Here is a 57671-nt window from a genome sequence, read left to right on the forward strand (position 1 = left end):
ATCGCTTTAGTCGTGAACCTTTAAGGTTGGTATCACCAACATCTGTATTTCAGCTAAGTATTGCAGTGATATTGCATAATAATGAATATGCTCGCCAAATTTATACGTTATTTCAAGCAGGTTACATGAAGCACTGGGTGAATAGATCAAAAAGTCACATTGGTGATTTTATTATCTTGCTGTTTGATAAGGCAAAAGGTGGCAATACCCTAAAGCCGATCGTAGATGATTTTGCTTATCAAGCTATTTTAGATAACTGGGATAGTACAGACTTAACAAAAGTTACCGCTTATCTAAATCAGTTATGTGATGATCAAGTCGCTCAGGTTGCATCACCACCGAGTAAGATGTTTTTTGAGTTCGATAATATGAACTGGCAATTTACACCTTATGCTGCACTTATGCTGCTAACGCTAAGAGCACAACATGGCCTTGAAAACCCTGGTTTTGAGCACCCTGGTTTTGGTAATGTGACTTCTTTACTATTAACGCAGCCTGTAGCCCCTGAAAAAGATGACGTGCTTGAACAGCTTGTAGTCAAATTACATGAGCAGGGCTTTGATGAAAAAGCGTTACTAGCGTAGCATCTAAAAACTGTCACTAAAATGGTCAGGTCTTTCTTTTTGCCTTTTAGCTAGTCCAATGTCATATATAAGCAATGTTTAATAAAAGTCATCAAAATGCTGAGCATTTTGTGATGGGCAAGCACAAACTCCAGAATGGATTTAAATCGGCAAAGTGTTACCCCAATTTGGAAAATCTAAAGCAACATCAAGGCGTAAGTTAGCTGTAATTGTCGAGCAAAGAAAAGAGTTGGGTGATTATTTCAAGCTGCACAATTCAAGCATGAAGTATGGTAGTGGCAAAAGAAAGACCTGCCCCCTAGATGCTTGCTGACACTGCTACAACCTCAATGACCCCAGTTGGTAAATAATGGACAAAATATTAGAAAAATTTTTACGTAAGCGTAAGCAAGCAATTAAAAACCCAGAAAAGTATAGAAATGTCTACGATAGAAATATAACGAGAATTACTTTTTACTTAGAACATGGCAAAACAAAAGGTGAAGAATTTTTTAATGAGAGTTTACCTTTTGCTCCTTGGGAAAAGCTTAATGTTGAATTGTCAATTCCAGGTTATTTTTATGAAATGCAGGCACAAGCTAGTTTAGTGAAGGGTAGCGTACTCAATATCGAGCAGTTGGGATATTATTTGAGCTATGGGTATTATCAGCTAACTATTGCTCATATAAGACAAAAGCGCTGTGTTATTCGCTTCGGGGAAGATAATGAAAGAGTGATATCACCTGGAAGTGTATTTCAATTAGCTACAGCTGTTTTATTACATCAGTATGATTATGCGCAGCAATTTTATAAATTATTTCAAAATGGTTACATGAAAAATTGGATAAACCGTTCGAAAAGTCATATTGGTGATTTTATTATCTTGCTGTTTGATAGGGTCAAAGGTGACAATACTTTAAAACCGATCGTAGATGATTTTGCTTACCAATCTATTATAGATAACTGGGATAGTACAGACTTAACAAAAGTTACCTCTTATCTAAATCAGTTATGTGACGATCAAGTCACTCAGGTTGCATCACCACCGAGTAAGATGTTTTTTGAGTTCGATAATATGAACTGGCAATTTACACCTTATGCTGCACTTATGCTGCTAACGCTAAGAGCACAACATGGCCTTGAGAACCCTGATTTTGAGCACCCTGGTTTTGGCAATGTGACTTCTTTACTATTAACGCAGCCTGTAGCCCCTGAAAAAGATGACCTGCTTGAACAGCTTGTAGTCAAATTACATGAGCAAGGCTTTGATGAAAAAGCGTTACTAGCGTAGCATCTAAAAAGTGTCACTAAATGGTCAGGTCTTTCTTTTTGCCTTTTAGCTAGTCCAATGTTGTTTATAAGCAATGTTTAATAAAAGTCATCAAAATGTTGGGCATTTTGTGATGGGCAAGCACAAGCTCCAGAGTGGCTTGAAATCGACAAAGTGTTACTTCAATTTGGAAAATCTAAAGCGATAGCAAGCCGAAAGTTTGCTTACTTTGTTGAGCAAAGAAAAGAGTTGGATGATTATTTTAATTACACTATTCAAACTTGAGTCAGGTAGTGGCAAAGAAATACCTGCCCCATAGATGCTCCGTTTTTAATGCTAAATAATACTTAGTGAGGATTTTGGTTTGAAAATTCAATCGAATGAAATTATTTCAGTAAAAGTTAAAAGCATTGAGCAATATGGTGTTCTAGTAGAGGCAGATGGTTACGAAGGGATTGTTCACATTCCTAATTTATCATGGAATATTTATGGAGTTCAAAAGGGAATGAGCAACTATTTTTCCATAGGTGATATTTTAGATGCAATGGTGCTTGATAGCTCAACAGTACCCTTTAATGCCTCTTTTAAAGACGCTCACCAAGAGCTAAGTCCGTGGAATAAAGTAAGTAAATACTTAATAAATACTATTCATAAAGCAAAAGTAGTTACGAGAACTGATTTTGGCTATTTTCTGGAACTAGAAAAAGGATTGAGAGTTCTGCTACATAATGAAAAGTCTATACCTGAGATGTCTGAAGGTGAAATTGTTTCAGTTAAAATTAACTCCATTGATCAGGAAAAGAAAAAGATTGTTGTTTCTTATGTTTTTCCTGAAAATAATAGCAATAAACCCCAGTAGAACAGTGCACTACACTAATAGCTGATTGTGCAATCTGTGTCGGAGCCACTAATGAGACAAGCAATAGCTCCAGATTGGCTTGAAATCGGCAAAGGAAAAACAAACAGGGTCAGGTCTTTCTTTTTGCCTTTAAGATTATTGAAGCCTAATTTTTAGTTATTAACTAACCAAGATTGATACGTGAAAGGATGGCTAGGCTACTACGATTAGAGTTTGCAGGTGCTTTGTATCATGTTACACCGTAAGGGAATGAGCGCACACTCAGCTAGCTGAGGTCTAGACAAGTCCCCCCTTACAACATTAAGCAACTTGAGTATTTTCTAGCTCATTTTAAAAAGGTAATGCATTTGCATTGCCTGTTCGTTCGTACTAAAATCAAAGCTAATGAAGCAAATAAAAGACAGAGGTTGTTATGGCACAAGTTGCTTTAGAAACTGAATCAACATTGACAGACCGTTTTCAAACTACGGTGCCTAGCCCTGTTCGTCAGGCGTTGCGCTTAGGTAAAAAAGATAAAATTAAATACACGATTCAATCTGATGGCAGCGTTGTTATTTCGCGTGCAGCAGTGCAAGAAAGCGATCCTGTGCTTGGCGAGTTTTTATCATTCATAGCGCGTGATATACAGGCTCACCCTGAAAGAATAGAACCGTTATCAGCAAGTATGCGAGAAAACGTTGATGTGTTGATTGAAGGTGTTGAAATCGATTTAGATGCTCCGTTATTGGATGAGGACGAGTAAGTTTGCAAAAAACTATACCAATGGTCGTAAATGGTTGGACACTTTACACTCATCCATTGTTTAAAGAGCAATACATAAGCCTTAAAACACAAGTTGAGGCTCTTCGGAATAAAGATCCGAAGGGCTACCTTAAAAAAAATGCCACGAAACGATTAGCCGCTATTCAACGGTTAATCTTTGAACTCATACCGCATGATCCTACCAGCCCTGAATTTCGCCAAGGAAGCACATTAGATGATGATAACAAGCACTGGTTTCGAGCAAAGTTCTTCCAACAATACCGTTTGTTTTTTCGATATCATTTAGGGTCAAAAATCATCGTTTATGCATGGGTCAATGATGAAAATAATAAACGTGTATACGGTAGTAAAACCGATGCCTACAAAGTATTCGAAAAGATGTTAAATTCTGGTCATCCACCTGAGGGATGGGATGAACTTTTAAAAGCAGCTAAGGACGAGTTGCTCTTCCCATAATCAAGGCGCGTGTTTTTCCAGTTGTTGAAGTTTGGCTTCTCTGTTATTTACCAATGCTCTGTATCTGAGCCATCCCCTCTTTTTTATTCAACTGCAACACTAACCACCCCTCAAAAAAGTTAAAAATTTTTTCTTTAGCCACCTTTAACTAACTGCCCAAATCATAAGGGAAAATTTTTAGCTGTGTGCCATTTATGAAATTTCAGTATAAAAGTTATGCAAATATTGCCTATAACACTATTGCGAACTATTACCGTTTAGATTAATATGCTGACCATCAAGAGAAATGAGAGTGGTTTGCATTCATGTATATCTGTTTATGTCATGGTGTGACTGATAAAAAAATCGAACAAACAATTGATGATGGCGCTATGACAATGCGCGATTTATCAAAAGAGCTGCAAGTGGGTAGCCAGTGCGGCAAGTGTTGCGGTTGTTGTAAAAAAATTCTTAATCGCAAACTGATCGAAATTGCAGATATCACTGAGCAAGTAGCGTAGTTACTTGCTCTTAAGCATGCGTGCTTAACTATTTTTTCTTCGTTCAATTGTTCTAATTAATCCCCATACTTACGAGTTTTTATTTGCTTTTAACCCCTTCATTTATTAGGGTTATAACAAAGCAGATACGTGTATCACACGGTCATTGGTAGGAAGCCATGATAATAGACTCTTCAAAATCACTTTTTTGTGCAGTACTCATTTTAATCACCGCGGGCTGCGCGCAATTACCTTCACGAGAGTCCATTCAACCAAGCTATGCCATTGCAGCAGATACACCCAGTACCATAGGAGATGCAGTGGGTAATAATCATCCTGGGTTATCAGGGTTTTATCCTTTAGCAGATGGGGTCGATGCCTTTGTAGCTAGGTTGGCGCTCATTGATTCTGCAGAGCACACCATTGATGTGCAGTACTATTTATACCACAGGCAGCAAACCACCATTTTATTTACGGCCTTTTTATTAAAAGCCGCAGATAGGGGGGTAAGAATTCGCTTGTTGCTCGATGACTTATCGCAAGCCGACAGTGAGCTTGATTTAGCCGCTCTGGCTGTTCACCCTAATATTGAAGTTCGATTATTTAATCCATTCCCTAACCGTCGTTTTAGGGCGCTCGGCTTTATTACCAACTTTAGACAGCTTTCTAGGCGCATGCATAATAAGAGCTTTATAGTCGATAATCGTATTTTTATTACTGGTGGGCGAAACATTGGTAATGCGTACTTTTCGGCTGAAGATCATTCTGAGTTTATTGATTTAGATGTTATGAGTGTTGGTGAAATTGTTCCAAATGCATCAAAAGCATTTGATTTATATTGGAATCATCAATTGTCTTACCCAGTTGAAGATTTACACGGTAAACGTGATGAACAATCACTCATAGATATCACTAAAACATTGTCGAGCTATGTTGAACAAAACCGACAGAGCAATTATGTTCAGCAACTGCATGAAAGCGAGTTTGTTAAACGCTTGCTTGATGACGAAATTACATTTGACTGGCAAACCTCAGAGCTGTTTTTTGACCATCCTGATAAGGTTTTAAATGATGTACGTGAAAAGTCGTCAAATATGTCGCCACGTTTACTTAAAAGACTTGGGCAACCACAGCAAAGAGTTATTATCATTTCGCCTTACTTTATTCCCAAAGAGCAAGGCGTTAAGTTGCTAACAAACTGGGTGCGGCAGGGCGTTAACGTTACTGTGCTAACAAATTCACTAGCCGCCACGGATGTCTCAGCTGTGCATGCAGGATATAAAAAGTACCGCAAAGATTTAATTTCTGGAGGGGTAAAACTTTGGGAATTAAAGCCAAGTGACTTGATGGCCGTTAAGCGCAAAGCAGGGCGTAAGGTTACTGGGTCATCACAAGCAAGCCTACACGCAAAAACCATGACCTTTGATGATGAAAAGATCTTTGTCGGTACCATGAACCTTGACCCTCGCTCACTTGATTTAAATACTGAAATGGGTGTATTGATCAACAGCTCTAAATTAAGTCGATCACTATCAAAGTGGGTTGATACTGATATGGCTGAGTATGCTTGGAAAGTTGATTTAAAGGATGATGATTTAGTTTGGCTCGACACAGTGAGTAATGAGCAATTTGATGAAGAGCCACAAACGTCTTCTTGGCGACGCTTTCAAGTGTGGTTTATTTCGTTATTCCCTATCGAGGATGAGCTATAAAGCATTCCTTCAGCATTTACACCTAAGCCCAACTTTTTAGTTGGGCTTTTTATTGTCAGCCTTTAGTTGTTAACCATTTTGGGATAAAAAATAGCGTTTGAGCTTACACGTGTAAACCCATTGTATTCAAGTGCTTAGCATGCAAAGAAAAAATAAATATAAAAAAATGTTAAAAAAACTGGTTGGACCAATTGATCTATTGCTTATTTTATGACGTAATGTAGGTATTACTATCTGGTCGGATGAGTTTATTATGAGCTTACGTACAAAATTAAAAAAAGTATTACCTAGTATTTCAATTACAGAACAAGAAGCGTTAGATGCGGGTGATGTTTGGTTAGAAGGTTCAATCTACCAAGGTAAACCTGATTTCGATGCACTTCGTGACGTGCCAGCAGCTAAGCTGAGCGCTGAAGAGCAAGCATTCTTAGATGGCCCAGTGAAAGAATTATTATCTATGATTGATGATTCTGAAATTCAAAACGGTGTTCATCTTCCTGACTACATTCTTGATTTCTTGAAAAAAGAGCGCTTTTTCTCGCTTATCATTCCTAAATCATTCGGCGGTTTAGAGTTCAGCCCTTATGCAAACTCAACAATCGTTGCGACTATCGCGACTAAGAGTTCTGCGGTTGCGGTAACCGTGATGGTTCCTAACTCTTTAGGCCCAGGTGAGCTATTACTTCACTTTGGTACTAAAGAGCAACAAGATCACTATTTACCACGTCTTGCAAATGGTCGTGATATTCCATGTTTCGCACTAACTAGCCCAGAAGCGGGTTCTGATGCGGGTGGTATTCCAGATATCGGTGTTGTTAAACGTGGTCAGTTCAATGGCGAAGAAGTATTAGGTTTAGAAATTACCTGGGACAAACGCTACATCACACTTGCGCCAATTGCGACAGTATTAGGTTTAGCATTTAAAGTAGTTGACCCTGATGGTTTACTAGGTGGCAAAGAAAACCTAGGTATTACCTGTGCGCTTATTCCTAAAGATCACCCAGGTGTTGAACTTGGTAATCGTCATGATCCTATGGGTATCCGTTTTTACAACGGTACGACTCGCGGTGAAAAAGTATTTGTACCAATGGACTTCATCATTGGTGGTCAAAAGAATATCGGTCGTGGCTGGCAAATGCTGGTTAGCTGTTTAGGTGCAGGCCGTGGTATTTCGTTACCGGCACTTGGTGTTAGCTCATCACAAGTGGCATTCAAAGGTGCTTCTGAGTACGCAGCAGTGCGTGAGCAGTTTGGTCTGGCGATTGGTCAATTCGAAGGTATCCAAGAGAAGCTTGCTGATATCGCAGGTAAAACTTACCTTCAAGAAGCAATGCGTGTATTAACAACAGAAGGTTTAGGCATGGGCTTAAAGCCATCTGTAGTCACTGCGATTGCTAAATACCACATGACAGAAATTGGTCGTAACGTGCTTGATTCAGCAATGGATATTCAAGCAGGTAAAGCAATTCAAAATGGTCCGCAAAATACATTGGCAAGTGGTTATGTTGCACAACCAATCGCAATCACGGTTGAAGGTGCAAACATTCTTACTCGTAACCTTATGATTTTTGGTCAAGGTGTAATGCGTTGTCACCCTTACCTCCAATCTATGGTTGAGTCTATCCATAGCGAAGATAAAAAAGCAGATAAAGAATTCAACAGCATTCTACGTAAAACAGTGGGTTACAGCGTAGCTAACAGCTTACGAGCTTTCCGTTTAGGTGTATTACCGTTTACTGCCGGTGCTAAATCGTCACTACCAGAAGTACGTGAATACGAAAAAGCAGCGCACAAACTATCTGCAAAACTTGCAGTTTACGCTGACTTCTCGTTATTGGTACTGGGCGGCAAACTTAAGCAAGCAGAAATGTTATCTGCACGTTTAGGCGACGTAATGAGCTTCTTGTATGCGGCGATGGCATCAATTAAATACTACGAGCAAAAAGTAGCAAGCAGTGAACGTGAGCAAGCTGCGCCTTACTTCCATTATGCGACTCGCTTTGCACTACAAAGCGCTGAAGAAGCATTGCATAAGTTCTTAGATAACTTCCCTGCAAGTGGTACTCGCAAGTTTATGCGTTTCATTACGATGAACTACTCAATGAAAATGCCTAAGATCAGCGATGATTTAATCCGTGAGCTAGCGACTCAAGCGCAAATGGACACCGCATTTAAAGCGCAAATCACTCACTTGGTTAACCCAATTGAAGGTGATGGTCATTACATCAATGAGCAAGCGTACAAAGCGAAAATGGCATGCCTTGATTTACTTGCAAAAGTTAAAAAAGCACTGCGTGCTAAGACTATCAAGCCAGGCGTTCGTTTTGCAGAAACACTTGATAATGCACTTGTTGCAAGTGTTATCAACGAAGAAGAGTATGCAAAACTGATTGATTACAACAAGAAACGTGAAAAAGCGATTCGTGTTGATGAGTTTGACTTTGATATGAACTTACTGGATGACAATGCAAAGCCAGTAAACCCACTTAAAAGTGTGGTAAACGAGTAATTCAACAATGCAAGTCCTGAGCAGTATTAGGACTTTATCTTCGAAAACCCGTGCTTAGCACGGGTTTTTTATTGCTTATAGGTCGTTGTACCAACAGCCAATATCACCTACCATTGCCATCGGTTTATATAAATTACAGAGCGTTATGGATCTTAGGCAATTTGTTACTTCTCACTTTTCAAACATTACAGAGCTACAGCAAGCGGCATCAGTGTGGAGTGGATGCGGTGAGATTATTCGTTGCCAAATGAATGGTGCTGCGAGGGTAATTAAAGCGATTGAAGTGCCTAGCCAGATTAATCATAGTCGTATAAAACAAAGTGATTTTGCACTTGCCAGAAAGCGCCAATCTTACTTAGTCGAATTTAATTGGTATCGGCATTACGCTAAGCAATTACCCCATGAAGCTGCGGCTATCCACTGTATTGAGGCAATACAAGAGGGCAGTAAACAAGCGCTGGTATTTAGTGATTTCAGTGCGCTTGGCTACCAGCCAGCAAGTGCTACACACAGCGACATTGAAGCAATTATAAACTGGCTTGCACACTTTCATGCATTTCATTTAGCAAGCTCTGTCGATGGCCTTTGGTCTCGAGGTAGTTATTGGCATTTAGCAACTCGGCCCGATGAGCTAAAGCGTATGAGCGATTTAAGCTTAAAAGCGCAGGCGCACGCTATTGATACTGCGTTGAGTGAGTCACCTTATCAAACGTTAATTCATGGTGATGCTAAACTTGCCAATTTTGCGATTGCGCCACAAAACCAGCATGTTCTTGGCTATGATTTTCAATATGTTGGTAAGGGTGTTGGGGTGATTGATGTCATGTATTTTTTAGGCAGTTGCTTAGATGATACGGCATTAAAATCAGTTGCAGATGACTATTTAAATCGCTATTTTGACACCCTCACACAGGCACTAAAACGTTATCAACCAAATGTAAACCCAGCGCATGTTGTTAGCAGTTGGCGAGCGCTTTGGTGTTACGCATGGAGCGATTTTTATCGCTTTTTAGCAGGTTGGAGCCCTGCTCATGCAAAAATAAACGGCTACATGCAGCAGCAATTTGTAACGTACTTAAAAATAAAGGATTAGCAATGAATAAGCCAATGCGATTTGCCATTATCGGCTGTGGTGCTGTAACCGAAGTGAAAAGCGGCCCTGCTTATCAACACGCAGAAGGTATTGCGCTTATTGGGGTAACACGCCGCGACTTAGAAAAAGCCCATGATTATGCTAAACGCCACAATGTTGCAAAGGTGTTCGCATCGCCGAGCGAACTCATTAACGATAACAGTGTTGATGCCGTGTATATTGCCACGCCGCCAGATAGCCATAAAGCGTTTGCTCTTGAGGTTGCTGCGGCAGGTAAACCGTGTTGTATCGAAAAGCCACTGGCGCCAAGTTATCAAGATAGCCTTGACATTGTTACAGCATTTAAAGAGGCTAAACAGCCGCTATTTGTGTCTTATTATCGCCGTTCATTACCACGCTTTAATCACGTTAAACAATTACTTGAGCAAGGTGCCATTGGTAAGCCTCGTCATGTAAGTTGGCATTTAAGTAAAGCTCCTAACGCTCTTGATTTGTCGGGTGAATACAACTGGCGCACAGATCAAAACGTGGCACGAGGAGGTTACTTCGACGATTTAGCCAGCCATGGTCTTGATTTACTTGCTTACCTTTTAGGTGATTTTAATAAGGTGCATGGTTTATGTGCTAATCAACAAGGCTTATATTCTGCGTTCGATGCTATTACCGCGCACTGGCAGCATCAATCGGGTGTTACAGGCACTGGGAGCTGGAACTTTGCTTCATCTAATCGTTTTGATGATGTGATGATTTTTGGCAGTGAAGGCGAGCTTAGCTTTAGTGTTTTTGACGAAAAACCGATTTTGCTTAACAACGCACAGGGCAAACAAGAGTTCGTAATTGATAACCCCGCGCATATTCAACAATATCATGTTGAAAACATGGCGAACTATTTTCATGCTCAGCAACCACACCCATCAAGCGGTGAAAGCGCACTTCATACAAGTTGGGTTATGGAGAAAATACTATCGGGTTGAAGAAGTTATACAGGTATGTTTGCTTTTTATTGAATAAAATTAAGTCATTTAAAAGAATTAATGCAAATGTTGTGCATTTTTTGCAGTAGAGCTCATTAATTTACGCTAAAATAGGCGTAATTTATTTCATTTAGGTTCTACTTATGTCTATCCATGTAATTACTCATCCGTTAGTTCAACACAAACTTGGCCTTATGCGCGCAGAAGGTATTAGTACTAAAAGTTTCCGTGAGCTAGCGTCTGAAGTAGGTACCTTGCTTACTTACGAAGCAACAAAAAACCTACCATTAGAAAGCGTACAAATCACTGGATGGGATGGTTCAACATTAGATGTAGAGCATATCAAAGGTAAAAAAATTACTGTTGTGCCTATTCTTCGTGCCGGCCTTGGTATGATGGATGGTGTAATGCAGTTATTACCTGCGGCAAAAGTAAGTGTTGTTGGTCTTCAGCGTAACGAAGAAACACTTGAGCCAGTACCTTACTTTGAAAAACTAGTGGGTAAAATTGATGAGCGCTTAAGCCTCGTTATTGACCCAATGCTGGCAACTGGTGGTTCAATGATCGCAACTATCGATATGCTTAAAAAAGCTGGCTGTAAAGATATTAAAGTGATTGTATTAGTAGCAGCGCCAGAAGGCGTAGAAAAAACCCTTGCAGCGCACCCTGATGTTGAAATTTTCACAGCATCTTTAGATAGTCACTTAAACGAAAAAGGATACATCATTCCAGGCTTAGGAGATGCCGGTGACAAGATTTTTGGCACAGTGTAAGGCGCTCACGTGGAAAATCATCAAACATTTTCGTTAAAAACCATTCTAACTGGCGCGCAAATGCTGTTTGTTGCATTTGGCGCCTTGGTACTTGTGCCGCTACTGACAGGCCTTGATCCTAATGTGGCTTTATTTACCGCAGGTTTAGGAACCTTGTTGTTTCATGTGGTTACCAAAGGCCAAGTTCCTATCTTTTTAGCATCGTCTTTTGCTTTCATCGCACCTATTATCGCCTCGGTACAAATGTGGGGCATTCCCGCAACTATGGGCGGTTTGATGGTGGCAGGATTTTGTTATGTTGCGCTTAGCTTGATTGTAAAATTTAAAGGCGTGAATGCACTGCATAAAGTGTTACCGCCTGTGGTTGTTGGCCCTGTGATTATGGTGATTGGTCTAGCCTTAGCCCCCGTCGCTGTGAATATGGCAATGGGTAAAACAGGGGATGGCAGTGCACAATTAGTTCCTTATGATCAAGCAATTTTAGTGTCTGGTTTATCATTACTGGTTACGCTGATTTTTGCGGTATGGGGCAAAGGTGTATTTAAACTTATTCCTATTCTTGCTGGTGTGGTAGCAGGTTACCTTGCTTCGTTATTTATAGGTATTGTTGAATTTAATGCGGTCACCGAAGCAAACTGGTTTGCGGTACCGGCATTTACTTACCCTGAGTTTAAGTGGCAAGCTATTTTGTTTATGGTGCCTGTAGCCATTGCGCCAGCAATTGAACATATTGGCGACATGATGGCTATTAGCCAAGTAACAGGTAAAGACTATTTAAAGAAACCAGGTTTACACCGCACTTTACTAGGTGATGGCTTAGCAACCTCTGCGGCATCAATTTTTGGTGGTCCACCGAATACAACGTACTCTGAAGTAACGGGGGCGGTAATGCTTACGCGTAACTTCAACCCTCGAGTGATGCTTTGGACCGCTATCATCGCTATTGTGCTGGCGTTTGTGGCAAAAATGGGCGCGGGTTTACAAACTATTCCGGTTCCTGTGATGGGCGGCATCATGATTTTGCTATTTGGCTCTATCGCCGTTGTTGGTTTAAATACCTTAGTAAAATCAGGTGAAGATCTTACCGCGCCTCGCAACTTGACTATCATCGCACTGATTTTAGTGTTTGGTATTGGTGGCATGCATATCGGTGGTGATGAGTTTAGTTTACAAGGTGTGAGCTTATGCGCAATTTTGGGGATTATCTTAAATGCTGTTCTCCCCAAAGCAGTGCAACAAGCTGATTAGAACTTAAAAACTGCTTGAATATTGCACCAAAAAAGCGCATTAAATATGCGCTTTTTTTGTAACCATATAAAAAATAAGGAATTATAAAACTGGTCTACTAACTGCATTTATCTCTATGTCATACTGGTAGGAGCGATTATGCAAGAGGCAAATGTTGTGGATATTACCCCGTTTTTAGCGAAGCATCAGTTACCACTCAAGTATCAATACTTAAGTGAGCAGTTTTTTATACCCCTCGCGCACGATATCTTAAGCGCAAAAATGACCGGCCAACCTATGCTGGTGGCGATTAACGGCTGCCAAGGCTCAGGTAAAACGACCCTCGCTGACTTCTTAGTGACCTGGGTTAATAGCAATACCGAATTTAATAGCGTGTCATTATCAATCGATGACTTTTATTTAAGTCGTGCTGCGCGCAATGAGCTTGCTAAAGATGTTCATCCTTTGTTTGCGAGTCGTGGTGTACCGGGTACGCATGATACGCAATTAATGGAACAAACCTTATCAGCTTTGTTGGCTGGTAAAGTGGATGTGCCATTACCTCAATTTGATAAGCTAACTGATGATCCAGTGCCAAAAGAGCAGTGGCCTAGTAATCAAAAGCCGATTGATATCGTGTTTTTTGAAGGCTGGTGTGTAGCCAGTACACCTCAGCAGCCTTATCAACTGCAAACTCCGGTAAATGAATTAGAGCAACTAGAAGATGCCGACGGCATTTGGCGACGCTGCGTAAATAGTTGCTTAGCGAATGAATATCAACATGTATTCGCAATGGCCGATTACACCATTATGTTAAAAGCGCCTTCATTTGAAGATGTGTATGCGTGGCGTTTGGAACAAGAGCAAAAGTTAATTGCCAAAAAAGGCCAGGGGCAGGGCACGTTTGACGAAGTGAGTTTAAAGCGTTTTATCTCTCATTTTGAACGTATTACGCGGGAAAACTTAGCCACTCTTACGAACAGCGTTGATGCGTTACTATTGCTTGATACCGAGCGTGATATCACCAAAATGGAACTTCTCGCTGACCAGATTGCTCAACCACTTATTTTTACTGACTTAGACGGCACATTGCTCGATCACGATAGTTACGAATGTGAGGTGATCAAACCATTTTTGGCAAAGTTGAATGATACCGGTGTCAATGTGATTTTTAACACCAGCAAAACCTTTGCTGAAGTCACTGATATTCAAAAAGGTTTGGATCATCATCAACCCTTTATTGTGGAAAATGGTGCGGCTGTTTATATCCCGAAAGACTATTTAAAAGTAAAGCCGATTGGCTGTGATGAATATAAAGGTTATTGGCGCTTTGCCATGACGCAAAGTACTGATAAATTGCATGAAGATCTTAAACAATATGCAAGCCAATTTAGTCATTGTGTACGTTTATTTAGTCAATTTAGTGCACAAGAAATAGCCAAATTAACAGGACTCCCCGTCGATAAAAGTGAATTGGCTCTACAAAGACAGTACTCAGATCCGGTTTGTTTTTCGGGCAGTGATGAAGAAAAGCAGGGCTTGATAGATGCAATGAGCCAAGCAGGCTACGAAGTGCTTGTTGGCGGGCGTTTTATCCATTTAACCAAAGGTAACAATAAAGGACTTGCACAAAAGTGGCTGTTAAATCAGTTCAAAAAAGCCTATCGCAATCCATTTACTGTGATAGCGCTTGGCGACAGTCAAAACGATGTAGCTATGCTAAAAGCGGCCGACACCGCTATTTTAATCAATAACCCTGGCAGCCAAGTGCAATCACAAATATTACAAAAAGCATGGCAGCTCAGCGAAAAACCCGCCCCAGCAGGTTGGGTTCAAGAAGTTTCTGCGTTAACTATCATCAAAGCGCGTTTTGCAGCAAAACAGGAGCAATCTCATGGCTGATTTTTATCAAAATGGCATTATCACGACCTTACACAATATTGCTGACCGCCCAGTAGAAGAACTAGAAAAAGAGTTGTTGGGCTTTTCAAAACAACGCCCAATGGGTCTAATTTTACCCTCGCTTTACAGTGAGTTAGAAGGACCCGCTCTGCAAAATATTATTGCTGAGCTGAAACATGTGCCTTATTTATCGCAAATTACCATTGGTCTAGATCGCGCTGATGAAAGCCAATATCGCCATGCACTGCAGTTTTTTGCGGAGCTTGATCAGCCTCATAAGGTACTTTGGAATGATGGCCCGCGTTTACAAGCTCTTGATAAAGAACTACAAAAATTGGGCGTTGCGCCACGAGAGCTAGGTAAAGGTCGCAATGTTTGGTACTGCATGGGCTATAAGTTGGCAACCTCAAAAGTAGAGTCAATTGCACTGCATGACTGTGATATTTTGACTTACGACAGAGCGCTATTAGCACGTTTAATTTACCCTGTTGCTCATCCTCGTTTTAACTATGAATTTTGTAAAGGGTTTTACCCACGCACCGCTGAGGGCAAAATTAATGGCCGTGTGTCACGTTTGCTGGTAACGCCGTTATTGCGTTCGTTTAAAACAATTTTAGGTAGCAACGATTATTTAGAATATATGGATTCGTTTCGTTACCCGTTAGCGGGTGAGTTTTCATTCCGTCGCGATGTACTTAACGATATTCGTATTCCAAGTGACTGGGGCTTAGAAATTGGCGTGTTATCAGAGATGTATCGCAATTACTCGCATAACCGTTTATGTCAGGTCGATATTGCTGATAACTATGATCATAAACACCAAGATTTATCGCTAGAAAACCAAGCGGCGGGCTTGTCGAAAATGTCGATTGATATCACCAAAGCTTTATTCAGAAAGCTCGCTACCCAAGGCGTTACCTTTACGACAGAAACGATTCGTTCATTAAAGGCAACCTATTACCGTATTGCACTCGATTTTATTGAAACCTATCACAACGATGCGTTAATGAATGGCTTAACACTTGATATTCACCACGAAGAAAAAGCCGTTGAAATGTTTGCACAAAATATTATGAATGCGGGTCAGCACTTTTTAGAAAACCCAATGGAAGCACCCTTTGTGCCGAGTTGGAACCGAGTAGCTTCGGCAATGCCGGAGGTGTTTGCTCGTTTAGAAGAAGCCGTAGAGCTTGATAACAAAGAATATATTTAACGGGGAAGGCACGTGACTTTAGAGCTTTTGCAACAAAGGGTTATTCAGCATTTAACCTGCATCTACAGCGAGGTTGAACTATCAACAACGCTTGAACAACTCGCAGACAGACTAATTAGTACCATGTTAGGTGATGATCCTGTTCGGGACCCAACGCCGCATAAAAACCGTTGGGATGAGCAAGATATGATTTTAATCGCCTATGGTGATTCAATCATACGTCATGCTAATACTGATGAAGCCGTTGCTAAGCCTGAAGAGCCGCCTTTGCAAACGTTACATCGCTTTGTAAAAAACCAATGCTTACCTGAACTTAATGCACTGCACATCTTGCCGTTTTACCCATATAGCTCAGATGAAGGCTTCGCTGTAATGAACTATGTGCAAGTGAATGAAGCGTTAGGTAGTTGGCAACATATCCGCGATATTTCAGCGGATGTTAGGTTGATGGCAGATTTGGTGATCAACCATTGCTCTAGCCGCAGCGTTTGGTTTGAAAACTTTATTCAGGGCAAAGTGCCGGGAAAAGGGTATTTTAAAACGGCAAGCCCAAGTGATGACCTTGTGCAAGTTGTTCGCCCGCGAACATCGCCCCTTTTACAAGCGGTTGAAACAAAAGATGGTTTGCAGCATGTGTGGTGTACCTTTAGTCACGACCAAGTTGACTTTGATTTTGCTAACCCAGATGTGCTCAATGAATTTGTCAGCATTATTCGTCATTATTTAGATAACGGTGTGCGTATTTTCCGCCTTGATGCGGTGGCTTTTTTATGGAAAAAACTCAATACCCGCTGCATTAACTTACCTGAAACTCACGAAGTGATTAGGCTGCTTCGCACCCTTATTGAGCACTTTGAGCCTAATGTGATTATTATTACAGAAACTAATATCCCGAACCGCGAAAACCTATCGTACTTTGGTAATGCCAACGAAGCGCACTGTATTTACAACTTTTCATTACCACCGCTGTTATTACATACCTTACTCAGTGGCGACAGTACCGCATTAAAGCACTGGATGATGAGTATGCCACCTCCTCAAGAAGGGACGGCATACTTTAACTTTATAGCTTCACACGATGGTATTGGCTTGCGCCCCGTTGAAGGCTTGTTGGAGCAAAGTGAAATTGCCGAAATGGTAAATACGACTGCGAAATATGGCGGTAAAGTCTCATTACGTACCGCCCCAGATGGCACCAATACCCCTTATGAGTTAAATATTGCCTTATTTGATGCATTGCAAGGTACCCATAAAGGCCCAGATAAATGGGGGGTTGCACGATTTTTATGTGCACATGCCATTATGTTTGCGCTTGAAGGTATTCCAGGTTTGTATATTCATAGCCTACTCGGTACTACCAATGATTATGAACGCTTTGAAAATAGCCAACATAACCGAGCGATTAATCGTCACCGCTGGCAAGAGTCAGATTTACTGGCCAAGTTAAGTAACGAAAATGCCCATCATCGTAATGTGTTTAAAGCGATGAAAAGCCTAATGGCTATTCGAAAGGCGCAAAGTGCATTTCACCCCAATGCGACGCAATATACGTTACATTTAAGCGAAGGGCTCTTTGGTTTTTGGCGACAAAGCATCAATCGTTCGCAAAGTATGTTTTGTGTTTATAACATTAGTGACGAGCCGCAAACGCTTACGCTTGCCGACTTAAATTTGATTGGTACCGAGCAATGGCGAGATTTAATTAGCGGTGAGCAAATTACCGAGCAGACAAAAACAATGTCGCTAACGCCATATCAAGCTGTATGGCTCAGTAATAAGTAATGTAAACGCCCTTTACAGTGCGCTTTTGGTTGCTTCTAACAGAAGTGATTCAACACTGAAGGGAAGGGGATTTTCATTTGATTTACTGAAAACGTGAAAGTTAATTGCTAAGTTATCACTGTGAATTTGTTCAACAAGCTTGAGTGTTTGTTCGTTATGTTGGCTGAAAATTGCCACTTCATGATGCATAGGTGCGGTTTCGTGTTTATTCAATAAATCATAAATATTTACCAAAGCAAACGCCCCCAACGTAACATGGCCGCCGATAGTGACGTCTATCTTCTCTGCTACGGCTCTGAGCGGCCAATTTATTGCGCCAACTAATACATCTTTGCGTTTGTTTAACTCATCAAGCGCAGTAATTGCTCCTAATGCCATAGCATCGTTGGCAGCCCAGACAATATTCATGTTTGATTGATGGCTAAAGTAGCCAAGACTATGGCGATACGCTTGTGTTGCTGACCAGTTGGCAACCGTTTTTGCGGTGATATTAGCATTCTCATGCGTTTGAACACTTTGCTCTAAACCTTCTTCTCTATCAAGTGCTGCATGGGTGGTGTAATCACCATTTATAGCGAGAAAATTGGCCGCGTACTGAGCTTTTTCAATCAGTTTATCTGCGAGTAATTGCCCTGCTTGTTTGTTGTCGGGTTCCACACTACCTGCGATTTTAATGCCATGATCAATCAAACGTTTTAGTTCTAATTCTGATGGGCGGTTAAGTAGAAAATAAATAGGTGTAGAGGTGCTATTTAAGCTTAAAAGTTGTTGGGTGAGCACGCTTTTTTCGTCAACTAAAATCAGCATATCAGGCTTTGCTTCAATCGCCTTAGCTACTAATGACTTCATTTCAATATGATTTCGATTGGCATAATGAATCGTTAAATCGAGATCAAAGTCTTTGGCAGCATCACGCATCAACTGAGACACTTCAAACCAAAATGGGCCTGTGACATTCGTATTTTCATAGCCAGGGTTTATAAAAATAATACTTTGTTTGGCAAAAACACTTGGTAAGCAAAATAGCAAGATAATGAAAAATACTGTTCTTAGCATAATATGATTAGGTTAAAAGGTTGGTATGGTGAAGTATAGCGCGAATTGGTAGGTTTGAGATTGGGTTTATTATTTGTTTCGCTTTATAATGGTCCATAAATAGCATTTGGTTGAGGGTGTATGAAAGCCATTATTATTAGTATTTTAATCGTTTTTTCGAGTGTGAGTGTAGCCTCTGATATTGATCTTGAGGCCAATATGAAAAATATGGGGCTTGCTTATAAAAACTCCGTACGGGCTACTGATTTAGCTACCTTTAATGCCGCTATTGATGAGTTTATTGTGTTGTTAGAGACAGCTAAAACAGCTGATTTTAAACAGCATAAAACAGCGTCTCTAGAAGGGCTTGATAAAGTCATAAATCAAGCAAAGCAAGCGAAGCAACTTGCAACGACTCGTGGCCTTGAAGCTGCAAAAGCGCCGCTTAAATCTATTGATGAGTTACGTAAAAAATACCATGAGCTACATGAGCCGCCAGGCTTTTGGGAGTTGTTATTTGGCAACTAAGCTATTGAGTTAGATTTACTTTAATTAAAAAAAAGGTGCCGAGGCACCTTTTTTAACGCTTTTTCTTTTTACCTTGAACTGCTTTAAAACGCGGGTTGTCTTTATTAATAACATAGACACGACCTTTACGTTTTACGATTTGGCAGCCCGGGCGGTTCTTAGCGCTTTTTAATGAACTTAATACTTTCATGTTCTTTCCTTAAAGCAACTATTTGCTCGCCAAGTTTTTGAAACGACGATTAAACGCTGCAACACGGCCATCGCTCGCAACGGCTTTTTGTTTACCTGTATAGAACGGGTGCGAATCGCTTGATACGTCAATTGGTACATAAGGATAAGTTTTGCCTTTAAGTTCGATCGTACGTGTAGTTTTGATTGTCGAACCAATAATAAAGTAGCTGTCTGCCGCTGTATCATGAAAAGCGACTTGCTGGTAATCAGGGTGGATATTTGGCTTCATAATGCACCTGTTTGTTATGTGATAATGTAGCGATTATAGGGTGGTTGACTATTTAGATCAAGATAAAAATGATTCTTATTTATATCGCGTTGTCTTAAATTTGTACAAGCTGAACAATCAATAAGCAGTTAGATTTAAAAAGCTGGATATTGTCGATAAGGCTGTTATAACTAGGTATGCGTGCTTATTTTTAAGAGGGATATGGAAGTGAATGATAAAACTAGCCGTGAAGAACTAGATCAAAATGTAATGAACACGCTTCGCGATAAAGACCATTCTGTTTTAGCTAATCATGTAGACACCTTGTCGTGTACTCACAACGATATTATTGAATTATTGGCCCAGTATTTAGCGTTAAGTGAACAAGATGATGATGAGCGTTTCGATACCTGGTTTGATAATCTAAGTAAAGAGCAACACACTGTTGTGAAGACTTTTGAAGTGTATCGAGGTCAGTACGAGCATTTAGATTAATCGTAAGTAACGTTTCCTTTATTGCCTTTTATAGGGGCAGACTTTATCATTGTAAATACAATTAATTCTTATTTGTTTTTACCTTGTGGCTGAAATTAACGTTTTACTGATAGAAGATGACACTACACTGAGTAGTTATTTAAAAGATTTATTAACAAAATCAGGTTATTGTGTTGAACAATGTTTTGATGGTGAGGTTGGTTTACAACTTGCGTTAAAGCAGCAGTATCATTTGGTATTGTTAGATAAAATGCTACCAAAATTAGATGGTGTTAGCTTGCTTAAGTTGCTGAGAAAATCATCTCAAGTACCGGTAATCATGGTGTCAGCAAAAGGTGCAGAAGAAGAACGAATAGTCGGTTTGAGTCATGGTGCCGACGATTACGTGGCTAAACCTTTTAACACTAAAGAGTTATTATTGCGTATTGAAAGCCTGCTCAGGCGAAGTCAAAGTAATACGCAGATTACAAATCAGTTTGAAATTACAGTCGATGGTTTGTATTTAAATGCAGCAACGCAATCGATTCAAGTAAATTCACAATCTATTGAGTTCACACCCATTCAATTTAAGTTACTTTGGGAGCTTGTTGCTAACAAAAACAAAGTAATTTGCAAATCATCGTTATATGAATCAGTTTTGAATAAAAAGTACGGCGCTTATGATCGAAGTCTTGATATGCATCTAAGTCGTGTAAGAAGAAAGTTGACCCTTGCAAATTGGAATGGTGAACGTTTACAAACGGTTCATGGCAAAGGTTATTGTTTCAAATGAAAAGGCGTTTGTTATGGAAGCTATGCTTAATCTTAGCCACAGGACTAGTGTCTTTTTTTTATCTGATCCATATTTTCACTCTAAAAACTGAAGAGAGTATGAGTTTTATTGCCGAGCAAGATCGTGCTCAATTAAAAGCATGGGCGGCTAAAGCTGAGTCTTTCTATGATGCTGGAGAATTACAAAAATTAGAGTCTTGGCTTAAGAAACTTAAAGAGCAAGAGCATACTTATGTCGCAATCGCTGGATTTAAGGCTTTGCATATAGCGGGAGATGAAATAGATAAACATATAGTGGGGGCTTATCATTTTGGAAGAAGTATCGAATGGAAAATACATTTGTATTTTGCTGAAAACCCCGTTATGGAGCTTCCCTTTTCGAATGGGGAGATGAGTTTCTTAATAAAACTGCCTGAACGTATGCGCCCTGGGAGCCATTGGACAACAACAAAGTTTGCCTTACAAATTCTTGTACCTATGCTGGTTTTGGCTATTTTGTCATTCACAATTTATTTTCACATCATTACACCTTTACAAAAACTTAAAAGAGCTACAACTGAATTTAGTCGAGGAAATTTTTCAGTACGCGTCGCTGAACATTTAGGTCGTCGTAATGATGAGCTGGCTGATTTGGCTAAAACCTTTGATAAAATGGCCATCAGAATAGGTGAATTGATCAATGCTCAAAGACAGCTAATAGGTGATTTATCTCATGAGTTACGAACGCCGCTTACTCGGTTAGACATTACAGTTTCTCATTTTGAACTAGAGAATGCAGAGGTATATTTAAAGCGAATAAATCGAGAGTCAAAGCACATTCGTAAACTAGTTGAAGATAGCTTAACATTGGCTTGGCTTGATAATGAAAAGCCAATTCTTCAACAAGAAAGTGTGGATTTAGTTGATTTACTAGATGTACTTCTAGATGATGCCCGATATGAATTCCCAGAACATAATATTATTTTTACTTCTGAAGACAGTGCATTGGTTTACAACACCTGTCACAGAGCACTTGCTCCTGCGATAGAGAATATTATCCGCAATGCGTTACGTTACACACCAATTGGCAAAACGGTTAGTGTTACATTAATAAATGAAAGTAACTATTTTTTAATAAGTGTATGCGATCAAGGCCCAGGTATTCCATCACAGTATTTAGAAAAGGTATTTGAACCATTCTTTAGAGTTGACCAAGCGCGAATCGCTGAAGGTGATAGTTTTGGCTTAGGGCTTGCTTTAGCAAAACGTCATTTAGAGAGTGTCAGAGCATCTGTCAAATTACAGAACAATGCAAAGTTAGGTCTGACTGCGGTGATAATGATTCCTATTTACTAAATGTAACAATTGTAAAATTGCTACTTTTATCCTTTCTAAATAGTAATAATTCTAATTAACTTCTAATTGTTAACTAGAGAATCACTCATGCAAACCAAAATAAGCAACCAGCATCGATTTAAATTAAATACTTTAACCGCAATCATTTTGTCTACAGCTTCGACCTTTTACGCTAATTCAGAAGACTTAGAAAAAGTAGATGGCGAAAAGAAGATAGAAAAAATTACCGTAGTGGGTGCAACAACAAATTCTGCAATTACACCCGAAGAGCTTGAAAGTTATCAGGCAAATGATTTAGAAGATATTTTTCGACACACCCCTTCAGTTACCGTTGGTGGTTCATTAGGAATCGCGCAAAAAATATTTGTACGTGGCATTGAAGATTCAATGTTAAATGTCACTGTAGATGGTGCCCCGCAGACAAGTACATTATTTCACCATATAGGTCGTGTGGCTATTGAACCTGAATTGTTGCGTAGTGTTGAAGTACAAGCTGGGGCTGGTGAAGCAACTGCGGGAAGTGGTGCAGTTGGCGGTGCAATTCGTTTCAAAACAAAATCAGCAGATGATCTGCTTAGTGAAAGCGAGCAGTTCGGCGGTATACTTAAAGCTAGTTACTTCTCGAATGAAGGTCACAAAGAAAGCATCTCTTTATTTGGCCGCGTGACTGAGTCTGTCAATGTTCTGGCATCGTATGTAAATGTTAGTCGTGAAGATATGGAAGACGGTGATGGAGAAGAAATTCCTGGAACCGGGGCAGATCAAACTTTAGGATTTGTTAAGGTCAACGCTGAACTAACTGAAAACCAAACATTAGCAGTTAGTTATGAGAGAAGAAAAGAAGAAGGTGAGTTTGGAAAACAAACTAACTGGGCACCTTTAGAGACAGATCCTTTGTTTGATTCTTGGGGCGAGCGTGAAACATTTGTTATCAATCATGCATGGTACCGTAGTGATTTAATTAATCTTGAGACCACGTTATATCAAACTGAATCATCATTTAAACGAGAACTTTACACATGGGATGCATCAATTAAAACGACAGGTTTTGATATTCGCAACATCTCAGACTTAGGCTCACACTCAATAACTTATGGTATAGAGCAAAAGGTGGATGAAGTTGACTCTCAATCATATGAAGACTTTGGTGGGATTTTTGATGAAGAAGGCACTGTAACAGGACTTTATTTACAAGATCATTGGCAGCTCACAGATGCTTTATTACTCAGCCTAGGTGTACGCTATGATGCTTATGAACTTGACCACAAAGGTGAAGAGGCTAACTGGATTAAAGTTGATGGTGTTTGGGTCGTTGAAACTGACACAAATGGCAACCCTATTACCTCATCAAGTGAATACTCTACAGATAAGCAAGATGGTTTTAGTGGTAACCTAGGCTTCACCTATCAGTTTAATGAAAGCATTAAACTGACGGCGGGTTATGCGCAAGCACTCAGAGGTCGTCAAGTCGCAGATGCATTTACTGTGGGTGAATTAACTCCTAACCCAGCTCTGGAGCCGGAAGAGGTTGAAAATGCCGAGGTTGGTTTAGAATATAATGATGGAACTTGGTTATTTGAAGCGTCTGTATATCAAAGTACTATCAATGATGTGGTATTCGATAAATTTAAAGGTCGGGAAGGTGTTTTTTATGAAAACATTGGCGATCTTGAAACACAAGGTGTTGAGCTTGTAGCAGGTTATCAAGCGGATAACTTTGATATTATCATTAGTTTTAACCATAACGACGTTGAGCTTAATAATACTCAATTTGTATGGCCCGATACAAATACGGACTCAGGGTACAGTGTAGTTGAGTTGGATGGTATTGAACTTGCGGCGTATGAGTATGGCGGTTTAGGTAATGCGGTTGGTGACTCAATTAATGTTAACTTTAATTATCAAATTAGTGATGATTTAAAATTTGGCATTAACTATCAGAACGTTGCAAGCTTAAATAATATTGAAGTTTTTCATCGCTCGATGGAACTTGGTTGGGTTAGTGAGTTAGAAACGATCAATAAACCTGGCTATGATCTGGTTGATGCTTATGTGAGTTATGAGCCGTTTGAAAGTTTGCGATTAGATATATCTATTCAAAACTTATTCGATGAATCTTATCGTAGTCATGGTAGTGTCGCTGATTACGGCCACATCCCAGGATACGAAAGCGTGGTGGGCATAAAAGAACAAGGCCGCGATATACGTTTAAGTGCTTCATATCGTTTCTAAATTAATTTCTTGATATTTACATATTGAAGTTATTTAGTTCACATAGCTGCACTGTGTTTTTCTAGTACAGTGCAGTACCTCATTTCATTTATTTTTAAAATACCGTCAATGAAAAAAATATCTGATCACACACTTGCTATGCAGGTCATCTTTCGCGTGCTTCTATCGTTAGTTGGAGGCTACTACCTATCTTATTTATTTGCCGTGTTTGTTGCGGATGTTGTACTCGATGGTCGAGTGGATGATATTGCGGCAGGTATGATGCTGAGCTTTATCGTCTATACCATTGCTGTAATTGTTGTTTTTTCTGTAAAAACCTCATTAAAAGCAGCTCTTTTCATTATGCTGTCTTGTGGAACCTTTTTAAGCATAAACTTGTTTTTTCAAGGTGGAGGTAACACATGAAAGGACGATTTAGGCAATCAATGAATTGGTTGCACACTTGGGCAGGCTTCTCATTTGCGTGGTTACTTTATTTTATTTTCGTTACCGGAAGTTTGGGTTATTTTGAAAATGAAATAGATCGCTGGATGAAACCTGAACTTGCAATTACCAATCAAGATATCGCTGATGAAATTGTATTGAACATTGCTGAAAAAGAATTACATCAACATGCCAAAGAAGCATCACAATGGTACATCAGCTACCCAAGTTCACGCGATCCGTATATTGAAATTTCATGGTTACAACTGGCAGATCCTAACTTAAATATTCCAAGGCAATGGCACGAAAAGAATATTGATCCCCTAAATGGTGAAATACGAGAAGTACGAAATACAAGTGGAGGCGAAACATTATATCGCTTGCATTATAATTTGCATTACATGCCGTTAGTCGCAGGCTATATATTAACTAGTGTCGGTACTATGTTGATGTTAATAGCACTTGTTACGGGTGTAATTATTCATAAAAAAATATTTCTAGAGTTTTTCACTTTTAGAAGTAACAAAGGTTTACGTTCTTGGCTTGATATTCACAATGTTTTTAGCGTCTTACCTTTGCCTTTTCATTTGATGATAACTTACAGTGGCTTAGTTTTGTTAATGAGTGTATCTATGGCACCTGTTATTGAAAGTACCTTTGGTGAAGGAAGAGCAAAGCATCGAGAATTTTATGATTTAGCACAACTAGAATTAACTGATACTCAACGTATCGACTTTGCATCTCAAACTTTATCATTAAGCGCTGTTTTAGCCGACGCCAAAACACGTTTTGGAAATAAAAACATTAGCTATTTGGGAATAACAAATAGAGATACAGCGTTACCAACTTATGAAGTTTGGTTTGAAGCAGGCAAGGGGATCGAATATGCCTCACTAGTTACGTACAGTTTAAGTGAAAGGTATGTTGAAATGACCCTTCAGCAAGGAAAAGCAGGCGCTGCTGCAAAAGTATATGATATTCTTGAACATTTGCATGAAGGGTTATTTGCAGGGCCTTATTTACGCTGGTTGTATTTTATTTCCGGCTTATTTGGAGCTGGAATGGTCGCTTCAGGTGCCATTATTTGGTTAAAGAAAAAGCAATCTAAGGATACGGATACCCTTCCTTTACTGTCGCGATTAAATGCAGGTTTTATAGTCGGGTTGCCAGTTGGTGTGGCATGCTATTTTATAAGCAACCGCTTACTCCCAGTGGGCTTTGTTGATCGTGCTGAATGGGAAATGCATAGCTTGTTTATCGCTTTAGCGAGCTGTTTATTATTCAGTCTGTTTTACAAAAGGGCGAGTTTATGGCCAAAACTTTTGTATGTCGCCGCATTCTCTTACATGCTTATTCCGCTAATAAATGCATTAACAACCGATCATAATCTTTTGGTTAGTTTCTTCAATCAAGATTGGCTGATGTTAGGGTTTGATATCTCAATGTTAGTTACAGCAGTATTACTTCTTATATCAGCTATTACTGTGGGTAGAAAGGAGCAGGTATGTTAATTTTGTTAGAGTTTATTTTGGTAACTTTAGGTATTGTTTATTTAAGCTTTACAATCACAAAAAACTATACTCTCGTTTTTTCTAAAAGGCGGCCAAATAGAATTACTCGTTATTTAGTGGCTGCATTTGGTGCGGGGTTTATGCTTGCTGCAATCATTTTTGCTTTATTTATTTGGGGAACCGCACTTGGGTTTGTGTATTGGTTTGCAACCATAACATTTAGCTCTAGCTTGTGTGTGTTAGCGCTAAGTTTTAAACCAAGAGTACTGCGACTTTTCTTATTAATTTAATGATCAATCTTAAATTATACCTAGAGCAGCTGGTCATTAGTTGCTCTATCAACCATCAGTAATTTAAAATTAACTATTTTACAGACAAGTCGTATTTTGCCACTACGTCATCAATATAACGATGGCGTAAGGTATTTTTACCTTCGTTGCCCGTACCATGGCTTAACGCGCGATTTATTAGTTTTAGTGCCTTATGCAAGCTTTGACGTTCATCCATGTTTAAACCTGTTTTAGTGCGCATTTCAGTAATATCATCAATCAATAACTTGGCCACATCTAGCTGAACGGCTTCTTCAACTAAGCCATTTTGTGTGAGCACACCGTATTTACTGCATAAAAACTGTTGCCAAACTTGCTGTAAGTGCTCGTCAATTTCACTGCCAAATAATTCTTCATTGATAGCAAAGCCTTGCTCGGCAAGCTTACTAAGTTGATTCGAATATTGCTGAGCAAAATAATTAAACGCTTGGCAGGATGAGGTTATGTCATGTTTGATAATTAATTGCCCCCAACTAGCGGCGCCACGAGGGTAATAGTCTTGATATTCTTCGCATTGATAAATGCCCGAATACGAACTGCATTCTAATTGACTCTGCAAACAGTAACTCGGTTTTGGAAATAAACTACTTTGTTGCCATGCCGATAGCGTTTCCTCATCAATTGATAGGGTATGGCACAGCTCTTCGGTAGTATAAAAGTAGGTTGCCAAAAATTTAGAAAGTTGCATTATCAAATACTCACAATAAATACTGTTAATTCATACAGTATTTGATTTTGGCTTAACTTTGATTTTTTCTCAAGTATTTTTATTTATTGCAGCTCATTACTCGGAAAATGCCTGTGTTTATGATACAACTAGCGCAAATTTTCCAAACATTAAAAAAGTTATGCGCAACCTAGAAACAATTAAACAAGCAAGTTTGATCACCGCTATAAAAACACCGTATTTAACTAATGGTGACATTGATCTTGCATGTTATGACGACCTTGTTGAGCAGCAAATTGCAGCTGGTGTTGATGGCATCATCGTCGGTGGTACCACAGGTGAAGGCCAATTAATGAATTGGGAAGAACACTTAATGCTAATTGCACACAGTGTTAGTAAATTCTCTGATCGTTTATTAATTGTTGGTAATACAGGTAGCAACAACACGCGTGAAGCGATTAAAGCAACCCAGTATGGTTTTGCCACCGGTATGGATGCCGCGTTACAAATCAACCCTTATTACGGGCGCACGTCACTGGCGGGTGTGAAAGAGCACTTTAACCGTTTACTTGATATTGGTCCTGCGTTTATCTACAACGTAGCAGGTCGTACAGGCCAAGATTTAACACCAGATATCATTGAGCCACTCGCTAAGCACGAAAACTTTATCGGTGTAAAAGAGTGCGGTGGCAATGAGCGTATTGCTCATTATGAACAGCAAGGTATTGCTTGTTGGTCTGGTAATGACGATGAAGCACATGATGCACGGCACATTCATAATGCTCACGGTGTTATTTCGGTTACATCTAACATTATTCCGGGCTTGTTCCGTCAGTTAATGGATGAGCAAAATGATGCACTTAATGCAAAACTGCAGCCACTTATGGGCTGGCTATTCTGCGAACCTAACCCAATCGCTATTAATACGGCGCTGATGATGACAGGCGCCGTGAACCCTGTGTTCCGTCTTCCTTATGTGCCACTTACATGTGCGCAGCAAGAAATCGGTTTAGACTACATTAACGAACTTGATATTGCAGATATAGTAGGCGAAAAAGCACAACTTTTAGACGAAAAAGACGTTATTTTACGATAAAGATGAATGGGTGCTTAATTTCACTACAATTAAGCACCATTATTTTACTTTTTTATGCCTTATGGGTAAAATTAGCAATCGTTTGGCGCTAAAAGAATAATATTTGTGAAATTTGTTGTTAATAATTTGTGTGTATGGGTTGCGCCCGAGCAACAAATTGCAGAATTAAGCCATCTTGATCACCCTGACCTTGATTTAAGCTGGGTTGCACCAATGCAGCGCCGCCGTCTAAGCCCGTTTATGAAAATGGCACTTCATACTATGCATCAAGCGCAAGGTGAGCATCAGCAGTTAGCCGTTAATTTTTCATCTCGTCATGGCGACTTACCTAAAACAGCGCAGCTATTGCATTCACTTGTTGAACAAGAACCGCTTTCTCCGACCGCATTTGGTTTGAGTGTACATAATGCTGCAACAGGCTTGTTCTCGATTATTGCAAAAAACAAAGCCCCGATGAATGCCATAGCAGGTGGTCAAGACAGCATTATTTCAGCCATGATTGATGGTTTTGCACGTGTCCAGAGTGGTGTTGAGCAGCAAATTTTGGTTGCCCATGCCGAAAGTGTATTACCTGATGAATACTTACCATTTAGCGATGAGCAACAAATCGCTCATAGTGTGTCGTTCATATTATCCAAAGTTCAGGTAGACAAACCGTATTTTGAATTAACAAAACTTCCTGAATCTGAACACTCTCAAAGTGACTCGTGCTTACCCTTGAGTCTACAGTTAGCAGCTGCTTTAGCAAGCAAAGGATCACAATCGCTGCTGACACATCAACAATCAGCTTGGATGCTACAGTACCATGGTGGCTAATTTATATAAAAAGCTGAACAAAATTTGGCGTGTATTAGCAACTGGTTTTTGCTTTGCTGTTTTTGGGTTTGGCGGTATTTTACTTACCTTGTTGGTTTTGCCTTTACAACGTTTATTTGAACCTTGCCAAGCTAAATGTAAGCAAAAAGCCCGTTTAACGGTTCACTATAGTTTTAAATTCTTTGTTGCCTTAATGCATTACACCGGTGCTATCCATTTCTCTGTGCAAGATAAACAGAAATTTCATGATCTTAAAGGGCAGTTAGTACTTGCCAATCATCCTTCATTAATTGATGTTGTAGTGCTGATATCTGTAATTAAAAATGCTGATTGCATGGTCAAAGCACACTTATTTAAAAATCCATTTATGCGCGGCGTAATTAAAGGCACAGGTTATATTAGTAATGAAGATCCGCAAGAGTTACTGAATGAATGTGAAGCGTCACTCGCTGCTGGAAATAACCTGATTATCTTTCCTGAAGGCACTCGCACAACCCCAGGTGAACAGTTAAAATTTAAGCGTGGTGCGGCAAATATTGCTGCGCGTTGTAAAGCCCCTATAACCTCAGTGCTGATTAGTATGAAACCCAGCACTTTGACCAAAGGCACACCATGGTATTGCGTTGCCGCAACAAAAGCGCATTTTGAGATGCGCTTTGCCACTGACCCATTTACGTTTAACGACACATTTAATAATGAACAACCCGCCATGCAAGCACGACAATTAACCCGTGATTTGCAACATTACTTTTCAGAGGAACTCAGGCACCTATGACTGAACTAAAGAACAAAATAAAACAATTAATCATTAGCAGCTTAGATCTTGAAGATATTACCGTGGATGATATTGAAAATGACCAACCTTTGTTTGTTGATGGTTTAGGCCTAGATAGCATCGATGCGTTAGAGCTTGGCTTAGCCATTAAAAAAGAGTTTAACGTTAAAATTGACGCAAACTCAGAACAAACAAAAGCCCATTTTGCATCAGTAGATGCACTGGCAGAATTTATTAACCAACACCAATCATAATACAGACTTAGAAGTAGGAATAAGCATGAAAACCGCTGCTGACATTTACAACGTTTTACAGGGCATTTTAGTAGATGAATTTGAGATTGATGCTGATGATATCAGCCTAGATGCGCACCTGTATCAAGACCTAGATCTTGATAGCATTGATGCTGTTGATTTAGTTGTAAAACTACGCGAAATCACTGGCAAGAAAATTGAGCCAGATGCATTTAAACAAGTTCGTACTGTGCAAGATGTTGTAAATGAAGTAGAAAAACTCGTTTCATAAACATTACTATGCTCAAAGCGATAACCACAACACTGCTTTTAGTGTGCTTATCTTTATACCCATTTATTGTGTATTTTGGATTACAGCATATCTCAATAAGGCAAGTGAGCTTGGTACTGATGGTATTGTTAGGTCTAAGGCTTTTGCTGAGCAAAAAGCTGCTCACATCTATGCCATGGATAAAGCCAGCCTCTATTTTGGCTATTATCGCTTTAGCAACAACGCAGTTTTTTAACAATGATCTGGGCTTGAAACTTTACCCGGTCATTATAAATACAGTAATGGCCATAACCTTTGCTTATTCGCTGAAAAGTGGCCCAACAGTCATTGAGAGTTTTGCTCGAATTAAAGAGCCTGAGCTTGATGAAAAAGGGGTTAATTACACGCGCCAAGTTACTAAAGTATGGTGCGCGTTTTTTATTATTAATGGCAGTATTGCGTTATACACTAGCCTATTTACTTCGTTACAGACATGGACACTGTACAACGGACTAGTAGCCTATATTTTGATAGCTCTCTTGGGCCTTGTGGAATGGCTTGTTAGACAAAAGGTTAAAAATAATGGTATCGAGTAACCTGAAATTTCACCCAGATGCTGCATTTGTTATTGCAGGGCAGCCAATAACACACACACAGTTTTTTGCTGATATTGCCGCTTATCAAAGTAAGCTTACGGCGCTTAAAGCTGGCAGTCATGTGGTGTTATTCCACCCCGATACCTACCAATTTGCAGTGCGCTTATTTGCCTTAGCGTGTAGTGGTCATAATGTTATTCTTCCGCCTAATGGTCAGCACGAAACCTTAAGTTTATTGCTTGCTCAGTCTGCTTTTTTTGCAGGCGATGCGACCAATATCGATGATGATGTGCTATTTACCAACCTTGAACACAGTCTGGGTCACACGCCTTTGCAAACTAACCGTTTACAATGGCCAACAAACACAGCAGTTATATTTTATACGTCAGGCTCATCAGGACAATCTAAACCAATAGTAAAACCGTGGCGGGTACTAAATCGAGAGCTTGCAGTACTTTCAATGTCATTTGACTTACCCAGCCAATTTACGTTTTTAGCAACTGTTTCGCATCAGCATATTTACGGTTTATTGTTTCGCTTACTTTGGCCGTTGGCGAAAGGCCATATAATTGATAGTGAACAAATTCAGTACCCTGAGCATATTGCGCAAAGGCTAAAAAATATTCGTTATGCAGCGCTCGTTTCAAGCCCTGCGCAACTTGGTCGTTTATGCGCTGATAATGTGTTAATTCCTGAGCGCGACAAAATTAAATGGTTATTTTCCTCTGGCGGACCACTCAATAATGAGCATGCCGAAACTTTATTTAACCAGTTAGCTCGCCCAGCTACCCAAGTATTTGGCAGTACCGAAACCGGCGGTATTGCTTATCGACAAGTTACACAAGCCGCGGTTGATGTACCATGGCAGCCGTTTAATGGTAATTTTTTATCGCTGAATCATGAAGGACGCTTGATGCTAGATTCTGCGATTTTAGAGCAATCAAATTTCCCTTTAGACGATAGAGCACTCGTTCATAAAAATGGTCAATTTAAACTGTTGGGCCGTATAGACAGAACGATAAAAATTGAAGAAAAACGTTTGAATCTAGATGAGCTTGAGAGTTATCTGCAAAGCCATGACTGGGTAAAAGAAGTTAAAGTGGTGGTTATTCCAGCTAAGCGCGTGCAAATTGGTGCGGTGGTTGTGCTCAGTGATGAAGCTAATAAAGAGCTTGAACAGCAGGGTAAATTGGCAATTAACCGCACATTACAAGCGCACCTCTCAAACCGCTTTGAACGTATTTGCTTACCGCGTAAATGGCGCTATATCGATGCACTTCCTTTTAACAGCCAAGCTAAATTAAGTTTAAAAACATTGGAGCAGTATTTTGCCAAGTCTGAATAACGTGACCCCAGAGGTGGCCGTTTTATCACAAACAGAAACTAGCGTGAGTTTAGCGTTAACCATTGCGGCTGATTTAGATTATTTTCGCGGCCACTTTCCTGATGCTCCAATTTTAGCAGGCGTAGTACAGCTGGATTGGGCAGTAAAATATGCTCAGCAATATTTGGGTTTTGGCAAACTAGTACAAGATTTAGAAGTGTTAAAGTTTCAGGTGGTAACAACCCCCGATATGACGGTAAACCTAACTCTTGAGCGCAATGCAAAAGGCAAGTGCCTGTTTAGCTATCACTCAGACAAAGGCCAACATGCATCCGGTCGAATAGTATTTTGTGATTAAGCTATGAACCAGTTTTGTATTGTTATTCCTAATTACAATCACACCCATGCTATTGCTGCTGTACTCGATGAGCTAAAAGAGCTACAGCTGCCGATAATCATGGTTGATGATGGCAGTGACGCTGATGCCAAGCAAGTATTTGCAGAGCTTGACGCGCAGTACGATTTTTTAACCTTGATAAGCCACGTTCAAAATCAAGGTAAGGGGGGGGCAGTTCAAACTGGCTTGCTGGCTGCCTATCAGCAAGGGTTTAGCCATGCCATTCAGGTTGATGCAGACGGCCAGCATTCGTTAGCAGATATTAGTAAGTTGATTGAACTCAGTAATGCATCACCTCACAAGGTGATCAGTGGTTGTCCTATTTATGATAGCTCCGTGCCAAAGCACCGTTATTTGAGTCGTTACATCACCCATTTTTGGGTTTGGGTAGAAACACTCAGCTTTGATATTGTTGATTCAATGTGTGGTTTTCGGGTTTATCCCTTAGCAGCCGTTGAGCAATTAATGGCTAAGCAAGCGCTTGGCAAGCGCATGGACTTTGATATTGAAATTTTAGTCAGGCTTTATTGGCAAGGTGTTAAAGTCACGTTTTTGCCAACCCAGGTTATTTACCCTGAAAATGGCGTATCTCATTTTCGAGCTTTACACGATAACGTGGGAATTTCGTGGCTGCATACGCGTTTATTCTTTGGTATGTTGCTACGCTCTCCCAAGCTACTTTGGCGTAAGGTGGCTGGCTAATGGCTGTAAAGCACTGGTCAAAAATGCAAGAACGTGGCAATCGCTTTGGCATGCAAATATTGCTCGTGTGCTATCGCGTATTTGGTCGTAAAGGCTTGTGGTTGGTGTTGTTTCCGGTGGTGTTTTATTTGTTTTTAACAGGCAAAACTGCCCGTCAAGCGTCACATGCATTCTTAACCCAAGCGCGTAAAGTGAATGGCAATAACAAAGCGGTTACTTGGCGCGATAGCTTCCGTCATTTTCGCTGCTTTGCTGACAGCGCCTTTGACAAAATAGATGCATGGCTTGGACGAATTCAGCAACATAATATTCTTTACACCAACGAAGCGCTGTTTAAACAACTCGATGAGCAACAGCAAGGGGCTATTTTTATTGGCTCACACCTTGGCAATTTAGAGGTGTGTAGAGCACTTAGCCAACACCGAAACAGTAAAACGATCAATGTATTGGTGTTTACGCATCATGCTGTTGAATTTAATAAATTACTGAAAAGTATCAATCCGGATGTTGCAGTAAACCTCATTCAAGTAACCGATCTTGGCCCAGATATGGCAATTATGCTCAAAGAAAAAGTCGAGCAGGGTGAAATTGTGGTGATTGTCGGTGATAGAACCAGCACCACCACCGCAGGAAGAGTGATTGAAGCGGATTTTTTAGGTAAGCCAGCCCCTTTTTCACAAGGGCCATTTATTTTAGCTGCGCTGTTAGATTGCCCGGTGTTTCATCTGTTTTGTTTAAAAGATAAAAAACCAAATGGCGAGACATGTTACCGCGTGATTTTTGAAAAATACGCCGACAAGCTCGTTTTACCGCGTAAAACGAGGCAACAAACATTACAACAAATTGTTAGCGATTATGCGCAAAGGCTCAGTTTTTATGCTGCGGCCTATCCGTATCAATGGTTTAATTTTTATGATTTTTGGCAAAATGACGAGCAAGTGTCTCGTAGTCAAAACAAGGAGAACTAAGGTGTCAGAGCACTCGACTACCGTATTTGGCCAACAGCGTTTATCAATCGAAGATATTGTTCATATTGCATTAGAGCAAGGTGCTGTTGCGTTAACATCAGACCGTCAATTTGCGAATAAAATAGACAGCGCCGTGGCCTTTTTAGATAAGTTGCTTGAAGATGATGGCGTGATATATGGCGTTACCACAGGTTATGGCGACTCGGTGACCGTAAAAGTGCCACTTGATTTAGTCAATGAGTTACCACTGCATCTTACTCGATTTCATGGTTGTGGCCTTGGCGATGTGTTTAATCAAGCCCAAGGGCGCGCTATTTTAGCGACCCGTTTAACTTCGCTTTCACAAGGTTATTCTGGCGTTAGCTGGGAGATGTTGAATTTACTACGTGACTTTTTAAATCACAATATCGTACCGGTGATCCCGCAAGAAGGGTCAGTGGGAGCCAGTGGTGATTTAACGCCGCTTTCATATGTAGCCGGTGCTATGGTTGGCGAGCGTGATGTGTATTACAAAGGCGAAATTAAAAACAGTTTAGAGGTGATGCAAGAACTTGGCTTACAGCCATTAAAGCTACGCCCAAAAGAAGGGCTGGCAGTTATGAATGGCACTGCCGTGATGACAGCTTTGGCATGTCTTGCTTATGATAGAGCTGATTATCTAGCCAAACTGACCAGCCGTATAACAGCCCTTGCAAGCCTTGCATTAAAAGGCAACAGTCATCACTTTGATGATATTTTGTTTTCGGTGAAGCCACATCCAGGTCAACAGCAAGTAGCTGCATGGATCCGTGGAGACTTAAACCATGTAGAACACCCGCGTAATGCTGACCGCTTACAAGATAGGTATTCAATTCGCTGTGCTCCACATGTTATTGGTGTGCTGCAAGATAGTTTGCCGTGGTTTAGGCAAATGATTGAAAATGAACTAAATTCGGCAAATGATAATCCAATTATCGATGGTGAAGGTGAGCACGTATTGCATGGTGGTCACTTCTATGGCGGTCATATTGCAATGGTAATGGATAGCATGAAAACCGCTGTTGCTAATTTAGCTGACTTAGCAGACAGACAAATCGCATCCTTAGTTGATACGCGCTATAACAATGGTTTGCCTTCTAATTTATCGGCGAGTAATGATGAACGTCGCTACATTAACCATGGTTTTAAAGCGGTCCAAATTGGTGCCAGTGCATACACGGCCGAAGCATTAAAACTGACCATGCCAGCAAGTGTGTTTTCTCGTTCAACCGAGTGTCACAATCAAGATAAAGTGAGCATGGGAACCATCGCTGCACGAGATTGTTTGCGTATATTGCAACTTACCGAGCAAGTGGTTGCTAGTACCTTGCTTGCGAGTATTCAAGGTTTGCGTTTACGTATTAATAGTGGCGAGCTTGAGTTTGCTAGTTTAACCCCTGATGTACAAAGTATGTATCAAGACATTAGCGAGTTTTTCCCGCTGCTTGATGAAGACCGTCCTCTAGAGGCTGTTCTTCGTTTTACAGTTGACGCCATTCAAACAAAACGTTGGAGTTTATATGCATAGTCGTGGCTCGTTGCTGAGCACTCATGTTGAGATTGAAATTCCTTTTCATGATTGCGATCCAATGAATGTGGTATGGCATGGTAATTACCCGCGCTATTTAGAAGTCGCGCGCTGCGAATTACTGCGTTTGTTTGATTATGATTATGTGCAAATGCAAGAGTCTGGCTATGCGTGGCCGATTATTGACATGCATATTAAGTACGTCGGCTCAGCTTTGTTCACACAAAAAATCCGCGTTGATGCCTACTTAAAAGAATATGAAACACGATTACGTATCGATTACGTCATCACTGATTGCGCTACAGGTAAAAAGTTAACCAAAGCAACGACTATCCAAGTTGCGGTTGATTTAGAGAAAAAAGAAATGCAGTTTGTTTCGCCGCCTGTACTACATGAAAAACTTCAAAAGGTGATTTAATGCGATTAAGCGTGTTGTTACTGAGTGTGCTCGTTTTTTTTCCTGTGTTTGCATCAAGCGCAGTGGCAGAGCAAGGCACATTTAGCCAAGAGAAGCATTTTAAAGGATTTAGTAAACCTTTTATATCAACAGGCTCGTTTGAACTTGCTGAAGATGGCCTCACATGGCAGGTTGAATCTCCGGTTAAAAGCACGCTATTAATCAAGCAAGGGCAAGTATATACCCTGAATGACCAAGATGAGCCGCAGCTACAAAAAGGTGCAGAGCCTTACGTTAATTTACTGCAAGCGATTTTAAAGCATGATGAAGTGGCACTTGCTGAGCAATTTACGATGGCAGAGCATGCAGAGCCCGGTTGTCAGACTTTATTACCTAAAGATGACTTGCTAAAGCAGCTATTTAGTCAGTTCGAATTATGTGAAGCAGCAGAGCTAGTGAGCCGTGTGCGTCTTCAAGAAGCAAATGGGAACTTTACTGTATTACGCTTTGCTTATCCTTATAAAGAGCAAAAACAGTGAAAGCATGGGGCCTAACGCTCGCTTGGCTGAGCCTATTAGTTAGCGCCTTAGTGGTTGTTTTTATTCTAAAACAGCCTACGTTGAATAATGATATTTTGGCTTTGTTGCCAAAGTCAGAGCCGCGCTTACAGCAAGTCGAAGAACACTTTTTTGCGGCTAATAAACAGCAGTTGAGCTTTTCTTTTCGTGGTGAGAATGCAGTAAAAGCTTATGATGATTTAGAACAGTGGCTTTCTAGCAAACATATTGAGCCTCGTTTTAAGTTACCAGAAATATCCCAGTTGGCAGCATTTTACGGTCAGTACGCCGGGCATTTAGTGTCCGAGGAATATAAGCAAGCGATTGGCGACGCTAATCGCTTTCAACAGTATTACTTTAGCCAATTGAGTAAAGTCGCTGATCCTTTTGTTTCAAGTACTATCAACCAAGACCCTACGCTTGCCACAGCGGGGTTCTTATCTGAGGCTATGGCACACATGCAGCGATTTGAGCTGCAAGATGGCCGAATTAACATTAACTATCAAGGTGATGAGTATTTAATGTTATTCGTGCAAAGTGCTGACAATGCCTTTTCAATAAATCAATCAATAGCTTTAAGCAATGAGATTGTTGCCTATATCGCTGAGCTTGAAGGCCGCTATCCAGATACGCAAATTCGCTATGCCGGTGCTTTATTTCATACCGCAGCAAATGCGCAGCAAGCCAAATTTGAAATGACCTTGTTTGGTTCGGTGAGCTTGCTGGCACTTATTGTGATGGTGGTATGGGTGTTTCGCTCAATAAATGCATTGTGGCTGGCCTCTGTAACCGTGATAAGCGCCGCTATTGGCGGCACCATTGCGCTGATCAGTATTTTTAGTCAGGTGCATGTATTAACCATGGTGTTTGCCGTGACGCTGATTGGTATTGCCATTGATTACGCATTTCATGGCATGCTTGATTTAACCGAGCAGGCGCAAGGTTTTAGTCAAGGGCTTAAGCTGGCACTGTTGTTGTCGTTACTAACCACCACACTCGGTTACGCGAGTTTGTTTTTCTCACCGGTGCAGTTACTCAGTCAAGTTGGCGTGTTCGTTGTTGCAGGGCTAGTTACAGCTTGGCTTTGCACCCGTATTTTATTGCCTTATTGGCAAGCAGGTTTAACCATTAACACTGTTGCGCATCAGTTAGCAAACAGGTTAAGTGGTTATTTAGAACGATTAACGCATTATTGCGTCTCACTCAGCATGCTGATGCTAGTGTTTCTGAGTGCTTTTGCTTTACTAAACCCCCCTGTGATTAATGATGATGTAAAGCTGTTAAATGCAAGTCCTGCTGATTTAATGCAAAACGAAGCGCTGCATATGTCTTTATTAGGTAAAGATAATGGCCAAATCATGATTTTATTTGCCGATAATGCGCAGCAGTTATTAGTACAACAAGAAGCATTAAAAGCAACTATTCTCGGCCTTGATGGCACTGCTGTGATGCTTAGTGACTTAGTGCCTAGTAAACAATTACAACAGCAAAACTACGAGCAACTGCATTCGGCCCAGCAAGCGATGAGTGTGGTTAGCCAAATGACAGGGACGGCCGTTGAGCTTTCAACATCAATGCTTGATTTAAACGCGGCACTTAATTCACCGTTAGCGCCGTTAATCGCTAACCAAGTGATCTCAAACAATACACTAACCGCAAGCTGGTTTATGGTAACCGGTGTAAATAAATCCGAGCTGATGGATTTAGCCAACGCTGACCCAGATTTAATTGTTTACGATAAAGTCGCGATGATAAGCGAAGGTTTAAGTCATTACTCAAATTCGTTACTGGTGACACTGGCCATTGCGATGACCTTTGCGTTACTACTCTTTAGCGTTAAATTTGGCTTTAAAACGGCGTGTAAGCAAACGTTAGTGCTTGTACTAACAAGCGCTGCTGTACTGCTACTATGCAGTGCGCTGCAATCTCAGCTGTCGATTTTTAATTTATTAGGCTGTTTATTGATATTAGCGTTGGCAATCGATTACTTGGTGTTTTATCAGGTCAATAACTTAAGCCCGAGCAATGTACTCGCAATTAGTTTGTCAGCGGCATCATCGATGTGGGTATTTGGCATGTTGGCCGTTTCGAAAACACCGGCCATTTTCAGTTTCGGATTAACGATATTAGTGGGGCTAGTTTGTATCTATATCCTGGCGCCGCTCAGTATTGCATTACCTAAAAATAAGGAAAAATAATAGGTGAATAATCAAGTTCAACAGGCTGATGTTGTTATTATTGGTGCGGGTCCTTCAGGTGCCGTGGCTGCTAGTTTACTGGTGAAAAAAGGTTGGCATGTGGTGGTGTTAGAGCAGCAAACCTTTCCGCGTTTTTCGATTGGTGAAAGTTTATTACCCCAGTGCATGAGCTTTTTAGCAGAAGCAGGTCTTGAGCAAGCGGTGCAAGCACAGGCACAATCGCTTAGTTTTCAGTTTAAAAATGGTGCGGCGTTTCAGCGTCGGGGCGACCACACAACAATCGATTTTACAGAGAAATTTAGCGACGGCCCTGGCACGACTTTTCAGGTAAAACGCGCTGACTTTGATAAGTGCTTAGCCGATGGTGCCATGCAGCAAGGGGCTGAAATACGTTACCAACATAGCGTGTTAGCGTTCACCGATTGTGAGGATGGCGCTTTACTTGATGTTACGGATGAAAACCAGCAGCGCTATCAAATTAAAGGGCGCTTTGTCCTTGATGCCAGTGGTTTTGGTAGGGTATTACCTCGCTTACTTGATTTAGAGTCAGCATCAAATTTCCCTGTACGGTGGGCTTTTTTCAGCCATTTTAAAGATAATATTAGCGATCCCCTGTTTGACCGCGAAAAAATCTTAATTAATGTTCATCCAGAGCATAAAGATATTTGGTATTGGCTGATCCCATTTAGTGATGGTACGGCAAGCATTGGTGTAGTTGGTAAACCAGAGCAACTTAATGATAAACAACCACTCGCTGGTTTAAATGAATTTATTGAACAAGATAGCTATTTAAGTGAGTTATTAGCCAATCGAGAAGCTATTGGCGAAGCGCGCGCTATCAAAGGCTACTCGGCTAATGTGTCGAGCTTGTATGGTGAGCATTTTGCACTACTTGGTAATGCTGGTGAGTTTTTAGATCCGGTGTTTTCATCTGGGGTGACGATTGCATTAAAATCAGCTTCATTGGTTGCTCCTTTAGTTGATAGCTACTTACGTGGTGAGCAAGTTGATTTCAAAAACGATTACAGTGAACCTTTGCAACAAGGGGTTAATTGCTTTAGAACCTACGTCAGTGCTTGGTATGATGGCTCTTTTCAAGACGTGATTTTTTACAGTGAGAAAAATCAACAAGTGCGTGAGATGATCAGTGCTATTCTTGCGGGTTATGCATGGGATTTACAAAACCCATTTGTAAAACAAAGCAACAAACGCTTAAATACGTTGGTTGAATTATGTCGCGATTAACACGCTCTTTGCTTTTAACCTTGAGCATATTAGTGGCAAGTTGTGCCAGTGAATTTGCAGTAAAAACGGGCGTTGATTTAGCGCCAAATGCAGGGATTTATTTGCTTGATCCACCGCCGTCATTAGTTGCCGATAATTGGCAGCAAGTACTTGAAGTACACCATGGCGATGAGCAGCATACATTACTAGCGCAGCTGAGTTTAAACAGTGAAACGGGTATTAACTTGGCTGTTATGACGGCTCAAGGTATGCCAATCTTTCAGTTAGAAAAAGCGCCACAAGGGCCGATTAAAAGCGAAAAAATGCTCCCTATCAACGCGGTTGATCCTCGCTATATTCTTGCTGATATCATGCTTGTACACTGGCCAGTTACTGTGCTTAACTCGCAGCTTTATGATTTGAACTTGGTTGAACAAGGCTCAACGCGACGCTTATATCAAGGTGAACAGTTAATTAGTGAAATTCGCTATTTAGACGGTACAACAGAACTTGTAAACTTTCAGCGAGATTACAAAATTAAATTTCAAAGGGTTAATTGATTATGCCATTTTGGCTTAACGACTTAGGTATTGTTAGTGCATTGGGGGTTGGTCATCAACAAACAATGCAAAGTATCAGCTTGCAACCTAAACAAACACTCACAGAGGTGACGTCGCTTGCATTTGAGCAGCGCCCAACGTTTGTGGGTTTGGTTAATGAACTGCCATTAACCGCATCAATGCGGTTTTATCAGCTAATCGATTTAGCGCTGGCGCAAATTACTGACACATTGACAGGCATAAACATTCCGAGTAGCCGTATTGCTGTGGTTATTGGTACCAGTACTGCTGCAATTCAAGAAGGTGAAAGAGGCCGAATTGCCCATGCAGCGAAGGGAAAGTGGCCAGAGGAATTTGATTATTACGACCAAGCACTCGTTGCACCCGCCAATTATATTGCCAAAAAACTCGCTGCGAAGGGGCCAAGTTACAGCATTTCAACTGCGTGTAGTTCAAGTGCCAAGGCGCTTATTAGTGCGCGCGCCTTACTCAGTGCCGATTTAGCCGATGTAGTAATTTGTGGTGGGGTAGATAGCTTGTGCCAACTCACTATTAATGGCTTTGATTCGTTATCTTCTATTAGCGATGAAATTTGTAAGCCGTTTAGTGGCGACAGAGCTGGTATCAATATTGGTGAAGCCGCAGCGTTATTTATTATGAGTAAAGAGCAGCACACAAAACAAAGTATTGCCTTTTTAGGTGGTGGTGAAAGCTCTGACGCTCACCATATTTCAGCACCGATTGCAGACGGTTCTGGTGCAATCGCAGCTATGACAATGGCATTGCAAGACGCGAATTTAACACCTTCAGATATCGACTACATTAATGCCCATGGAACAGCCACACCGCAAAATGATGCCATGGAATCTCTGGCAATCAATGAGGTATTTGGCAAAAATACTAAAGTGAGCTCTTCTAAACATTTGACCGGCCACACCTTAGGTGCTGCAGGTGCCTTAGAAGCGGGCTTATGTTGGCTCTATTTGGCCTACCCGGAATTCAATCAATTAGTATGTAATCAGGTGAAGAAAGACGACTCTTTGGCTGAAATTGGTTTAATAACACAACCAGAAACGGCAGAAATTAACACTTGTTTATCAAATTCGTTTGCCTTTGGAGGCAATAATGTCAGTGTAGTACTAGGACATCTAAATGAATCACTATAAAATTGAGCAAGTCGTACCTCATAGCGAACCAATGATATTGCTCAATCGCCTATCTAATTACAGCGAAGAGTCAGGTTGCTGTGAAGTGGATATTAGTTCACAAAGCCCGTTTTATGACGAGAGCTTAAATGGGGTTGCCAGTTATATTGGCTGTGAATATATGGCGCAAACTATCGCAGCTTACGCGGGTGCGCTGGCAAAAGATAAAGGAAATGAAGTACAAATTGGTTTTTTAATTGGCACGCGCAAATATAAAACCTATGCACCGGTATTTAAAAACGAGCAAACGCTTAAAGTCTCGGTGACCAAATTATATCAAGAAGAATCAGGGTTAAGTGTATTTGAGTGTCAAATACACAGCGATGAAACATGCTTAGCAGAAGCAAAAATCAATGTGTTTCAACCACAAGACCCCATGCAGTTTATAAGAGAAAATCAATGACAAAACGTATTTTAGTCACCGGCTCAAGCCGTGGTATTGGCAAAGCAATCGCACTTAGATTAGCTAACGATGGCTTTGATATTGCTGTTCATTGTCGCAGTGGTGTGGCTGAAGCAGAGCAAACCTGTGAAGAAATTAGTGCGCTTGGTCGTCATGCAAGCCTATTGCAATTTGATGTTTGCGATAGAGAACTAGCTAAACAACAAATTGAAGCTGATATTGCCGAGCACGGAGCGTATTATGGGGTGATCTGTAATGCCGGTATCACAAATGATATGGCGTTCCCTGCGATGCAAGGTGATGATTGGGATAAAGTGATCCGTACTGGCCTTGACGGTTTTTATAATGTGGTTCATCCAACGGTGATGCCAATGGTGCAAGGTCGTAAAGGTGGCCGAATTGTCACTATGGCGTCAGTGTCGGGGATTGCTGGTAATCGCGGGCAAGTTAACTATAGTGCCGCTAAAGCGGGCATTATTGGTGCGACCAAAGCGCTTTCGCTTGAGCTTGCAAAGCGTAAGATCACCGTTAACTGCGTGGCACCAGGGTTAATCGAAACCGAAATGACAGACGATTTACCGGTTGATGAAATGCTAAAAATGATCCCATTAAAACGTATGGGGTCGGTTAGTGAAGTCGCGGGTACAGTGTCGTTTTTATGTTCAGATGACGCCGCGTATATCACCCGCCAAGTTATTTCTGTGAATGGCGGTATGGTGTAATGAAGCGTGTTGTTGTTACAGGCATGTCTGCCATCACTGCATTAGGTGATACCTGGGGAGAATTTAAAACCGCTTTGCAAAAAGGTGAAAATGCCGTTCAGTACATGACTGACTGGGATGTGGCGCCAGAATTAAACACTCGACTAGCGGCACCTGTTACTCATTTTAGTAAACCAAGTCATTATAAGCGTAAACAAGTTCGCTCAATGGGGCGTGTTGCTATGATGTCGACCCGTACTACAGAGCTTGCTTTAGAAGAAGCAGGGCTATTAGAGCATCCAAGCCTAACCGATGGCTCTACAGGGATTGCTTTTGGCTCGTCAACGGGGTCAACACCACCATTATTGGCTTTTGCAAAAATGATGGAAACCGGCGAAATGACGGGCGTAACGGCCACCAGTTACATCCAGATGATGGCACATACGGCGCCTGTGAATGTGGGTGTCTTTTTTGGTTTAAAAGGTCGCGTGATCACCACCAGCTCTGCCTGTACATCGGGGTCACAAGGTATTGGTTATGCTTACGAAGCGATAAAGTATGGCCGTCAAAAAGCCATGGTGGCTGGTGGCGCAGAAGAGTTATGCATCACAGAAGCCGCGGTATTTGACACCTTGTACGCGACCAGCACAAAAAATGATGCTGCGAAAAGCACGCCACGACCATTTGATCAAAATCGTGATGGTCTGGTTATTGGTGAAGGTGCAGGCACACTCATTTTAGAAGAGTATGAGCATGCCCTAGCCCGTGGAGCAACCATTTATGCGGAGCTCGTCGGTTTTGGTTGTAATTCAGATGGTCAACATGTTACGCAACCTACCGCAGAAACAATGCAAGTGGCTATCGAAATGGCCCTTCATGATGCACAGCTTACTGCCGACCAAATTGGCTATGTGAATGCTCATGGTACGTCAACAGATCGAGGTGATATTGCGGAGTCTCTAGCGACTTTCAATGCCCTTGGCAAGAAACCTATTAGCTCATTAAAGAGTTATTTAGGTCATACCTTAGGTGCGTGTGGCGCCATTGAAGCATGGGCGAGTATCAATATGATGAATGATGGTTGGTTTGCACCTACTATTAATTTAACAGATGTCGATGCTGAGTGTGCTGACCTAGATTATATCAAGGGCAATGGCCGTGAAATGCAAACAGATTACATTATGAGTAATAACTTTGCGTTTGGTGGTATCAATACCTCGTTAATTTTTAAAAAGTGGCAAGCATGATCAAGCGCTGCATCATAAGTATTTCATTTATTCTAACTTTTAATGCTTATGCTGCAGAAGACAGTGGAGAAAAGGGCACTGCAAAAATGGAGTTCGGTGCAGGCCTTTTTTATGCAGATATCCCGCATTATTTAGGTTCAGATGAAAGTGAGCAATACCTATTGCCTGTGCCTTATTTTCGTTATCAAAGTGACACAATGGCCATAGACCGTAATAGTTTCACTGGCTTTTTGTGGCAGCAAGAAAATCTCCATTTAGATTTATCTGCAAGCGTAGGTCTTGCGGTTGACAGTGAAGATAACAAAGCCCGAGAAGGTATGGATGATCTAGATTGGGTGTTTGAATTAGGGCCTTCGCTTAATTACTACTTAATAGGTGAACCAAATTCTAGACAGCACTTGTATTTAAGCCTGTTTGCACGCAAAGCCATTGCGACAGATTTCTCTGGTATTGATGATATTGGCTGGCGTTATGGGCCAAGTGTGTATTATCGAGTGCCGATCATCGAAAAAGCGGATTCACAATTTTCATTAGCGTTTCGTGGCAATATCAACTTTGCTAGCGATAAATACCTTGATTACTACTATGGAGTGAGTGACTTACATAGCAATGAAACTCGCCAAGCATACTCAAGTCGTTCAGGTTTTTCTGGTGCTGATGTATCAATTGGGGTACATTTTGACACACCAAAGTATTGGTTAGGTGGTTTTGTTAAATATCACCATCTTGCTAACAGTCAACAAGATGCAAGCCCACTCGTGAAGCAAGATTATAATGTTTCGGTCGGTTTTGGCGTTGCATGGAAATTTTATAGAAGGAATTTTTAAATGAAGTTATTGACCCTTGCATGTGTTTTAGTAGCTTGTTTGTTTTCAGTAAACAGTTTTGCACGTGATGATTTACAAACACTACCTGTACAAGCATTACTTGAAACCACCAAAGCGAAACAAGCATTGTTAGATATTCCGCTGTATTTTGCTGATCAAAGTCATAACACGATTAAAACAACTTATGGTGAAGTGATCACCAACAAGAAAACCAATGCATTTAATAAAACTGACCGAGAGGCGTGTGAATGGGTAATGCTCAGTGCTTTAAAAGCATTACAAGAGCGTGCTGTTCGTGAAGGCATGAATGCAGTTGTAAATATTCAGTCGTATTACAAGAAGCGTGAGTTTGTTAGCCAAACAGAATATCAATGTGGTGCGGGTACGTTTATCGCTGGTGTGGCATTAAAAGGCACTTTAGTTAAGTTATAACTAACTAAAGTCATTTTTTTTCTGTATAATTTGCGACCCTTGATATGATGGCCGCAGGTTATACAGCATGAATTTTAAATCATTTAGTTTTTCTTCTGAGCTTTTACAGGCATTAGAAGAGCTTAATTTCGAAACGCTTACTCCCGTTCAACGTAGTGCAATTCCTGCAGTAAGAAAAGGCAAAGACGTACTTGTTAGTGCGCAAACCGGCACGGGTAAAACCGCTGCATTTGCTTTACCACTTATCCAAAAATTATCAGAATCAGCTGTTAGCGAAAATAATGCACCAAGTGCACTAGTGCTTGCACCTACTCGCGAGTTAGCTGAGCAAATCGCTAATAACTTTAAAGCGTTTGCAAAATACACCGAATTAAAAACAGTGTGCTTGTTTGGTGGTATTAATCTAGCGGGTCAAGCTAACGATTTGAAAGCAGGTGTCGATATTGTTGTTGCAACGCCAGGGCGCTTACTTGATCATATTCGTTTAGGTAACATCAGCTTAGCTAATGTTAAGCATTTAGTGCTTGATGAAGCTGACCGTATGCTAGACATGGGCTTTATCAGCGATATGCAAACGGTTATTAATGGCTGTGATGAAGCGCGTCAAATCTTGTTGTTCTCGGCCACTTTCCCTGCGGCAATTAAACAATTTGCGAGTAAAGTACTAAAGCAGTCTGAAATCATTCGTGTCGATCAAACAAACAGTACCGCAGAAACAGTGCAACACGTTGTGTATCCTGTAGAAGAGCGCCGTAAGCAAGAGCTTTTATCTGAATTGATAGGAAAGAAAAACTGGCAGCAAGTACTTGTTTTCGTAAACATGAAAGAAACTGCCGATGAGCTTGTAAAGGAGCTTAACCTTGACGGTATTCCAGCTGTTGTTTGTCATGGTGATAAAACCCAAGGTAACCGCCGCCGCGCTTTACGCGAGTTTAAAGAAGGTAAAGTTCGCGTGCTGGTCGCAACCGAAGTGGCTGCCCGTGGTATTGATATTGAAGGGTTACCACGTGTGATTAACATCGACTTACCTTGGCTTGCAGAAGACTACGTGCATCGTATCGGCCGTACAGGTCGTGCTGGTAAGCCGGGCCAAGCTATTTCGTTTGTGAGCCGTGAGGAAGAAAACACTTTATTCGATATCGAAAAGCTAATTGGACAGCGCATCAAGCGTGTTGTTTTACCAGGTTATGAAGTAAGCAGCCGTGAAGTACTGATTGATAAAATAGGTAAAAAGCCGTCGCATTTACGCCGTAGCCGTACAAATAAGGCTTCAGGTCAGGCAACGGGGGAAGCGCGTGCGAAGAATCGTTCACGTATCGCAAATGTTCGCAAATCTTTGAAAGGCAATAAATTAAGCCTTAAAAAGTAATGAATTTCGATAACAAACGATAAGAGCTTCTATAAAAAAGCCCCATTGCTGTTTGGCAATGGGGTTTTTTTGGCTCTGCTAATCGTACAAATGGAGTATTTTGTTAATTTTTATACAGTTAAATGCAAAATTAGATTAACAAATGTACCTTGATGAATTACAATCGCTTTGAAATCAGTCAAGTAGCGTTTCTAACGCGTTAGTGTCTAAATGGATGTTTATGCAGTACATAAAAAGAATAATAAATAAAATAATCGCCCCTACTTTTTTACTCAGTGTTGCTAGTGTGCCTTTTTCTGCTAATGCATTTGATAAAGCTGAGTTCTCCCTTGCCCATATTAAAGAGTCTATTAGCGTTGATGGTGTGATGGATGAGTCACACTGGCAATACGCCACTAAAGTGCCATTAAAATATCAGAACGAACCAACCGAAAAAGGCACACCGCTCGTGCAAACCGATGCTTACATGTACGAAGATGGCAAGTACTTGTATGTGGGTTTTATTGCAAAAGATAATGATCCTTCGCAAATTCGTGCCGCTCTTCGAGATCGCGACACACTTTGGCAAGACGACAATGTTGCCTTGATGATTGATACTTTTAATGATGAACGAACTGGCTATGAGTTTTATGTAAACCCATTGGGTGCGCAAGGCGATATGCGCATGACAGATATTGATGATTGGGTGGAAGACCCATCATGGGATGCTATTTGGGATAGCGCAGGGCAAATAACAGAGGACGGCTATGTTGTTGAAATGCGTATTCCATTCACTGCACTTCGCTTTCCAAAAGACCAGGCCGAATTAACGTGGAGTTTTGCAGTATGGCGAAATTACCCGCGTGATGTGTATTATCAAATGTCGAACGTTGGTTTTGACCGAGATGTAAAATGTAGCTTTTGTCAGTTTGATAAACTCACAGGTTTTGCCAACATGACAGAAAGCCAAAATATTCAGCTTACTCCCACTTTAACGGCGCTTCGTCATGATAGCAAAGACACAGTGCCGGGTGATTGGCAAAATGGCGATATAGATACTGAAGCGGGCTTGGACTTACGTTGGGGGGTGACGCAAGATGCGGTTATTAATGCCACCATTAATCCTGACTTTTCGCAGGTCGAGGCAGATTCACTTGAGCTTGACGTAAATACTACTTACTCAATTTATTATGCTGAAAAGCGTCCATTCTTTTTAGATGGTGCGTCTTATTTTAATACCAGCCAACTAGAGCTTTTATATACGCGAATGATTGCTGAACCTGATGTAGGTTTAAAATTAACTGGTAAAACCGGCGCGCACAGCTATGGTTTTATGTACGCTGATGATCAGAATACCAGTGTTTTACTTCCGACAAATCAAGGGTCGGGCTTTGCTAATCTGGCAGATAAAACGCAAGCAGTAGCGGGGCGTTATCAGTTTGATATTGGCCAAAAAGGCACAATTGGTGTGATGAGTACTCATCGTGAAAATGATGATTACCATAATACCGTGTTATCGATTGATGGTAGTTATTGGTTTAACCAATCAGATAGTTTGCAGTATCAAGTTGCAAGCACAGATACCACTAATTCAGAATTTTTAGTTGATTATTATGGCGTTGATAAGAATCAATCCGATCAAGCTTATGCTATTGAATTTACTAGAACTAAGCGTGATTACGAAGTCTATGCTAATTACGAAAATATAGGTAAAGAATACCGCTCTGATTTAGGCTACCAAGCTAAAGTTGATTACGAACAAGTACAATTAGGTGGTGGGCAAACTTGGTATCGTGATGCTGATGATGCAATCACAGAGTACAGCTACAATGTAGAGTGGGATAAAACGTGGGCACAAAATGGCGACTTACTCGAAGAAGAATACGATGGCTTTATTACTTTTAAAGGTAAGATGCAGTCGCAAACAGAAATTGGCTTTATTCATCGTAATGAGTTTTATGCCGGCGAGTTCTTTAATCAAAATATAGGCTATATCTACGGTGGTTTTAGACCTATTCGTGATGTGCGATTCTTATTGTATGCTCAATATGGCAGCAAAATTGATTACAGTAATGCAGCTTTAGGTACCATGGTTCGTATTGAACCTGAGATGACATGGGATATTAACGATCATTGGCAGGTTCAACTAGAGCACAGTTACAGCTATCTAGATAACGAACAAAATGATCGTGTTTATACTGCAAATTTAACTGATTTACGTGTTTATTATAAATTTAATATGCGCTCAATGCTAAAACTCGTTTTGCAGTTTGAAGACGTCGATCGAAACAACGAAGCTTATCGATTTGATGTCAGTCAAACTAACCGCGATTATGGCAGTCAGCTGGTGTATTCATACAAAATTAACTCTCAGACGCTGTTTTACTTAGGTTATTCAGACAAAGGATATCAAGACGACTCTTTGAAAAGTCTTGAGCGTGACGAGCGTACCTTCTTCACTAAACTAAGCTATGCATGGCAGCTCTAAGTAATTATAAAAAAGGAAAATCATAATGAAATATTTAAAAATGTCAGCTGTTGCTGCTGCGGTAACTATCCTTGCTGGATGTGCGGCGAAACAGGATGTAAGTCGTTTTGAAGCGGAAAAACCAAAAACTGTGTGTATTGCAGAGCATCAAGCAGTTAAAGAAGGTGTTGTAACATCATTGCAAACAGGTTTTGCAAAACATAACGTGCAAACACGCGTGATACCGGCTAACTATGTTATGAAACACCAAGCGTATCAAACAGACATCTCAACTGCTAACACAAACGGTTGTGATGCAATTGCATTTTATGTTGCGAACTGGCATTGGGATTTAGCTCTTTATATGGCCTATGCCAATATCTGGGTCACTAATGTTGACCAATCTAAAACAATTGCGCAAGCAAGCTATCGAACGGGTGGTGGTTTGGATAAATTTATTGATGCAAACGATAAAATTATCGAATTAGTGGATTCAATGTTCCAGCAAGTTGAAGCCAAGAAACAACAAGAGAGTCAGAAAAAAGCAATATAAACTAATATGTTGGTCAGCTTATGGCTGACCAACCTCTTCGTTAACTTTGCTTCTTACCACCCCTTCAAGGCTTTTTAAGCCCCATTGTTTACCAATCTCAACAGCTTCATCAATTGGCTTTTTCAAGGTTACCGCATTGTATAGCGCAACGAGAGCACCGACACGGTTGCTGCTCGCGCAGTGAAGTAAGGTGGTTTGTTGTTGGTGCTCATTGAGTAAGGCCTGAAGTTTCGTAGCATTTTCAATGGTAATATCAGCTTTAGATTGCACAGGAATATGGTAATAGTTCATACCAAGCTCAGTGACTAGCTCTTGCTCAGACCAATTCGTTTCGTTATCACCGCGAAGGTTTATGACGTTCTGAACACCAAGTTGCTTTAACTTGGCAAAATCAGTTTGACTTGGCTGCCCTGAAGTTAGCACATTCTCAGACTGCGCCTTAAGATTTAAAATATCCAGTTTTGTAGTAACGGTTTGTGCTGCAAATGCAGAAAAAGACAGCAGCGCAGCACAGGCTAATTGTATGAACTTATTCATGTTACTCCTTGAAAAGTATTTAATTTTTGCTGTAGACGGTTTCACCACGACTAATGGTTTCTAACACTTGTAAGTTATGTAGCTCTACAGGCTTTATCTTTAGCGGATTCTTATCAAGAATTATCAAGTCTGCTTGCATCCCTTGTTTTAATTGCCCTTTAGAGTTTTCTTCAAAGTGTTGATACGCAGGCCATGTCGTCATTGCTTGTAGTGCAGTATACACAGAAACACGTTGCTCTGGCCCTAATACTTGATCTGTACGGGTTGTGCGGTTAACCGTTGCATCTAATACACGTAGTGCATCAGGTAGGGCGACTGGTGCATCATGATGGGTGCTAAACATTAATCCTTGTTTGCGAACAGCTTGAGTGGGTGAAATAAAATCGGCACGGGGGTGACCTAGCACTGAATTTACATGCCAGTCGCCCCAATAAAACGTATGCATTGGGAAGAGCGATGGAAATATGCCTAATTCTTTAAGACGATTTACCTGATCTTGACGAATTGTTTGACCATGAATGAGTACTGGGCGGCGATCTTTTTTGCCGAGCTTGTTATTGGCACTTTCAACGGCATTTAAAAACTGCTCAATGGCGGCATCACCATTTGCATGCGTCATTACCTGCCAGTCATTGGCAAAGGCCGTTTCAATATACTGATAAGCTTGCTCATTATTAAAAGTAGGGTAGCCTGCATAACCTTGCTCTTGGCCTTCGGGGGCTTTTAAGTATGGCTGAGATAACCAAGCGGTTTTACCTTGCGGTGAGCCATCAAAGTTAAGTTTTACACCCCCGATGCGAAAATGATTTGTGTAGGTGTTACTGTTATAGGCTGAGTCCATAAAACTGCTGCTGGTGGCCATATCGGCATAGGCAACTATATCAATCACGAATTTATCTGCCTTTGATGCTCTTACCATCGAGTCATAAGCTTCTTGGGTAGCACGTCCTTCTTGGGCCGTTGTGTAGCCGTATTTTGTATAGAGTTTTTGCCCTTCTTGCAGCATTAAATCTTGTAAATCAGGATCAACAGATTTCATCAGTTTAAACAGTAATCCAAAGTGCGCGTTTTCTTCAAGCACCCCATTGGGCTCTTGTGAGTTTGTCATGCGACGAATTATCCCGCCATCAGGATTTTCTGTGTTTTCATCGAAGCCAGCCATGGCTAACGCTTTAGTGTTTGCCACACTTAAGTGCCCTGAGGTATGAATGATGATCACAGGCTTTTCAGTGCTAACTCGGTCTAAGTCCATTTTTGTAGGGTATCTATCAAGCTCAGCATCATCGTACCCAAATCCTAAGATAGCGCCGGTTTTTTCAATAAAAGTGGTGTAATCAGGGTTGTTCTGTGCAGCTGTGAGAATATTAACGATTTGCTCAACGCTGTTAGCATCACCATCTGGACTAGGTAATACATTGGCTACCATGGCTTGTAAGCCTACCGCGTACACATGACTGTGGCCATCTACAAAGCCAGGCATTAGGGTCTTGCCTTGTAAATCAATCAGCTTCGTTTTACCAAACTTATGCTCAAGGGCTTTAGTTTTATCACCCACAAAGATAATTTTGTCGCCTTGCGTTGCGATTGCTTGCGCATACTCTGGTTCATCGCCAGTCATTGTAAGAATATCACCACCATAATAAATGGTATCTGCTGCACTCACTTGCAGTGGAAGCGCTTCAGCTGTTTGTTCAGAGGTTTTATCGCAAGCCGTTAAGGCAAGCAATGAACATGCAATTGCGAGGTGATGTTTCATATAATCTTCCTTGAATTCTAAGTATTTCTAATAATATAGTCTGTTTACTCAGTTTGTGTTTTTATATTGGACTTAAATTTCATTAAAGTACAAGACAATAGCAGCGCCATCTAGGCTACTGCCATTATGAATGTTGATACCAATACCAAAGTTATCGAACCATGACGTCCATTTTCTGCTATCCCATAAAAAGCCAATACCGTATTCATAAAAGTGATCGGTCCCAAACGCTACCCGACTATCGCCGCCTAAATCGATACGTTGGCCTTTGATGTAAAAAGCTTGCTCAAAAACCCCGATTTTGAACATGTTAAATTTAGCTTTAATACCATTGAGTGTGCGCCATGTCTCAGGCGCCGCATTATTTATTCCATCAGGGTGAGAGAGTGCCCAGCCATAGTAATAATTAAAGTTAAGTTTGTACTCGTAATAGCCCCAATGCCTAGGTAAGCGATAGATCATGGTCGCATTAGGGTTTAACACCAGTGCATTACTATTGAGGTTGGTGTAAAGATTTTCAGCTAAAGGCTTAAAATTACGTCTAGACTCGGGAGAGTTGTACTCATAATCATTGTTGTAATGTAAGTAGTGAGTATTAAAACCAAATTGATATGACCATTTAGAGCCAAGTGCTTTTTCGGCATTAAAACCGATCATCCCGTTATACACTGTTTCTGAAATATAGTCGTCAGCCACATTATCAAAAAGCGAAATGAAATCTGATTGATTTAAATAGCTTACTTTGCTGGTCAGGCTTAGTTTGTGTTGATAAACAGGCTCATCAAGCTGCCAAGTGTAAGGAATACTGTAGAGTTTGAGTTCTTTTCTAAGCGCAATACTGTCTTCATCTTTGTTGGCATGTTGCGAGTCAAACAGTGTTTGTGGATCAAAATCACCAAAACCTAAGGTAATACTATCACCATCGGTTAAAACCAACGACGTGGCAAAGGCCGATTCGAGCTGCTTAGTCGGGTTTGCAAAAACCGCTGAGCAGATACAGAAAATAATAGGGGTATAAAAAATAAATTTAAATTTATAGCTATTTTTCATTAATAAAGCGGGAATCATTATTTTATGAATAATAATAGCCCATTTATTTCAAACTATGACTAGTTATTTAGAATTGATTTTTTGTCAATTATTCAAAATCACCAAATAACTAATGACAATGTCTGTCGGAAATTTCACAAGCTCATAAATTTAGGAAGATTCTGATTCGGATCACTCATCTTTTCATCTAATGTAAAACATAAATGCAGAGTTGATATTCTGACTTTTAAATCTACATATTATTGTATTTAAATCAATTCTGTGCCCGTTTAATTAGATTAAGAGAGTGCTTTATTTTGAACCATAAATACTTTTTAACTAAAAGTTCTAGTTGTTTTTCATGGGCTTTTATACTGATTCTTTTTTCTGGTGGCTCACTATTCAGTACAGATGGGCAAGCTAAAGAAAATAATTGGTATTTGTATGGCCAAATAGGCCACGCTTCGACTGATTTTAAGGCAGACGCTGTTAAAAATGAGCTTGTTGCACAGAGTGTCAATTATGAAAACTTATCAGTGAAAGATGCTGACGTAGGTTATCAACTAGGATTTGGATATCAGCTAGATTCTATATTTTCAGTCCAACTGGGTTATTTAGATTTTGGCGATAGAAATTTTCGTTTAACAGGAGAGGTGACTGATTTAGACAATTTTCATGATGTAATGCAAGCAACTTACCCTGAATCTGCAAAGGGGCCACACCTAGTTGTTTTAGCATCATGGCCTCTAACAAATGACCTATCACTAACAGGTAAACTTGGGTACCTTGATTGGCAACAAGATTACCAATACCAAATCAATACATCAGATGTTTTTAAAGCGAAACGCAGCGGCAATAGTGTAACTTTTGGCGGTGAAATCAGCTATTCAATATTTGAAAATACTCTACTTTTCTTAAGTTACGACCAAGCTAGGTTAGATGATTACTCAACGTCAATGTTTTCAATTGGCGCTAAGTATCAGTTTAACTAATCAACTCCAAATGTATGCAGGGGGCGTACATTTTTAATTATCTCAAGGAATAGCTGAGTCTACTTACTAAACCACTCATCGTGAATTAGCAAACAGCTTGAAGTTTCTACAGGATTAAAATGCCATGTTATCAACAATTATTAAATATTTATACTTAGTCGCACTTATTGCGCCCATGTCGATATTGGCTATGCCAATAACAATTATCGCTCCTAGTAAAACGTTTACGCTTGATGTAGAGCCCAGTGACAGTATTGGTACTCTACGACAATTAATAAGCGATGAAACGAGTATCCCGTATGACAGAGTGGTCATTACTCAAAGTGTTGAGGGCGGTACCGCTGTGTTAGATGATAACTATGTTTCTTTGTCAGATAGAAACATCAAAAAGAATGATACATTAACAGTTTCGAAATCGAATGCTGTGCCTAGCTTTTTTGCATCGACTGTATGGCAAGATCTTGGTGAATTAAGAAACAATACTGATACACTCGGTTCAAATATTGCTATTGATAAAAATAATAACCCTTTTGTGATATCCCACGACATATATAACCGAGTACTAGTATATCATTTTGTAGATGAATCATGGCAGTTATTGGGCGGAGAAGTCCTATCAAATGAAGGCGCATTTCAAACAGATATTGTTGTAGATGGTAATAATACAATATATGCCGCTTATGTTACTAAAAGAAATGAAACGAAGGTTGTTGTAAAAGCATTTGACGGAAATACTTGGAGGCAGCTTGGTTCTAGTCAATTGACTGGTTCTAGTATGAAATACGTAGACCTCAAAGTAGATGCAAACAATGTATTGCACATCGCATATAATGATCCAAAAGCTAAAGTTAAAAAGTGGGATGGCAGTAACTGGGTCGATGTAGGTGAAAGTATAAGTTATAGTTCAATTAAAAACCCTGAACTGGTTTTTAACTCACAAAATCAACTTCATATTACTTATACAAATGTGGGTCGAAATAAAAATACAACTCATGTGAAAAGATTTGATAATAATAGCTGGCGTTCATTAAGCCTCGAAGGTCTTCCTGATATTCAGACTCATTTCCCAAAACTTGCATTTGACAGTCATGATGTTCCCTACATCTCATTTATAGAGGACTTATTATCAAGATCCTCTGGGATCGTTAGAGTTTTTAAGTATAAAAATGAAAGTTGGGAAAGTGTTGGTGATACATCACAACTAAGTGCAATTCAATTTGCTTATTTATTAATTTCATCAAGAAATGAGCCATACATTGCTTTTAGTGAATTCAATACGAATGGCAAGGGTCAGTTGTATACATATCAAAGCGAGAGTTGGCAGTTAGTCGGTCAAATCACGCCTGAAGGAAAAAATTATTATGGAATACGAATGGATGCAAAATTCGATAGTAATGATACTTTCTATGCAGTTGATAATACAAGTGAAGTCAGCCGACCTTTTGCAGTTAAGAAAGAGTATGCTTTTTTTGGGAATTACAGTAAAACCATCCAAGAGGGCAGTGCTAGTGAGTTTTTATTTAGAAACGTTACCGTATCAGATACAGATTTAGATGATGTTACATTATCAATCATAATCTCTAATCCTGAATTTGGAACACTATCGGGGACAGCCAGTGGTGGCTCATCTCTTAATTACGATGAAAATACAGGTACTTTAACACTCGCTGGCTCACTCTCAGACATTAATGCGTCGCTTGAATCAATTAAATTAACACCTGCTTCAAATGGTGCTGGTGAGTTTACGCTTACTTTTTCCGTATCTGATGGTATTGAAAGCAGTTCAAATGTTATCGGTAATTACACTGTTACTGCAATTAATAAAGCGCCGTCTATTAGCACTAATAAAGGCCTTTCAATCGATGAGGGTGCTGTAAAAGTAATTTCTGCGCTTGACTTATCCTCTACAGATGCCGATGACTCTGGTACAGGACTTATATTTACGCTTAAATCTGTGCCAAGTAATGGTAGTTTATTTGTTGATGCCAATGATAACGGCAGCTTAGACTCAGGCGAAGCGCTTGCTGTAAATGGTACATTTACCCAGCAAACGCTGGATGATTCAAACCTTTATTACAAACACAATGGCTCAGAGACTACCTCTGATAGCTTTACATTTGACCTAGCCGATGGCTTGGAAGATGGTGTTGAACCAGTTACCAATCAAAACTTTGCTATTTCTGTCTCTTTAATAAATGATGCCCCTGTAATGTCAAAAGGTCCTAGTTGGGATTATATTGGAAAGGCTCACTTTTCTGAAAATAGCTTAAGGATAATCAGGCAAGCATCAGATAGTGTTGGTAATAAATACGTAGCTTATACAAATCAGGTTAATAGTATAGAAAAAATTTGGGTTATGAAGCATGATGGTGCGCAATGGCATCATTTAGGTGGCGCAGAAGTTGCTCAGGTTGCAATTAGCTCACCTTTAAGCTTTGCGGTTGATAATATCAATAATATTCCTTACGTCGCGTATACTGAGGTCAGTGGGAAAACAGTTGTTAAAAAGTTTGAGGATAACTCTTGGCAGCTATTAGGCGGTCAACCAATTAGTGAAGATGCTTTACATCCTTCAATTATTTTCGACAACAATAATACACTTCATATTGTTTATCAGGATATGAGTGTAGATAATTTCACAATTCATCTTCAAAAGTGGGATGGTAATAACTGGTTAACTGTTGCTTATGAGACAGCTGAAAAAACGAACTTTTATTCAATAAAGCTTGCATTTGATGGTAATAATACACCTTATATCGCATACTCGGAAAATGGGTATGAATCATACTTTTTCATTAAGAAGCTGATTGGTAATACTTGGGAGCATGTTGGACCAGCTAAAGTTGAAACACGTATTCAGTTTTTTGATTTGCTATTTAAAGGTAATATTCCTTACATCGCGATTGCTAACTCTTCACGAGAACTATCTGTTAAGAAGTTCAATGGAACTGAGTGGGTATTAGCTGGCAATAGTAGACCAACGACCGAAAAAGCTTATGGACCAGATATCGCCTTAAATAGTGATGGTAAGCTTTATATTGCATATATAAATGATGCTGGTTACCCCACCTACAAACTAGTCGTTAAGGAGTTAAATGAAGACCAGTGGTTTAATGTAGCAGATTATGACTTTTCAGATAAAGTATACTCTGCTCCTGCATTAGAAGTTTATAAT

Annotated in this window: 56 protein-coding genes and 1 pseudogene (1 of these 57 running past the window's edge); 50 read left to right on the plus strand and 7 right to left on the minus strand. The window is 40.3% G+C overall.

The window, feature by feature from the left end; genetic code table 11:
* The 15 genes and pseudogenes from JIG37_RS03670 to JIG37_RS03740 form a co-directional block, all read left to right on the plus strand.
* Positions 1–584: pseudogene (locus tag JIG37_RS03670) on the plus strand (hypothetical protein); the annotation flags it as partial.
* A 349-nt stretch (positions 585–933) separates the two neighbouring features.
* Positions 934–1854, plus strand: a complete 921-nt coding sequence (locus tag JIG37_RS03675; protein ID WP_199528706.1) for a hypothetical protein — start codon at positions 934–936, stop codon at positions 1852–1854.
* Between the two features lie 343 nt (positions 1855–2197).
* Positions 2198–2692 (plus strand): S1 RNA-binding domain-containing protein, encoded by a 495-nt coding sequence (locus JIG37_RS03680; RefSeq protein WP_054554575.1) that lies wholly within the window; start codon positions 2198–2200, stop codon positions 2690–2692.
* Positions 2693–3104: 412 nt separating this feature from the next.
* Positions 3105–3434 (plus strand): type II toxin-antitoxin system PrlF family antitoxin, encoded by a 330-nt coding sequence (locus JIG37_RS03685; RefSeq protein ID WP_199528707.1) that lies wholly within the window; start codon positions 3105–3107, stop codon positions 3432–3434.
* Between the two features lie 2 nt (positions 3435–3436).
* The gene (locus JIG37_RS03690) at positions 3437–3910 is read left to right on the plus strand and encodes a type II toxin-antitoxin system YhaV family toxin (protein ID WP_280517205.1); all 474 of its coding nucleotides are present in this window, start codon (positions 3437–3439) and stop codon (positions 3908–3910) included.
* Between the two features lie 305 nt (positions 3911–4215).
* Positions 4216–4410, plus strand: a complete 195-nt coding sequence (locus JIG37_RS03695) for a (2Fe-2S)-binding protein (RefSeq protein ID WP_054554573.1) — start codon at positions 4216–4218, stop codon at positions 4408–4410.
* 158 nt (positions 4411–4568) lie between these two features.
* A complete protein-coding gene (locus tag JIG37_RS03700) occupies positions 4569–6101 on the plus strand; it encodes a phospholipase D family protein (protein WP_166340764.1) in 1533 nt (510 codons plus the stop codon).
* 253 nt (positions 6102–6354) lie between these two features.
* Positions 6355–8610: an acyl-CoA dehydrogenase gene (locus JIG37_RS03705; RefSeq protein ID WP_199528708.1), complete on the plus strand. Its 2256-nt coding sequence runs from the start codon at positions 6355–6357 to the stop codon at positions 8608–8610.
* Between the two features lie 145 nt (positions 8611–8755).
* Complete coding sequence (locus JIG37_RS03710; protein WP_199528709.1) at positions 8756–9703, plus strand: phosphotransferase; 948 nt, start codon at positions 8756–8758, stop codon at positions 9701–9703.
* Positions 9704–9705: 2 nt separating this feature from the next.
* Positions 9706–10677, plus strand: coding sequence for a Gfo/Idh/MocA family oxidoreductase (locus tag JIG37_RS03715; RefSeq protein ID WP_199528710.1), 972 nt, complete (start codon positions 9706–9708; stop codon positions 10675–10677).
* Positions 10678–10820: 143 nt separating this feature from the next.
* Positions 10821–11450, plus strand: a complete 630-nt coding sequence (upp, locus tag JIG37_RS03720; RefSeq protein WP_054554568.1) for a uracil phosphoribosyltransferase — start codon at positions 10821–10823, stop codon at positions 11448–11450.
* Positions 11451–11459: 9 nt separating this feature from the next.
* The gene (locus JIG37_RS03725) at positions 11460–12698 is read left to right on the plus strand and encodes a uracil-xanthine permease family protein (protein WP_199528711.1); all 1239 of its coding nucleotides are present in this window, start codon (positions 11460–11462) and stop codon (positions 12696–12698) included.
* A 138-nt stretch (positions 12699–12836) separates the two neighbouring features.
* Positions 12837–14579 (plus strand): HAD-IIB family hydrolase, encoded by a 1743-nt coding sequence (locus JIG37_RS03730; RefSeq protein ID WP_199528712.1) that lies wholly within the window; start codon positions 12837–12839, stop codon positions 14577–14579.
* The gene (locus tag JIG37_RS03735; protein WP_054562434.1) at positions 14572–15792 is read left to right on the plus strand and encodes a hypothetical protein; all 1221 of its coding nucleotides are present in this window, start codon (positions 14572–14574) and stop codon (positions 15790–15792) included. Before JIG37_RS03730 ends, JIG37_RS03735 begins: the two co-directional genes overlap by 8 nt.
* A gap of 12 nt (positions 15793–15804) precedes the next feature.
* Positions 15805–17574 carry an alpha-amylase family glycosyl hydrolase gene (locus JIG37_RS03740; protein ID WP_199528713.1) on the plus strand — a complete coding sequence of 590 codons (1770 nt, stop codon included), beginning with the start codon at positions 15805–15807 and terminating at the stop codon, positions 17572–17574.
* 12 nt (positions 17575–17586) lie between these two features.
* On the opposite strand, the gene JIG37_RS03745 is transcribed toward JIG37_RS03740, so the two are convergent.
* A complete protein-coding gene (locus tag JIG37_RS03745) occupies positions 17587–18630 on the minus strand; it encodes an ABC transporter substrate-binding protein (RefSeq protein ID WP_199528714.1) in 1044 nt (347 codons plus the stop codon).
* Positions 18631–18750: 120 nt separating this feature from the next.
* Here JIG37_RS03745 and JIG37_RS03750 point away from each other — a divergent pair, with 120 nt between their 5' ends.
* Positions 18751–19137, plus strand: coding sequence for a cytochrome b562 (locus tag JIG37_RS03750; protein WP_054554562.1), 387 nt, complete (start codon positions 18751–18753; stop codon positions 19135–19137).
* Positions 19138–19189: 52 nt separating this feature from the next.
* On the opposite strand, the gene ykgO is transcribed toward JIG37_RS03750, so the two are convergent.
* Both ykgO and JIG37_RS03760 read right to left on the minus strand, forming a co-directional pair.
* Positions 19190–19327: a type B 50S ribosomal protein L36 gene (ykgO, locus tag JIG37_RS03755; protein WP_054554561.1), complete on the minus strand. Its 138-nt coding sequence runs from the start codon at positions 19325–19327 to the stop codon at positions 19190–19192.
* Positions 19328–19345: 18 nt separating this feature from the next.
* Positions 19346–19597, minus strand: a complete 252-nt coding sequence (locus JIG37_RS03760) for a type B 50S ribosomal protein L31 (protein WP_054554560.1) — start codon at positions 19595–19597, stop codon at positions 19346–19348.
* Positions 19598–19804: 207 nt separating this feature from the next.
* On the opposite strand from JIG37_RS03760, the gene JIG37_RS03765 reads away from it, so the two are divergent.
* From JIG37_RS03765 to JIG37_RS03795, 7 genes are all read left to right on the plus strand, one after another.
* Positions 19805–20071 (plus strand): hypothetical protein, encoded by a 267-nt coding sequence (locus JIG37_RS03765; RefSeq protein ID WP_187490013.1) that lies wholly within the window; start codon positions 19805–19807, stop codon positions 20069–20071.
* A gap of 85 nt (positions 20072–20156) precedes the next feature.
* On the plus strand, positions 20157–20843 hold the full coding sequence (locus JIG37_RS03770; RefSeq protein WP_199528715.1) for a response regulator transcription factor: 687 nt from the start codon (positions 20157–20159) through the stop codon (positions 20841–20843).
* A gap of 98 nt (positions 20844–20941) precedes the next feature.
* On the plus strand, positions 20942–22177 hold the full coding sequence (locus JIG37_RS03775; protein WP_244664342.1) for a sensor histidine kinase: 1236 nt from the start codon (positions 20942–20944) through the stop codon (positions 22175–22177).
* A gap of 87 nt (positions 22178–22264) precedes the next feature.
* A complete protein-coding gene (locus JIG37_RS03780; protein WP_199528717.1) occupies positions 22265–24409 on the plus strand; it encodes a TonB-dependent receptor in 2145 nt (714 codons plus the stop codon).
* Positions 24410–24517: 108 nt separating this feature from the next.
* Entirely contained in the window at positions 24518–24814 is a 297-nt protein-coding gene (locus JIG37_RS03785; protein ID WP_166340778.1) for a hypothetical protein, read from the plus strand.
* Positions 24811–26343 (plus strand): PepSY-associated TM helix domain-containing protein, encoded by a 1533-nt coding sequence (locus JIG37_RS03790; RefSeq protein ID WP_244664343.1) that lies wholly within the window; start codon positions 24811–24813, stop codon positions 26341–26343. Before JIG37_RS03785 ends, JIG37_RS03790 begins: the two co-directional genes overlap by 4 nt.
* A 2-nt stretch (positions 26344–26345) precedes the next feature.
* Positions 26346–26633: a DUF3325 domain-containing protein gene (locus tag JIG37_RS03795; protein ID WP_199528718.1), complete on the plus strand. Its 288-nt coding sequence runs from the start codon at positions 26346–26348 to the stop codon at positions 26631–26633.
* A gap of 73 nt (positions 26634–26706) precedes the next feature.
* Here JIG37_RS03795 and JIG37_RS03800 read toward each other — a convergent pair whose 3' ends face one another.
* Positions 26707–27360: a DUF6058 family natural product biosynthesis protein gene (locus tag JIG37_RS03800; RefSeq protein ID WP_138616485.1), complete on the minus strand. Its 654-nt coding sequence runs from the start codon at positions 27358–27360 to the stop codon at positions 26707–26709.
* Between the two features lie 160 nt (positions 27361–27520).
* On the opposite strand from JIG37_RS03800, the gene dapA reads away from it, so the two are divergent.
* The 25 genes from dapA (at position 27521) to JIG37_RS03925 (ending at position 50182) form a co-directional block, all read left to right on the plus strand.
* Positions 27521–28435 (plus strand): 4-hydroxy-tetrahydrodipicolinate synthase, encoded by a 915-nt coding sequence (dapA, locus tag JIG37_RS03805; protein WP_138616487.1) that lies wholly within the window; start codon positions 27521–27523, stop codon positions 28433–28435.
* A gap of 105 nt (positions 28436–28540) precedes the next feature.
* Positions 28541–29251, plus strand: coding sequence for a beta-ketoacyl synthase chain length factor (locus JIG37_RS03810; protein ID WP_199528719.1), 711 nt, complete (start codon positions 28541–28543; stop codon positions 29249–29251).
* Positions 29241–30026, plus strand: a complete 786-nt coding sequence (locus tag JIG37_RS03815; protein ID WP_138616491.1) for a lysophospholipid acyltransferase family protein — start codon at positions 29241–29243, stop codon at positions 30024–30026. Before JIG37_RS03810 ends, JIG37_RS03815 begins: the two co-directional genes overlap by 11 nt.
* Positions 30023–30280: a phosphopantetheine-binding protein gene (locus JIG37_RS03820; RefSeq protein WP_054554555.1), complete on the plus strand. Its 258-nt coding sequence runs from the start codon at positions 30023–30025 to the stop codon at positions 30278–30280. The genes JIG37_RS03815 and JIG37_RS03820 overlap by 4 nt, the downstream gene beginning before the upstream one ends.
* A gap of 25 nt (positions 30281–30305) precedes the next feature.
* The gene (locus tag JIG37_RS03825; protein ID WP_054554554.1) at positions 30306–30551 is read left to right on the plus strand and encodes an acyl carrier protein; all 246 of its coding nucleotides are present in this window, start codon (positions 30306–30308) and stop codon (positions 30549–30551) included.
* 8 nt (positions 30552–30559) lie between these two features.
* Positions 30560–31126 carry a hypothetical protein gene (locus JIG37_RS03830; protein WP_138599435.1) on the plus strand — a complete coding sequence of 189 codons (567 nt, stop codon included), beginning with the start codon at positions 30560–30562 and terminating at the stop codon, positions 31124–31126.
* Positions 31113–32471, plus strand: coding sequence for a class I adenylate-forming enzyme family protein (locus tag JIG37_RS03835; RefSeq protein ID WP_199528720.1), 1359 nt, complete (start codon positions 31113–31115; stop codon positions 32469–32471). The genes JIG37_RS03830 and JIG37_RS03835 overlap by 14 nt, the downstream gene beginning before the upstream one ends.
* Entirely contained in the window at positions 32455–32808 is a 354-nt protein-coding gene (locus JIG37_RS03840) for a thioester dehydrase (protein WP_119853021.1), read from the plus strand. Before JIG37_RS03835 ends, JIG37_RS03840 begins: the two co-directional genes overlap by 17 nt.
* Before the next feature lie 3 nt (positions 32809–32811).
* A complete protein-coding gene (locus tag JIG37_RS03845) occupies positions 32812–33549 on the plus strand; it encodes a glycosyltransferase family 2 protein (RefSeq protein WP_199528721.1) in 738 nt (245 codons plus the stop codon).
* A complete protein-coding gene (locus JIG37_RS03850) occupies positions 33549–34517 on the plus strand; it encodes an acyltransferase (protein WP_138599438.1) in 969 nt (322 codons plus the stop codon). The genes JIG37_RS03845 and JIG37_RS03850 overlap by 1 nt, the downstream gene beginning before the upstream one ends.
* Before the next feature lies 1 nt (position 34518).
* On the plus strand, positions 34519–36063 hold the full coding sequence (locus JIG37_RS03855) for an aromatic amino acid ammonia-lyase (protein ID WP_199528722.1): 1545 nt from the start codon (positions 34519–34521) through the stop codon (positions 36061–36063).
* A complete protein-coding gene (locus JIG37_RS03860; RefSeq protein WP_199528723.1) occupies positions 36056–36481 on the plus strand; it encodes an acyl-CoA thioesterase in 426 nt (141 codons plus the stop codon). The genes JIG37_RS03855 and JIG37_RS03860 overlap by 8 nt, the downstream gene beginning before the upstream one ends.
* Positions 36481–36999 (plus strand): outer membrane lipoprotein carrier protein LolA, encoded by a 519-nt coding sequence (locus JIG37_RS03865; protein WP_199528724.1) that lies wholly within the window; start codon positions 36481–36483, stop codon positions 36997–36999. Before JIG37_RS03860 ends, JIG37_RS03865 begins: the two co-directional genes overlap by 1 nt.
* Complete coding sequence (locus JIG37_RS03870) at positions 36996–39215, plus strand: transporter (protein ID WP_199528725.1); 2220 nt, start codon at positions 36996–36998, stop codon at positions 39213–39215. The genes JIG37_RS03865 and JIG37_RS03870 overlap by 4 nt, the downstream gene beginning before the upstream one ends.
* Before the next feature lie 3 nt (positions 39216–39218).
* The gene (locus tag JIG37_RS03875; RefSeq protein ID WP_199528726.1) at positions 39219–40460 is read left to right on the plus strand and encodes a tryptophan 7-halogenase; all 1242 of its coding nucleotides are present in this window, start codon (positions 39219–39221) and stop codon (positions 40458–40460) included.
* Positions 40448–40999, plus strand: coding sequence for a DUF3261 domain-containing protein (locus JIG37_RS03880; protein WP_138599443.1), 552 nt, complete (start codon positions 40448–40450; stop codon positions 40997–40999). Before JIG37_RS03875 ends, JIG37_RS03880 begins: the two co-directional genes overlap by 13 nt.
* Positions 41000–41001: 2 nt before the next feature.
* Positions 41002–42165, plus strand: a complete 1164-nt coding sequence (locus JIG37_RS03885) for a beta-ketoacyl-ACP synthase (protein ID WP_199528727.1) — start codon at positions 41002–41004, stop codon at positions 42163–42165.
* Positions 42152–42607 (plus strand): hotdog family protein, encoded by a 456-nt coding sequence (locus JIG37_RS03890; RefSeq protein ID WP_199528728.1) that lies wholly within the window; start codon positions 42152–42154, stop codon positions 42605–42607. The genes JIG37_RS03885 and JIG37_RS03890 overlap by 14 nt, the downstream gene beginning before the upstream one ends.
* Positions 42604–43329 (plus strand): 3-oxoacyl-ACP reductase FabG, encoded by a 726-nt coding sequence (gene fabG / locus JIG37_RS03895; RefSeq protein WP_054562409.1) that lies wholly within the window; start codon positions 42604–42606, stop codon positions 43327–43329. Before JIG37_RS03890 ends, fabG begins: the two co-directional genes overlap by 4 nt.
* Positions 43329–44555 (plus strand): beta-ketoacyl-ACP synthase, encoded by a 1227-nt coding sequence (locus JIG37_RS03900; protein WP_199528729.1) that lies wholly within the window; start codon positions 43329–43331, stop codon positions 44553–44555. The genes fabG and JIG37_RS03900 overlap by 1 nt, the downstream gene beginning before the upstream one ends.
* Positions 44552–45382, plus strand: a complete 831-nt coding sequence (locus tag JIG37_RS03905; RefSeq protein ID WP_199528730.1) for a MipA/OmpV family protein — start codon at positions 44552–44554, stop codon at positions 45380–45382. Before JIG37_RS03900 ends, JIG37_RS03905 begins: the two co-directional genes overlap by 4 nt.
* A complete protein-coding gene (locus JIG37_RS03910; RefSeq protein WP_199528731.1) occupies positions 45383–45814 on the plus strand; it encodes an excinuclease ABC subunit A in 432 nt (143 codons plus the stop codon).
* A 67-nt stretch (positions 45815–45881) separates the two neighbouring features.
* On the plus strand, positions 45882–47183 hold the full coding sequence (locus JIG37_RS03915; RefSeq protein WP_138616519.1) for a DEAD/DEAH box helicase: 1302 nt from the start codon (positions 45882–45884) through the stop codon (positions 47181–47183).
* Positions 47184–47403: 220 nt separating this feature from the next.
* Positions 47404–49650, plus strand: a complete 2247-nt coding sequence (locus JIG37_RS03920; RefSeq protein WP_138616521.1) for a carbohydrate binding family 9 domain-containing protein — start codon at positions 47404–47406, stop codon at positions 49648–49650.
* A gap of 25 nt (positions 49651–49675) precedes the next feature.
* Positions 49676–50182: an Sbal_3080 family lipoprotein gene (locus JIG37_RS03925; RefSeq protein ID WP_054554535.1), complete on the plus strand. Its 507-nt coding sequence runs from the start codon at positions 49676–49678 to the stop codon at positions 50180–50182.
* Between the two features lie 18 nt (positions 50183–50200).
* On the opposite strand, the gene JIG37_RS03930 is transcribed toward JIG37_RS03925, so the two are convergent.
* The 3 genes from JIG37_RS03930 to JIG37_RS03940 form a co-directional block, all read right to left on the minus strand.
* On the minus strand, positions 50201–50719 hold the full coding sequence (locus JIG37_RS03930; RefSeq protein ID WP_199528732.1) for a protein tyrosine phosphatase family protein: 519 nt from the start codon (positions 50717–50719) through the stop codon (positions 50201–50203).
* 19 nt (positions 50720–50738) lie between these two features.
* Positions 50739–52475: an amidohydrolase gene (locus JIG37_RS03935; RefSeq protein WP_199528733.1), complete on the minus strand. Its 1737-nt coding sequence runs from the start codon at positions 52473–52475 to the stop codon at positions 50739–50741.
* Between the two features lie 72 nt (positions 52476–52547).
* A complete protein-coding gene (locus tag JIG37_RS03940; RefSeq protein WP_161804361.1) occupies positions 52548–53525 on the minus strand; it encodes a Solitary outer membrane autotransporter beta-barrel domain in 978 nt (325 codons plus the stop codon).
* A gap of 296 nt (positions 53526–53821) precedes the next feature.
* On the opposite strand from JIG37_RS03940, the gene JIG37_RS03945 reads away from it, so the two are divergent.
* Positions 53822–54496 (plus strand): outer membrane beta-barrel protein, encoded by a 675-nt coding sequence (locus JIG37_RS03945; RefSeq protein ID WP_054554532.1) that lies wholly within the window; start codon positions 53822–53824, stop codon positions 54494–54496.
* Positions 54497–54620: 124 nt separating this feature from the next.
* Positions 54621–57671, plus strand: the start of a protein-coding gene (locus JIG37_RS03950) for an Ig-like domain-containing protein (RefSeq protein ID WP_199528734.1). Its footprint extends 6234 nt past the window's final position; only the first 3051 of its 9285 coding nucleotides appear in the window; it begins with the start codon at positions 54621–54623; the stop codon falls past the right edge of the window.

Origin of the sequence: Pseudoalteromonas sp. bablab_jr010 (assembly GCF_016464105.1) — a bacterium.
GTDB lineage: Bacteria > Pseudomonadota > Gammaproteobacteria > Enterobacterales > Alteromonadaceae > Pseudoalteromonas > Pseudoalteromonas simplex.

Excerpts from the sequence above, each read along its gene's own strand:
- JIG37_RS03675 (WP_199528706.1), top strand. The coding sequence starts at position 934 with ATGGACAAAATATTAGAAAAATTTTTACGTAAGCGTAAGCAAGCAATT.
- JIG37_RS03685 (WP_199528707.1), top strand. The coding sequence starts at position 3,105 with ATGGCACAAGTTGCTTTAGAAACTGAATCAACATTGACAGACCGTTTT.
- JIG37_RS03695 (WP_054554573.1), top strand. The coding sequence starts at position 4,216 with ATGTATATCTGTTTATGTCATGGTGTGACTGATAAAAAAATCGAACAA.
- JIG37_RS03700 (WP_166340764.1), top strand. The coding sequence starts at position 4,569 with ATGATAATAGACTCTTCAAAATCACTTTTTTGTGCAGTACTCATTTTA.
- JIG37_RS03705 (WP_199528708.1), top strand. The coding sequence starts at position 6,355 with ATGAGCTTACGTACAAAATTAAAAAAAGTATTACCTAGTATTTCAATT.
- JIG37_RS03710 (WP_199528709.1), top strand. The coding sequence starts at position 8,756 with ATGGATCTTAGGCAATTTGTTACTTCTCACTTTTCAAACATTACAGAG.
- JIG37_RS03715 (WP_199528710.1), top strand. The coding sequence starts at position 9,706 with ATGAATAAGCCAATGCGATTTGCCATTATCGGCTGTGGTGCTGTAACC.
- upp (WP_054554568.1), top strand. The coding sequence starts at position 10,821 with ATGTCTATCCATGTAATTACTCATCCGTTAGTTCAACACAAACTTGGC.
- JIG37_RS03730 (WP_199528712.1), top strand. The coding sequence starts at position 12,837 with ATGCAAGAGGCAAATGTTGTGGATATTACCCCGTTTTTAGCGAAGCAT.
- JIG37_RS03735 (WP_054562434.1), top strand. The coding sequence starts at position 14,572 with ATGGCTGATTTTTATCAAAATGGCATTATCACGACCTTACACAATATT.
- JIG37_RS03745 (WP_199528714.1), bottom strand. The coding sequence starts at position 18,630 with ATGCTAAGAACAGTATTTTTCATTATCTTGCTATTTTGCTTACCAAGT.
- JIG37_RS03750 (WP_054554562.1), top strand. The coding sequence starts at position 18,751 with ATGAAAGCCATTATTATTAGTATTTTAATCGTTTTTTCGAGTGTGAGT.
- ykgO (WP_054554561.1), bottom strand. The coding sequence starts at position 19,327 with ATGAAAGTATTAAGTTCATTAAAAAGCGCTAAGAACCGCCCGGGCTGC.
- JIG37_RS03760 (WP_054554560.1), bottom strand. The coding sequence starts at position 19,597 with ATGAAGCCAAATATCCACCCTGATTACCAGCAAGTCGCTTTTCATGAT.
- JIG37_RS03775 (WP_244664342.1), top strand. The coding sequence starts at position 20,942 with ATGAGTTTTATTGCCGAGCAAGATCGTGCTCAATTAAAAGCATGGGCG.
- JIG37_RS03780 (WP_199528717.1), top strand. The coding sequence starts at position 22,265 with ATGCAAACCAAAATAAGCAACCAGCATCGATTTAAATTAAATACTTTA.
- JIG37_RS03785 (WP_166340778.1), top strand. The coding sequence starts at position 24,518 with ATGAAAAAAATATCTGATCACACACTTGCTATGCAGGTCATCTTTCGC.
- JIG37_RS03790 (WP_244664343.1), top strand. The coding sequence starts at position 24,811 with ATGAAAGGACGATTTAGGCAATCAATGAATTGGTTGCACACTTGGGCA.
- JIG37_RS03800 (WP_138616485.1), bottom strand. The coding sequence starts at position 27,360 with ATGCAACTTTCTAAATTTTTGGCAACCTACTTTTATACTACCGAAGAG.
- dapA (WP_138616487.1), top strand. The coding sequence starts at position 27,521 with ATGCGCAACCTAGAAACAATTAAACAAGCAAGTTTGATCACCGCTATA.
- JIG37_RS03815 (WP_138616491.1), top strand. The coding sequence starts at position 29,241 with ATGGTGGCTAATTTATATAAAAAGCTGAACAAAATTTGGCGTGTATTA.
- JIG37_RS03820 (WP_054554555.1), top strand. The coding sequence starts at position 30,023 with ATGACTGAACTAAAGAACAAAATAAAACAATTAATCATTAGCAGCTTA.
- JIG37_RS03825 (WP_054554554.1), top strand. The coding sequence starts at position 30,306 with ATGAAAACCGCTGCTGACATTTACAACGTTTTACAGGGCATTTTAGTA.
- JIG37_RS03830 (WP_138599435.1), top strand. The coding sequence starts at position 30,560 with ATGCTCAAAGCGATAACCACAACACTGCTTTTAGTGTGCTTATCTTTA.
- JIG37_RS03835 (WP_199528720.1), top strand. The coding sequence starts at position 31,113 with ATGGTATCGAGTAACCTGAAATTTCACCCAGATGCTGCATTTGTTATT.
- JIG37_RS03845 (WP_199528721.1), top strand. The coding sequence starts at position 32,812 with ATGAACCAGTTTTGTATTGTTATTCCTAATTACAATCACACCCATGCT.
- JIG37_RS03850 (WP_138599438.1), top strand. The coding sequence starts at position 33,549 with ATGGCTGTAAAGCACTGGTCAAAAATGCAAGAACGTGGCAATCGCTTT.
- JIG37_RS03860 (WP_199528723.1), top strand. The coding sequence starts at position 36,056 with ATGCATAGTCGTGGCTCGTTGCTGAGCACTCATGTTGAGATTGAAATT.
- JIG37_RS03865 (WP_199528724.1), top strand. The coding sequence starts at position 36,481 with ATGCGATTAAGCGTGTTGTTACTGAGTGTGCTCGTTTTTTTTCCTGTG.
- JIG37_RS03880 (WP_138599443.1), top strand. The coding sequence starts at position 40,448 with ATGTCGCGATTAACACGCTCTTTGCTTTTAACCTTGAGCATATTAGTG.
- JIG37_RS03885 (WP_199528727.1), top strand. The coding sequence starts at position 41,002 with ATGCCATTTTGGCTTAACGACTTAGGTATTGTTAGTGCATTGGGGGTT.
- JIG37_RS03890 (WP_199528728.1), top strand. The coding sequence starts at position 42,152 with ATGAATCACTATAAAATTGAGCAAGTCGTACCTCATAGCGAACCAATG.
- fabG (WP_054562409.1), top strand. The coding sequence starts at position 42,604 with ATGACAAAACGTATTTTAGTCACCGGCTCAAGCCGTGGTATTGGCAAA.
- JIG37_RS03900 (WP_199528729.1), top strand. The coding sequence starts at position 43,329 with ATGAAGCGTGTTGTTGTTACAGGCATGTCTGCCATCACTGCATTAGGT.
- JIG37_RS03905 (WP_199528730.1), top strand. The coding sequence starts at position 44,552 with ATGATCAAGCGCTGCATCATAAGTATTTCATTTATTCTAACTTTTAAT.
- JIG37_RS03910 (WP_199528731.1), top strand. The coding sequence starts at position 45,383 with ATGAAGTTATTGACCCTTGCATGTGTTTTAGTAGCTTGTTTGTTTTCA.
- JIG37_RS03915 (WP_138616519.1), top strand. The coding sequence starts at position 45,882 with ATGAATTTTAAATCATTTAGTTTTTCTTCTGAGCTTTTACAGGCATTA.
- JIG37_RS03920 (WP_138616521.1), top strand. The coding sequence starts at position 47,404 with ATGCAGTACATAAAAAGAATAATAAATAAAATAATCGCCCCTACTTTT.
- JIG37_RS03925 (WP_054554535.1), top strand. The coding sequence starts at position 49,676 with ATGAAATATTTAAAAATGTCAGCTGTTGCTGCTGCGGTAACTATCCTT.
- JIG37_RS03930 (WP_199528732.1), bottom strand. The coding sequence starts at position 50,719 with ATGAATAAGTTCATACAATTAGCCTGTGCTGCGCTGCTGTCTTTTTCT.
- JIG37_RS03935 (WP_199528733.1), bottom strand. The coding sequence starts at position 52,475 with ATGAAACATCACCTCGCAATTGCATGTTCATTGCTTGCCTTAACGGCT.
- JIG37_RS03940 (WP_161804361.1), bottom strand. The coding sequence starts at position 53,525 with ATGAAAAATAGCTATAAATTTAAATTTATTTTTTATACCCCTATTATT.